The organism is Rossellomorea sp. GCM10028870 (assembly GCF_042666755.1).
In the GTDB taxonomy this organism is placed as follows: Bacteria; Bacillota; Bacilli; order Bacillales; family Bacillaceae_B; genus Rossellomorea.
On sequence record NZ_JBHTGN010000001.1, the window covers coordinates 460,412 to 517,372 of the forward strand.

Genomic DNA, 56,961 nt, shown 5'->3' on the forward strand with positions numbered 1-56,961 from the left:
TTAATTATACAAAATGAGATAAAAAGAGAGAAAAAAAATTTAAAATTACTAAAGAAGACATTAAATGAATCTTTATCTATTACTGGAGAAGGTGTTTCTAGAGCTAGAGGTTTGGTTTTAGAAGCAAGAGAAGTAGGAATAATAAATAATGATGAAGTCGAAGCTACTACAGATTTTAAAAAGTGTATTAGTTTGCTGAAAAATATTAAAGATAAAGACTCAAATCTAAACAGTCAAGGGGATAACACACATTTAAATAAGTTATTAGAGAAGAGAAGAAACATAATAAATGAAATCCGCGTATTGACTGACCATTTGAAAGAAGCGGATGCTATGTCAACGGACTTAACTGGTTATTCTAATGAGATTGTTGAGCAAAAAGCACGTCTTACTTCGATTAACCTTTTTCATGGTAAAGAAGAAATAAATAAGTGTCCGTTATGTTCAACTTTATTAGAAGTTCCCCCCCCTAAAATTCAACAAATGAATAACTCACTTCTCCAATTAGAGAAAAAATTAGAAGGTGTCCAAAGAGATAAGCCAGTACTAAATGATTACACTGAAAGAATAAAAGAAGGTTTAGACAATAAAAAAGAGTCACTGAATAATGTTAATTTACAAATAGCAATGGTTAATAAGAGACAAGAGGAGATGGAGTTTTCTTCGGATATTAATTCTTCTGTTGCTAAAGTGGTTGGTAAGGTTGAATTGTTTCTTGAAAGTTATAATGATATTGATAATAGTTCAGATTTACAGAGTAGAATAAGAAATAAAGAAAGTAGAATAAGTGAACTGGAGAATAAAATTAATTCTGAGGAAGCAGAAGGAAATCTTGTATCTGTGCTAAATATTATTGGGAATGATATGACTAAGTGGGCAAAAAGTTTAAAGTTAGAGCATTCTCAATTTCCGTATAGGTTAGATTTAAAAAATCTTACAGTAATAGCGGACAGTGAGGTAAGACCGATTCCTATGTTTAGAATGGGTAGCGGTGAGAATTGGTTAGGTTGCCATATAATATTAATGTTAGCGCTTCATAAAGCGTTTATTAAGAGAAATAGACCAGTTCCAAGTTTTCTGGTCCTGGACCAACCTACTCAAGTGTATTTTCCACCGGAAATATACTCCAAACTAGAGGGAAAAGAAAATGAAGTTAATGATGAAGATCGAATTGCTGTAAAAAGATTATTTGACCTATTGTTTGACGTAACTGAGGAACTTAAAGGTGGATTACAAGTTATTGTAATGGATCATGCTAATATTAGTGATGAAAGATTTCAAAATTCTCTAATAGAGGAGCCATGGAGAAATGGAAAAGCCCTTATACCAGCTGATTGGAACTGAAGTTAGAAATAAGAAATGAAAATAGGAGACACTTTGTTGCTTTTAGGGCGAATCTTTTTCTTCCTGCTCCTTCTAAGGGCGAAAATGAAATAGTATAAATAAAAAGACCAAATTAGGTCTTTTTTGTTTATTTATACAAGATTAACTTCTAATGTTTTATCTCTGTTTTGCCTCGAACACTACATACTCAAAATGCTTCTTCATCTTTTCTATAACCTCCTGAGAAAGACGTTAAATATTATAAAATCAAATACCTCCACAAATTTACAGGTAATTATTAGATTAGTAGTTATTTTGTGCTATATTTATTGAGAGAGAAATATTTGAAATGAGGGGAAGAGATGGAAAAATATTATAAAGATAGTATTAAATCTTTCACAATAAAAGGATTGTTTGGTAATAGAACTGTTCATATAGATTTTATGAATGATATTAAGGTTGTAGTGGGGGAAAATGGAACGGGGAAAACTACATTATTAAATGTAATTTACTACACATTGTCTTGCCAATTTCATAAGCTACAGGATTTAGATTTTCTAAGTATTAGTATAAATTTCACCTCTGGACATTGTATTGAATTGAATAAAGATAAACTGAATTTCGGTACAGAAGATGATCTTGTTGGTAATTTGCGAGAAATCTTAAATAGAGATGAATTTAATTACATAATATATAAGCTATCCAATAATTTAGAGATAGAATGGGATAAATTTGAGTTGTTATATAGAAAAAATACACGTACTAGAAATAATACTAGAAGAGTTTCATATGGTTTGGTTCGAAGTAAAGTTAAGAGGCTAAAAAGACAAGGCTTATGGGAAATTAAACTAGCGCAGGAAATCAAAAATCATCTAACCGGAAAAATTTTATATTTCCCTACTTATAGAAGAATTGAACAAGAAATACAAAACTTAGGTGCAACAAATATTGAGGTCTTTGATGAAGATAATCAACTGATTCAATTTGGAATGAAAGATGTAACTAATAGATTTAATCTCTTAACAAAAAACATTAAGAATTCTTATGTTGAGTGGTTTTCAAGATTATCAGGTGAAATGCTATCACAGTTTTCTAAGGGGATAAGAATAACTGACGACTTACGTAAGAAAATAAAAAATATCGATACTATTACTATTGTTTTAGATAGAGTTGGAGACAACATTAGTCATGAGGATAAACAAAGGATTATTGAATTGATTCGTTCCGAAGAAATATTTCAAGGTTACCATGATCCATTAATATATTTTCTGTCTAAGTTGGTTAAAATCAATGATAGCCATTATGACATAGATACTTCAATAAATAAATTTGTTGAAGTATGTAACAAATACTTAGTTCACAAAGAAATAGTTTATGATAAAAAATCGGTAAAGATAAGTATAAGGGAAAAGGGGTCTGCAAAGCCAGTAGACATAAGTAAATTATCTTCAGGAGAGAAGCAAATTGTTTCTATATTTTCAAGAGTATATTTAAATGAGGACAGCGGATATATTATTTTGTTTGATGAACCAGAACTTTCTCTTTCAATTGAGTGGCAGAAAATGTTACTCCCGGATATTATAAATTCAGGAAAATGTAACTTTATGCTTGCAGTTACTCATTCTCCATTTATTTTTGATAATGAGCTAGATGAGCATGCATTCGACCTAGAGGATTTTTATGAACATTTTGAAGAGGAAGATGTATCTTTAACAGAATGGGAAGAATTCATTAGAGAGCTTGATAATCAAGAATATCAGGAATTCGTAGAATATGATGAATATGATATTATGTTAGAGCTTAAGGATGATGAAGATGAAAGTTAAAGAAATGAGAGAACAAAAAGAGGTTGCAACAGCAGGATATATGGAATTTATGAAAGCATTTAAAGGTGACGATAATCAATTATACTGCATAGTCGAAGGGGAAGATTCAATTTATTATGAAATTAGAATTAGAAACTTTGTCATTGCAAAGAATGTTGATAGGAACATAAGATTTATAAGAGCATTTAATAAAAATGAAGTATTAAGATTACACAGAATCATTACAAGTAAAGCAAAATATAAAAATGAAAAAATAGGATATTTTATTGATAGGGATTTTGATGACTCAATTAATAAAAAGGAAATTTATGAAACTCCTGGTTATTCAATAGAAAATTGTTATACTTCTTATGAAACTTTTGAAAAAATACTATTAAGTGAATTTAATGTCTTTGAATATGAAGAGGATTTTAATAAATGTGTGGATTTATATAAAAATAGACAGATAGAATTTCACCAAAACGTACTATTGCTAAATGCATGGATTAAAATTCAAAATAGATTACTTCAATCCGGAACAGACACTAAAATGGACCTAAAAAACCTAAAAAATATTAAGGATTTCATATCAATAAGTCTAGATAAGGTTAGTTCAAAGTATAATTATGAAACATTGAAGAGAAAGTTCCCAAGAGCAGTAAAAATTGATCAGAAAGAATTGGAAAATGAAATAAATAAATTAATTAAGGAAAATTTACAAGAAACTCTTAGAGGAAAGTATGAACTAGATTTCCTTCATATCTTTTTAATGAAATTAAGGTTTGACAGATTGTCAAAGTCGAATAGAAAGGTTTTTTCTGAAAAGGGGAAGGTGAATTTGGAATTTAAAAGAGAGAATATTCTCTCCGAATTATCACATCATGCTGAAACTCCTAAGTGTTTATATGCATATCTTGATAAGTTATTTGAGAATGAATATGTAAAAGGAACTTTATCAACTGGATAAATGCAATTTGTAATAAGCAAAATACCTCACCATTTGTGAGGGTAATTTTGCTTATTTCTTTGCTTAGCCTGAAACACCACATACTAAAAATAATTCTTAACTCTCAATTAATGCCTCAATACATATATTAAATACTTGTAGTAATAGCTAAATATTCCAACACACCAATCGATTTAATGCTAAATAACCGTAAAATTTTACACTTTGAATATTAATAATAATTTATTTTCCACCATAAGAATAAACAACTTGGAATAGATATAGGAGTGTCTTGTAATGCAAAAGAAAATGACCAATTTAATAATTCTTTTAACTACTATTCTAATGGTTGGTTGTACCGATTTAGAAGATGTATCCCAAACAGAGGGAGAAACAACTCCCAAAGAAGTAACCACAGCAAATACATATGAAAATAATGAGAAAAAAGAAACTATTACTACGGTTGATGGGGAACCAGTAAAAGAGGAAACCCCAACCCAAACAACGAATGAACTGTTCCCAGGATACAAACTTATTGAAGTTGATGGTGGTGATTTGTCTGGAGACCGTGAACCCAACGTCGTCGTTGACATTGGTTTTGGGGACCGTGAATATTGGGCATTTACTAATGAATATGGGCAACTAGTACGTGTCATTGCTGATGAGATCATTATTCAGGATGATAGTACCGAACCTGTTTTATCTTCTGGCAGATACTACTCTGATGAGGCAAAGGTTCCTGGTGTCGAAAGTGACGTTTTAGATGAAGGCCATATCATTGCTGATTCTCTCGGAGGGGTATCGAATGCATATAATATTACCCCTCAAGATAGTACGCTCAACCGACATGGTGATCAAGCTTATATGGAGGACGTGATACGTAAAGCTGGTGGAGTTACTAAATTTGAAGCAATTATTACATATCCGAATACGGAAACGCAAATTCCTTCAAGTTATCAGTATACCTATATTTTAAAGGGTGAAAAGGTTGTTGATACCTTTGATAATTTGAACCCTGATGAAGTAAATGAATCACTCGGTTTAACAGAGAGTGAGCCTTCTGATTCAACTTCAACTAGTTCAAGCGGAAGCAACGATATTTCAAGTGTTGACACAAACGGTAATGGCCAGGTGACGATTAAAGAAGCAGAAGACGCAGGTTTTAGTATGCCAATAACGAATGATCATTGGTTATATCCCTACATGCGCGATAATGATAAGGACGGTATGGTAGGGGAGTAAATCCCTGGGGCGTTATTACTTAAAAGGGATACATCAAAAGTTACTAAGAAAAAAGGAGAATTTATTTTCTTGTTCTGTTAACGGGCAGGATAGTTGAACAAGAATATATTTTTTGATGAAGTAGAATAACTATTAAAAATAGGATTTGATAAGGCTAGGTGGAAAAATGATATGGATGTATGTAGGAATAGCTATCATTTTATTATTAGGTGCTTCCCTAATAATTTTTGGGTTTAAATTTACTAAAGGTAAACATAAAAAAGCAAAATATATAGACAATACTGCTGTGTACAATGCTGGGATAGTGGAAACAATCGTACTATTTTTACTATCTTTTATACTCAAGTTTGCTCCATATTGGTTAATGAAAGTTTTTATTATTTTAATGGGTTTATCGTTAATTATTTTTGGAGTTTTTCTTCTTGCCACATAAATAAGTTGGAATAGTGAGGAAGTCTGTTATTGAATAAACGGGGGCTTTTGCCTAAGATCCTCGGAGTTTTTATATTGTATGTTTTATATCAACCTTTACCTTTAACATAGCCTTTTATTTCACGATCTGGGGCGATTGCTTTGCAAAGTTAGCCTCTTTTTAATTGAAGTATAGAAAGTTTAGTTGGGAGAAAATGATATAATTATTCTAGAAAATATAATAGTTTTTAATTAGACCTTTTTTTAAAAAATTATAGTAAGGGAAGGGCATATATGAAAATAATCAAACGATTTATTTTAAACCGTCCTGCTGAAAAGCGACTTGCATATTTTTACGGTATGATTGCAACGGATGAACAGGTGTGGTTACTACAGGACGAAAATGGGGACTTATTACTATTAGAAGATGATATTGGAGACTATCCATTTTTACTACCTGTTTGGCCAAGTAGAAGCTTTGCTGAAATGGAAGCTGCCAATATTGATAAGTCATACGAAGCTTTCAACATAACACTTTCGCATTTCTTAGATGATTTACTAGTTGATATTGAAAATGACGGGGGTGCTACAGCCATTTTCCCAAATGAAAACAATACAACCATTCAAAAACGTGACGAAATAAAGGAAATGATTCGCAATTTATAGTAAGTTAAGATGCTTTAGTATTAAGCTAACTGGGGGCGATTGCTTAACAAAGTGTCGCCTCTTCTTATTAAAGTAAACGACAGGTTAATTGAACAAAAGACTACTAAGGGGGAAGAAAATTGGAATATAAAATAAGAGAAGCAACTTTAGATGATTATGTTAATGTTAAGCCCATTCATAAAGAGGTACATAACCTACACGTTAAGGGTAGACCTGATAAATATAATCCTACAAATAATACATTGGATAAAGAATATTATGAAGAATTAGTAAATAGTGAAGAAGGAAAAGTTTATATAATTGAAGAGGACAATGAAATCATTGCTTTTACTTTTTTAAGAAGAAACGATACACCTAATCGTGACACAGTTGTTCAACAGTCGTATGTTTTTATGGAGGACTTTGGTGTTAATCAAAACTTCAGAGAAAAAGGATTAGGTCGGTTGTTATTTGATAAAGCAATTGAATTCACCAAAGAAGTTGGTGCAGAAAGCTTAGAACTAGGTGTCTGGGAATTTAATGACACGGCTATAACATTCTATGAAGCTATGGGTATGAAAACACAAGCAAGAAAAATGGAAATTAAAATTAGTTAGGAATAGTTCTTCTACTAAACGAGCTAACAGATGCTCAGTTCTTATTACGTTAACGGGGGCTTTAATGGAATATTTCCTCAAAATTAAAAGCTCGGAGAAATATCTCTGAGCTTCTTTTTGTGCTATCTTTTTAGTCTTCTTTATTCCTTTGTTTTGCCTGAAACACCACATATTCAAAATGCTTCTTGATCTCCTCAATATCCTCCTGAGAAAGATCTTTCCACTTTTCAATATCAAAGAAACCAAATTGCTCTATGCCGTACTCTTTAACGAGTTTGTTCACTTCTTCAAGGGTGTCTTCTTTTGAATTCGCCTTTTCTTCTCTGCCAAGTAAGAAATCGATGGAAACCTCAAAGTAATCAGCAATCTTCTTTAACATGTCGTAATCTGGTTTTCTTTCATCCTTTTCATAACGAGAGAGAACAACATTGGAAACTCCTATTTTTTGCGCAAAGTCTTTTTGTGAAATATTTTCTCGTTCTCTTAATTTTTTTATATTACTTCCTAATGAAGACATTAGCTTCATCCCTTTACCGTTATATTTATATATTTAGATTATCATTTACCAAAGCGGTAAGAAATAAAATTGACAAAATGGTAATTATTTTATTGACATTACCAAAAAGGTAATTTAGTATATAGTTAAAGTTACCGATTCGGTAATTTTGTGAGGGGGTGAGTAAATGAAAGTGCAAAGGAAACTTTTAAATCTTGAAAAGATAAAAACTCTAAGAATTAAGCAAAACTTTACTATTGATGATATGTCAAGGGCTCTAGGCTACGAAGGCTATAATGCTTATTACTATAAAGAAAACGGAAAAAGAAAAATAAGTGCTGAAGAAATAGCAATTATTGCGAAGGTTCTAAATGTACCGATAGAAGAGCTTTTTTTTGAAAATAAAATTACCAATTCGGTAATAAAATTCAAGGAGGTGATCTAAATGAACCAACCATCAGATGAAACAATTAAAAAAATCCTACGCTACTTCTTAAAAACATCTGTCCCAAGAATCATCGAAGAACGCAAACAAAAATCTGAAAAAGCAAGTTAACTTCATTTTATGATCTAAGTCTGAACATTGAAATCCATATATAGGTAAAGGAAGGAGCAACCCTTATGAAGGTCATGGAAGGGGAGGAGCTTGCTAGTGCGAGAAGACGTCAAGGCATAACGCAACAACAACTATCGTTAAAGCTTCCGATTTCAAGAGAAAGCATTGCAAAGTACGAAACGGGGAGACAGCGTTTCCCTAAAGATTTAAGAGCACTTACAGCTGAAGCGATCGACGACGAAGAATATTACTTTGTCAGGTGGAACGAATCAGCTGGTGATGTCTCAATCCCATATCTAAATGGAGAATTTATTGAACATCATCCAACAGCCATGATGCTACTGGTCAAAAGAGAATCACTAGAAGCTCTGGATCACCTTGAAAAAGCATGTTGGTATAAGCCAGTAAGATCTCAAAGCGAAACAGAGCGAGAGGAAATGAAAAAGGTTGCCTTTGAAGTATTAGATGCTGCAGCCAGTATGATCAACCTTGTCGCTCTAATATCAAAAGAATATCAATTCTCCATGATACAGATTTTTAAACAATGGAGATTAACCCTAAAAGCACGGAGGTTACAAAAGTGATCACTCAAACATTTAAGAAAGAAGATCTACGTAAGGCAGTTCAACATCAAAGAGGCTCATGGAATTCGATTCAGGTCATTGAGGAAAGAATGGAGGAAGGAAAATATAAAGATGCTATGTTATCAGCGGTTGATTTACTTAATTCGATTAAAGAGCTTGATAGGTTAGCAGAGAAAAAAGTAAAGCAGGATGAATTGCATCATATTACTCAGACATTTGTGAACGTCATGATGAATCGAAGCTAGAGAGGGTTGAGGACTTGAAGATAAAAACAGGTGAATGGTTAAAGCTTTCCTCATTTGAAAAGACACTTTTACTTAGAAACAAAGCAAAAAAAGCAGCAAGCTAAGGCTGGCACCGAAGCTTACTGCATCTCACTATTTTATGCGCAAAAAGAATTATATAACGTGAATGAATGTGAAAGCAACTTTCATGCATTACCAATTTAAGGAGGTGAAACAAATGCTTGAACATCCTGATATCACAAGGTTAGAGAGACATGGTTACACCAATATGGTGTCTCAGCCAGAACACAACGGAATTGATTATTTTGGGAACGAGATTTTGGTTGGAGATTCAATTATAACGGATCCTGAAAATGGAGAAGTCATCCTGGAAGAAAATTTAGAGGATTACTTGATTGAAAAATGTAAGTTTCATTTTTCAATAGCAGAGTAAAGACCTGTGCTGGCACACAGGTCTAGTTGGAAAGAGGGGTTGAAACCTCTTTAAAGGGTTTTTTACATTCTACTGTACATTGAAAACAAAATCAATTGGAGGGGAATTTATGCCAGCAATATTAGCAACTACAAATGATATGGATCGTAATGAATGGTTAGAAATGAGAAGAAAAGGTATTGGGGGTTCTGATGCTTCCATCATCCTCGGACTTAATAAATATAAAACACCTTTTGAATTATGGCTTGAGAAAACAGGTCAGGTGCTTATTGAAGAATCATCCAGTGAAGCTGCGTACTTTGGAAATCTCTTTGAAGATATGGTCGCAAAAGAATTTGAAGTGCGTATGGGGAAGAAGGTACGAAAGAGAAATGCCATCCTTCAACACCCTGATCAAGAGTACATCATCGCTAACATTGATCGTAAGGTTGTGGGTGAAGAAGCGTTACTTGAATGTAAAACAGCAAATCAGTTCCTTGCAAAAGATTGGGAGAGCGAAGAAATACCTGAATCGTATTTGGTACAGGTGCAGCATTACTTAGGAGTACTTGGATACCCCAAGGCATACATCGCGGTATTAATAGGCGGTAACAAATTTATTTGTAAAGAAGTGGACCGTGACGAAGAATTGATCAGCATTATTTTCGAAGCTGAAAAGCATTTCTGGGAGTACCACGTAATTGAAGGGAATCCTCCGGCACTGGACGGCTCGAGTGCTGCTGAAAAGTATTTAAAAGAAAAGTACGCCAAAGCTGAAAAAGGGAAGTCTATCGAGCTACAGAGTACTAATAAAAATCGTATCCTTGAGTACTTCGATTTGAAGAAGACCATTAGCGAATTAGAAAAACAGAAAAAACATATTCAACATGACCTTCAGCATGAATTAAAAGAAGCTGAATTAGGCTTCTGCTCAAACTACGAAGTAGCCTGGAAGCCGATTGAATCAAATAGAGTAGATTCAAAGCTATTAAAAGAAAAGTTTCCGAATATATATAAAGAAGTAACCAAAAAGAGTGCTTATCGACGATTTGATATCAAGGAGGCTAAATAATGGCCACCAATCAATCTCTTAAAACTCAATTAGCTAACAAGAATGGACAAGCTCCTTCTACTCAAGGCTCCACTATGAAAGGGTTACTAGCTAGTCCTAGTGTGATTAAGCGCTTTGAAGAGGTATTAGGTAAACGAGCAACACAATTTACCGCCTCAATTCTAAGCCTATACAACAATGAAAAGATGCTACAGAAAGCTGAACCTATGTCAGTTATCTCTTCAGCCATGATTGCAGCCACTTTAGATCTTCCAGTAGATAAGAATCTAGGGTATGCCTGGATTGTCCCATATGGGGGCAAGGCACAATTTCAACTTGGATATAAAGGTTATATTCAATTAGCCCTTAGAACCGGACAGTACCGGTATATAAACGTCACACCGATCCATGAAGGGGAATTGATGAAATGGAATCCCCTAACAGAGGAAATCGATATCGACTTTGAGCAAAGAGAATCAGAAGCCGTCATTGGGTATGCAGCTTATTTTGAACTACTGAATGGATTTAGAAAAACCGTCTACTGGACCCGAGAACAAGTAGAGAAGCATCGGAAGAAGTTCAGTAAATCAGATTTTGGTTGGAAGAATGACTGGGATGCTATGGCCATGAAAACGGTACTGAAGAATCTCTTATCTAAATGGGGCATTCTCTCAGTAGAAATGCAAAAGGCTGTTATTGAAGATAATGAGGATCGTGAATTGAAAGATATCACACCTGAAGAGGATGACAACACAATCGAATATGAGGTCCAGGAAGAACAAACGGAAGAACCGGCAAAAGAATCTAAATCAAAGAAAAACAAAAAAGAATCAGCACAAGACACGATGGACATGAAGTTTGATTAACCATGAAGTACCTTACAGAGTCCTTCTTCCAAAGTGGATTTGGAAGAAGGCTCAAAGTAAGGAAGAGTTGAAATGTCTCGTATTGGACTATATGAACCGATATCCCCACTATCACGTAAAAGGTATTAAAGAGGGGAAAGCGATATGTGAAAGGAAGGAAGAGGAATTATGAAAGCAACTGGAATCGTGAGAAAGATCGATGAATTAGGTAGAGTGGTTATTCCAAAAGAGATTAGAAGAACACAGGGGTTGAATAGTGGCACCCCATTAGAAATGTTCCTAGATCATGGAGGGATTGTCTTCAGACCTTATCAAACCGATGTAACGAAGAACAATACACTCACATGGCTTGAGAATGCTTTGTCAGACGCAACGAACCAAGAAGATAGGGAATCCATTTCAGCGGCAATTTCATACGTAAGACAAGCATAGAGGTGATGACTTGAATTATCTAAAGGAACTCAAAGCTTTTAAGGATTGGTTGCTACTGAACGATCTTAATACCAGCGCAATTGCGTTATGGCACACACTGATGGCTATAAACAATATGGCTGGCTGGAAAGAACGATTCAATGCGCCCAACTCCACAGTAGAGAAATTAACTGGCCTTTCTAAACAAGGGCTGGTTAATGCTCGAATAAAGCTTATCGAAAATGAATTGATTGAGTACGAAAAAGGCAAGAAGGGGAAGGCTCCCATCTATAAGGTAAAGTCATTGGTCAACTCAGTTGACCAATCGCTATACCAATCCGATACCCAATCCATATACCAATATGGATACCAATCCGATGACCAACAGTTGACCATACCTAAACATAAACTAAACAAAACAAAACTAAAAAAAGATGTAGTAAATGATGCGCCTGCATCTCTCAATCCGTTTCAGTTTTACGAGCAAGAGGGGTTTGGAATCTTGGGAGGTTATATACCGCAAAAGATTGTGTCTTGGTGTGAAGATCTCTGTGAGGAATTGGTACTGGAGGCCATGAAGATTGCTGTAGAGCAAGGAACGAAAAAGTGGGGATACGTTGAAGCCATTCTTAAGAATTGGTCTCAGAAGGGGATTAGAACTTTGGAGCAGTCTCGAGCTGAGCAACAGCAATTTAAGGAGCAGAGGACAAAGCGAACACCTGTGAGGTCTTCTGGGAAGGTCAGGCCCATTCGTACTGAGAGATTACCAGATTGGTTTGAGGAGAATAAGAATTCTACACCAAATCAACGCAGCGACTTTAGCGACTATGACTTTGAGAAAGAAAAGGCAAAGCTTGAAGCAGAGCTTTTAGCATTTAAAAGGGGGTAATGAAATGGGTGTATTATTTGATTCTATTAAGATTACTCAGGAAACGAAGTCACAAGGGATGATCAGTGAGCTCCTTACCTTAGGTGTTACTGAAACAAAGAGTGGGACAAGCATTTATGACCTGAATTATTATGTTCTAAGGCAAGAATTAGCCATCGCTAAATTTAGAAACAGGAATGTTGAGAGTTCTGAGAATGGGTGGTTTTGAGTAATGAAGATGATTCAGTTTACGGTCTATGGTACTCCCGTAGCCCAGGGGAGGCCAAGGTTTAGCTCTCAAGGAGGATATACTAGGGCTTATGATCCTAAGAAATCTAAGGACTTTAAGAAGTATGTAAAGTTGGTTGCTGCTGAGAATCGACCTAAGAAACTGCTTGAAGGACCACTTCAGTTGTTTATCAGGGTATATAAGCCAACGTTAAAGAACTTCAGCCAAAAGAAGTTAGCTGCAGCTGAGAGTGGTGAATTAAGACCATTGACGAAACCTGATGTAGATAACTACGTGAAAGGAATCAAAGACGCTTGTAACCAGATCCTTTGGAAGGATGATAGCCAGGTGGTGGAGTTATTAGCTAGTAAGTGGTATAGCGAGGACCCCCGGATTGAGATTATGGTGGTACCCATTGAACAATAAAACACAGGAGAAACGACTATATGTATCGTTTCTCCTGATTGTAGAATTAGAAGTTCTAAGATTTCTAAGTATTGGTTAGTTTAGGAATGTATTCATTTCTTTTAAATCTATTTTAAGTTGAAGTGCATCTTCAACCATTCTTATGAAGTCTATGGAAGTTCCAACTCTTTTTGAATCTACTAGTATATCCTGAAGCTTTTCTTCTGATAGAACAATTAATGAGTTCAATAAAATCATCCTTTCGGCCGACGAAATAACTGCTTAGGATTATTTTACTGTTATTTACAGAATAATGGAATAGAAATAGATGGATTTGCTTGTGAAAAAAGAACTATTTGATTTTCTTGATTTCTGATTTGTGAACAAGTTCTATATTGGAGTAACCTTGAGCTATTTCAATGTACTCACTATCATAAATCCATAGTATGTTATATTCCTTATCTTGGTATAAAACCTTGTCCCTTAAATTATATTCCATGTTAATACCTCGCTGTTTTAGTAGGTAAATACTATCACATTAGAAGAATTATGGATTTATGCACTAGGTACATTCCGTGGAATTGTAACTGGCTATTTCGTGTAAAAACTCTTGGTTTTATTGAAATATATTAATATATGTATATTTTCTGGTTTCTTAAATTAATCGTTACGAGGATGGATCTTTTCACTTAAGGTTTTGATTTCTCCAGTAATTCTTTCTTTAAGTTTAGGACAGTTACATGATTGGAATTCTTTAAATAATGAACCTAGCTTTTTAATAGATATTAATATCTCACGCTCTTTCAAGTTCTTCACCTTTGACATTTGTATTTGAAATAAAAAAAGCCAGGATTTCTCCTGACCAGCCAATTTAATTATAACATAGGAGGGATTTTGGTGAGATTATCAGATGTAGAAATTAATCCTAGTACTTTGAAACTAGAAATTGATATAATGGAACATAAAGGAAGTTTTGCTGTTGTGGTGTGTGATGGGAAGGCAAAGGTTACTGATCTGCCACCTCATGGAGAGACGAATATAGTTACACATCAGGGGAAAGTGAAACGTATTAGGTGGAATGAGGGGGAAGAGTTTTAAAGGTATTTTAATTATAATTACTCAGAATATATATTATTGAATTTTATTAATGAGAATATTACAAATTTAAATATGAGGTGAATACAAATGTCGACTGAGAGAATTATAAAAGAATACGAAGAGCAAAAGGCCACTTTAGATATACTTGAATCTAAGATTGTAACACTTTTTGAAGATTTGAGTAATTATAATAAGGTTTCTTTTCATGATATAAGAGCCAGAGTAAAAGAGCGAGACAGTCTACAACAGAAAATAGAAAAAAAACAAGGGAAATATAGCGAACTGAATGATATAACTGATGTTGTTGGGATACGTATAATTACATATTTTAATGATGATGTTGATAAACTAGCTACTATCATTGAAGATGAGTTTTCAGTTGATCAAAAAAATTCGGTTGATAAAAGAAAAAAAGATCCTGACCGTTTCGGATATGCTTCTTTACATTTTGTAGTTACTTTTAATGACGAGAGATTAAAATTAATAGAATATAAACATTTTGAAGGTATTAAATTTGAAATTCAAATACGTTCCATCCTTCAGCATGCTTGGGCAGAAATTGAACATGATATTGGGTATAAGAGTAAAAATGAAGTTCCTGAAGAAATCCGAAGAGATTTTTCACGGATTGCAGGGTTACTTGAGCTTGCTGATATGGAATTTCTAAGAATTAAAGGATTTATTGAAAAGTATACAGAAGAAATAGAAACAAAAATAGAAAATAACTCACTAATGATCAAGCTTGATAAAGTTACACTAACAGAATACATAAATAAATCCCGATTAGTAGAAGGTATAAATAATACTTTAGAGGAGAAGTATCATGGTTTGAAAATTAATGATGATTATACTTCTGTTCTTTCTACAGATTTAGAAATACTTCGCTTTTTTGATATTAATAAGGTTATTGATTTAGATGAACTTTTAAGTAAGAAGAAGGAGAAGGTGTTATCATTTTTTGAAAAATGGTATGAATCTTCATTTGATTTTTCTGAAAATAGATCTGCATATCCAAAAGATATATCCCTATTTTATTTATATTATGTATTAATTTATGAGAACTATTCAGAAAAATTGCTAAGTGATTATTTAGAAATTAGCAGTATAGATGATGATTTACATCAAAGTGTTATCGATGATTTTAATAATTTAAAGAATGAAGACTGGAAGTTATCATAACCCTAAATCCTACCAGACAACTGGAGGACACTAATCTAACACATATTAATGTGTGTTTAGATTGGTGTCCTTTTTTACTTTGAATAGAGGTGTTCGTGTGAAAGAGCTACTATTAAGCTACAAAAGGAATTTGAAATATACTAAATCAATGCTTGTGAATGCTTGTCAGCGAGATAAATCAATACTTATTGGGATAGTAAGAGACTTACAGTACGCTATTGAATGGATGGAAGCAGGAAGACAGCCTGGAACTAAAAGAGGAGTCGAGAGATTGGCTGCTTATCAAAGAGAGAGACCGTTTGATCCTCTAATAATGCAGAGATATTTTAGAAGTAATGAAGTTATTTATCCTTGGAATAACGATAATAAAGACAATACAGTTAGTTCAGAAGAACGAGAAAGAATTGAGGACGCTCTTTCTGTTTTAACAGCTAAGGAAAAAGAAGTGTACTTAATGTCACGTGGCCATTGCTTAACGTACAGTCAGATTGCCAACTATTTATGTATTAGTTCAAGCAGTGTTCAGACTATGATTGAGAGAGCTGAAAAGAAAGTTTCTAAAAGAAGATATGATAGTATCTTTTGTCTAAGTAGTTGAAATCGAAAGTGTGATTTTTGTCGTATAAATGCCATTAATAAGTGAAAATAAAACAGCCTTCTTAATTAGAGGCTGTTAGAGGCGTTTTATTATACTTATAACTCATTTAATTTACTTATCATGTAGTAAACAGTGTCATCTAATTTTTTATGAATATTCCTAGAATGGATTTCATCTCGTAAGTCTTTATAGCTGATTCTTTTCCCAGTAGCTACCTCTTCAATCATTTTAGGATACAAAGATCCTACTGTATTAACGTACACGAGGTATTCATTGGCTTTAATATTAATTAATGAAACATGCACCTCATTATTATGGAGTAACGGACTTGGCAAAATTTTCACCTCCCTTTTTACACTATTCGACAATTAAAAAGTTAAACCTTTAAAATATGTAAATTTCAAAAAGGGAAGTGTTCAACCCGTATTTTTTGACTTTCAAGACAGCTCAATTTATTCGGAGGTGGTAGGTGTTAAGAGATGAATATAACTGAAAAACAAAGACGTTTTGCTGATGAGTATGTAAGAACAGGTAATATTTCTGGTTCTTATAAAATTGCATATCCGAGTGTGAAAAAGGATGCAGCTGCAAGAGCTTCCGGGAGTAGGCTGCTAACAAAGGTTAACGTGAGATTCTATATTGATGAGCGACTAGAAGAATTGAAAAAGAAATCAATAGCTGAACAAGATGAAATACTTCAATTTCTCACTGCAGTTATGCGTGGAGAACATACGGAACAAATCCCAGTAGGTATTGGTGAAGGTGCTCAACAGCTAGAAGACAAGGATCCTTTTCTTAAAGATAGAGTTAAGGCAGCAGAACTCTTAGGTAAGCGATACGTCATGTGGACTGATAAGCAGCAAGTAGAGAACATTACACCTGTCTTTGTAGAGGATGTACCTGATGAAGACTAAGCAAAAAAGAACCTCCATCAAAAAGAAGATTGGTGGAGGGTACAACCGGTTTTGGAACAACAAGCAGTTCTACCGGGTAGTAAAAGGTTCACGTGGTAGTAAGAAATCGAAGAACACTGCACTAAATTTCATTCATAGAATCATGAAATACTCCTGGGCAAATCTCTTAGTTGTCAGGCGGTATTCAAACACCAACAAACAATCTACTTATACTGATTTAAAATGGGCAGCCACGCAATTAGGGGTTGCCCATTTATTTAAGTTCAATGAATCAATGCCGGAGATAACGTACATGCCTACTGGCCAGAAGATCTTGTTTAGAGGTCTTGATGATGAATTGAAGATTACATCAATCACCGTAGATGTTGGGATATTATGTTGGGCTTGGTTTGAGGAAGCTTATCAAATTGAAACTGAAGCTAAATTTCGAACGGTTGTTGAATCAATCCGGGGAAAATATGATGATCCGAACTTCTTTAAACAGATAACAGTTACTTTTAATCCCTGGTCTGAGCGACACTGGCTTAAGAAAGTCTTCTTTGATGAAGAGACCCGGGAAAAAGATACGTTTGCGATTACAACGACCTTTCGCGTTAATGAGTGGCTGGATGATGTTGACCGAGCAAGGTATGAGGATTTATACAGAACAAACCCTCGACGTGCCAGGATTGTTTGTGATGGTGAATGGGGAGTAGCTGAGGGGCTTATATTTGATAACTTCCATGTTAGGGATTTCGATATTCAACGGAAAATCAAAGAGATTCAGGAAACTGCACATGGTATGGACTTTGGTTTTACAAATGATCCTACTACCTTACCAAGTTCAGTAGTGGACCTGAAAAATAAGGAACTTTGGATATATGATGAGCATTATGAGAAAGCGATGCTCACTGAAGACATATACAAGATGATCGTGAGGAAAGGACTTCTAAAATCAGTCATCACAGCTGACTCTGCAGAACGACGATTGATTCAGGAATTAATCAATAAAGGTGTTCGTAGGATGAGAGCTTCAGTCAAAGGGAAAGGCAGCGTCAACCAAGGTATACTGTTCATTCAAGGATTCAAGGTGTACATTCATCCCACATGTGAACATACCATTGAAGAATTTAATACGTACACGTTTGATCAGGACAAAGATGGTAAGTGGTTGAATACTCCGGTTGATGCAAATAACCATATTATCGATGCTTTGAGATATAGCCTAGAACAATACCATTTGGGAGTGGCCAAGAAAGACGATACTTATAAAGCTTTAAAAGGATTAGGTTTATAGGGGGTGGAACATGAATCACGTTAATAATTTTGAGCTTGGAGAAGATAAGTACAGCAGGACGAAGAAGAGGCGGTTCAGTAAAGAGGCAAATATTCAATATAAGTTTGAATCAGCTAAATCGCTGGTCCAAGACACTAGTGAACTTTCTGCCATTCTAAAACATCATATCGAACACCAACGTCCAAGGCTCAATGTCTTGGACGATTATTATCTTGGAGAGAACACGACAATTTCAGTCTCCAAGCGGCGCAAAGAAGATGATAAGGCAGATCACCGGGCCAAGCACAATTACGCGAAGTATGTTTCTAATTTCATGCAGGGATTCTTTGTAGGTGTGCCTGTTTCAGTCCGCCATAAGGATAATACTACTCAAGAGAAAATTAATGAAATCAACGAGACGATCGAAGATGCAGCGCTTAATGCAGATATAGTTCTTGATTTATCTATCTACGGTCGGGCATATGAACTGATACACCGGAACCAACGAGATCAAACCAAGGTATATTTGTCTTCACCATTAGAAACCTTCTTAATCTATGACACTACAATTGAGAAGAACGTAATTGCTGGGGTTCGATACTTCTCAGTTGGTTATGGCGGACAAAGAAAGATTAAAGTCATCCTTTACACAGACAAGAAGATCTACACGTATTTCACTTCGAATATGGGTGACTATAATTTGACGATTGATAGTGAGGTTGATCATCCGTTTGCGGAAGTCCCGATTAATGAACACAGTAATAATCGATTCCGTCAGGGGGATTTTGAGAATGTACTGGACTTGATCGATTTATATGATGCAGCGCAATCTGATACGGCAAACTATATGACTGATCTGAATGATGCCATGCTGAAGATACTCGGTAATGTCGAGTTGGATGCAACCGAAGCCAAGAAGATGAAAGAGGCAAATATCATTTTTCTTAAGCCAACTCAAAATGCAGATGGCAAAGAGGGCAATATTGAAGCTGATTATATCTATAAACAATACGATGTATCTGGAAGTGAAGCGTATAAAGGAAGGCTTCAAACGGATATTCATAAGTTCACAAATACACCGGATCTAAATGATGAGAATTTCAGTGGCCAACAAACAGGAGAAGCGATGAAGTATAAACTGTTTGGTCTTGAACAGATTCGAATAAATAAGGAGCGTCTCTTTAAGAGATCCTTAAACAGACGTTATAAGCTAATAAATAATGTCATGCACCTGGCGAGCGAAGCGGGCAAAGGTGAGTTTGAAGGGTTAACCTATAAATTCACTCCAAACCTTCCTAAGAGCACGAAAGAGGCAGTGGAGATGTTCAATGCACTTGGAGGTGAGTTGTCCCAGGAAACGAAGCTGAAGATCATTCCAATGATTGTAGAAAACCCAGAGGAGGAAGAAAAAAAGATATCAGGTGAAAGGGCCGAACAAAGACAATCGATATCCTCCGAGTATATGAGGAATTGAGGTGTGGTAGATGGCTGTTGAAGAATCCTACTGGATAAAGCGTGAAAGAGACAATATCAAGCGTGAGCAAATGAAAGATGAAGAGGTATCAAGAAAATTAAAAGAGATCATTGATCATGCTCTTCGCGAGGTAGAAAAAGAAATCAATGCTTTTTATTCCCGGTACGCAGAAAAAAATACGATAACGTTAGCTGAAGCTAAGAAGAGAGTTTCAGAATTCGATGTTCAATCATTCGAAAGAACAGCAGCACGATATGTGAGGGAAAAAGATTTCTCTCCGAAAGCGAATAAGGAGCTCTACACCTACAATACAAAAATGAGGATAAACCGGCAGGAGCTCCATATGATGTATTTGAATGCTCACTTGGTATCGATGACGAATGAGCAAGATAAGACCTTTCAAGAGTATCTGGAACAGGCAGGAATATCTGAAGTGTTAAGGCAAGCCGGGATATTAGGAGTCAACATGGCAATCACCACTCCTACTCTTAAATCAATTGTAGGAGCCTCGTTTTACGGAGCTAAGTGGTCTTCAAGGATATGGGGAGATATGAAAGCCCTCAGAGAAGAATTGGACGATATTATCAATAGTGCAATCGTACGTGGTGTACATCCTAGCAAGTATATAAGGAAAATTCGAGAGCGATTTGAAGTCAGTTCATTTGAAGCAAAAAGGTTATTAATCACTGAAACTGCCAGAGTACAAGTGGAAGCCCAAAAGTTATCGTATCAGTCTGTCTCAAACGATGAAGAAGCTGAATACGAATATGTTGCCGTAATGGATGGGAAGACCACAAAAAAATGTAAACTCTTGAATAATAAAAAGTTCAAAGTGAAGGAAATGAAGCCAGGGATCAATGCTCCTCCCATGCATCCTTTTTGTAGGAGTTCAACGGCACTTGTTTTAGGAGACTGGAGAAAGGATTTTTTTGCGAGTAAGAAAGAGAAATATACCTTATAAGAATTTGTTCGAGCGCGTCTTTGAGCACCAGACGTTATAAACAGGCTTATTTGTTTTGTTAATAAACGTGTGAGGACGTTAACGATGGGTATATGCGTGTCGTTGCGTGTTCATGGGTTAGGAGGAAATGAAAGTGAAAAAACCAATAAATGTGTTTAATCCAGCAGCCTTTAAGAAACAGCTTGCACCTTTAAAACTAGATCTGCAGTATTTTTCCGAGCCGAATGACCCACCTGCGGATCCACAGAATCCCGATGATCCACTAAACGATCCACCGGCAAAGGTTGAGCTTTCGGCAGAGGAACTTCAAAAGAAGATTGAAGCTGAGTCAGATCGTAAGCTTGCAAAAGCTCTTGAGAAGAAGCAGAAGGAATGGGAGTCTCAGCTTGATCAAAGAATTGCTGATGCTAAAAAGGATGCAGAACAATATGCAAAAATGACTCAGAAAGAAAGAGAAGATGCTGAGTACAAGAAGCGCCTAGAAGCACTTGATAAGCGAGAGCGTGAATTAAATACTAAGCAGCTTCGTTCTGAAGTAGAAACAGACTTGAAAGATGAGGGACTGCCGGCAGCTTTTGCTGATTCTCTTATTAAGCTTGAGGACAACGAGAAAATCAAAGAAGCAGTGTCAAGTATCAAAAAGGAATTTGATGCTGCAGTTAATAACGCGGTAAAGGAAAAGCTTCGCCAGGATCCCCCTGAAACGGGCGGTTCAAAACTAAACAACAGCAGCCATACATCAAAAGCAGAAATGGCAAGGAAGAATAGAATCATTAAATAAGAGGAGAGAAATCATATGGGAACAAATCTATTAAAACTTGATCTACAGTACTTTGCACAAACATTTAGCCCAGATAACGTAATGGTTCACGAAGCGAAAGATGGAACGATCCCGGATAAGTACAACACAATGATTTTAAATGATGTAATGGAAAATTCCAAGATCATGCAGCTGGGTGTTTATGAGGAAATGACGGATAAAGAAAAGACATTCGAATACTTTGCTGAAGGACCAGGCGCTTACTGGGTAGGTGAGACTGAGAAGATTCAAACATCAAAACCAACCTTGCTACAAGTAAAGATGACAGCCAAGAAGTTGGGTGTCATTCTACCAGTTTCCCGTGAGTATCTACAATACAGGGTTTCGAATTTCTTTGAAATCATGCGACCTAAGATTGCAGAGGCCTTCTACAAAAAGTTTGATGAAGCAGGAATTCTGAATGTAGCTAACCCATTCACTCAATCGATTGAACAATCAGTAACAGCTGCAGAAAATATCGTTTATGACGGGATCACTTACGACAATATCCTGGCTGTAGAAGATGAGCTTTTTGAGAATGATGTAGAGCCAAACGCATGGATTTCAAAAGTGCAAAATCATACTGCCTTACGCAATGCTCAAAAAGCTGAAAATGGAACATTACAATCATTGTATGATCGTTCAAACAATACGATTGATGGGTTGCCAGCAGTGGATTTAAAAACTGCAAATTTTGCAAAGGGAACTCTTTACGCTGGTGATTTTGATCAATTACGTTACGGAATTCCTTTTAATATTGATTATGCAATTTCAGAGGAAGCACAACTGTCTACTATTACAAATGCAGACGGGTCACCAATAAACTTGTTTGAGCAGGAAATGGTTGCTCTTCGTGCCACAATGGATGTAGGTCTTATGATCATTAAAGATGAAGCGTTCGCTAAGTTAACACCTGACGCTCCGCCGGTAGGATAAATAATATAAATGTAGGAGGAATTTTAATTGAAATATACTGTATTACGTTCATTTACTGATAAGGATACAAAGAAAGCATACTACAAAGGGAATTCTTATCCAGGTGAAAAAGTGTCTAAGGAACGATTAGAGGAGCTCACAACTAAGAACAATACGCAAAAGAAAGTGTTAATTGAAGTAGTGGGACCTTCTAACAAAGCAGATGTAGAAAATTCCTATGGCGAGCCAGCGGATCAAGATGGTCAAGACGGAGAATTCCCAAAGCATACAGGCGGTCCTTGGTATGTATTGTCTAATGGAGAAAAGATTCAGGGTAAAGAAGAAGCTCTTGCTGCAGAAGCAGAATTGCAGTGATTGAATGACCATCAAAGATAATGTCAAAATCATTGTGGGAATTCAAGATGATCTTCAAGACAGTCAGATTGATAGACTAATCACTAATGTAGAAGCTAGATTGAAAGTCTGGTTAATGCAAAATGCTGGGCTGCCAGGAATACCTGAAGAGTTAATGTTCATTGTTGAGGAGTTGGTGGTGAACCGGTATAACAAAATCGGTAGCGAAGGGATGAAGTCAGAATCCATCGAAGGCAGGTCTGTTACATTTACAGAAGACGATTTTAAGCCCTATCATTCCATCTTAGAAACGTATATTCCTAAAACAGAGACTTCAGGAAAGGTAATGTTCTTTTGATGGGGTACTCCGATCGGATCACACTCCATAAAGTTATAGGCAGGGCATATGATCCTTCTGTAGGTAAGACAGTTGTTAGGGTGGATGATGGTGTCACACTTCCCTGCGACACGTCCTCTATCAGCTTGGAAAGAGTGAAGGTGTTATTCGGTTCCTTAGACAAGCAAATCACCACAGTTAGACTACAGCGACCATATAGACGCAAAGTAGATAAAGCTGTCATCAACGGAAAGAAATATAACGTTCTCCGACATGTTCCCTACAAGTCAGAGAGCGTTTTGTTTTTGGAAGGGGTGAGCGATTGGACTTAGATGGACTGGATGCCCTGCTTGCAAAGCTTGACCGAATGAATAGGGACATTGAAGACGATGTCGGAAAAATCGTGAAGAGCAATACCATTGAAATGACCGAAAAGGTAGTTAAGAATGCTGAATTTACCCAAGGTTACCAAACTGGCTACACAAAAAGAAATATTGAAACAAAGATGGTAAGTAAACTTGCCGGAAAGACAATCAGTAAATCCGAACACTCTGGTTACCTTGAATTCGGAACACGGTTCATGGATGCTCAACCATTCATCTTTCCTGGATTCTACAACCAGAAAAAGCAGTTCCTCGATGACCTAAATAGACTTGTAAAGTAGGTGAGTAGATGAAGTCACCAAAGATCCAACTGTTTAATGAAGTATTCAATAAATCTATTTCATTGGGATACGACACATACGATTATCTTCCAGGAAAAGATGAGGGAATTCCTTATCCGTTTGTTCATTTAGCAGGTTCGATAGGATCTGATGTCATTAACAACAAAGAAGTGATTACCGGTAATCTATCACAAACTATTCATGTTTGGGAGATTGCAAATAACCGATCGCATTTTGCCGAAATGATCTATAATCTCGAAATGGCATTGCGAAGGCTAACGAATCTTGATAATTACTACGTGAGACTGGTTTCACTTGATTCAAATGAAATATTTGATAATACAACAACTGACAATCTTTTGCATGGAGTTATCCAGGCAGAATACAGAATTACCTAATAAGGAGGTAGAAGCATGGGAAACATTGCAAAAGGAGTACACAAGGTACTCTATTTTCGAAAACTCGGTGAGGCTGCAGAAGGAGCAAAGCTAGTATTTCAAACCGAACACTCAAAGTCCTATTCCCGGGATCGTGAATCAACTGTTACCAAGGATGGAAGTGTTTCAGGTTCAGGGGCACTTGAGGATGAAGTAAGCATTTCAGCCCTCCAGGCAGAAACAGACCCAACATTTACAATGCTTAGTGATTCCATTGTTGATGATTATCCAGTAGAGATGTGGGAAGTGGACTTAGCTGATAGAGAAGAAACCGGGACCGAGCCTGATACGGTTACTACATTTGCTGCAGAATATCGACAGGGTTATATAACCGAATGGGAGACTACGAATCCATCAGAAGACGATCCTGAGGTGAGTGGGACCTTTGTAACTCAATTTAAACGGCAAAAGGGAAGAGTGACACTGCCTTCAAATGATATCGAAACATTAGGTTATGTATTTCATGACGTTTTATCAACGGATCCAGCCGACGACGGACTTGGAACACCACCAGAAGCATAATAGGAATTCGGAGGGGGCTAACCCCTCTTTTAATTTTGATTTTTTAGGAGGAAAATACTTTGCATATTAACTTTAACGGTAGAGATATTGAACTTTCATTTGGACTTCGAACCCTTACAACAATTGACCGATCATTGGGTTTAGAGGTGGAAAGTGTGAGCCTGGGTCAAGGATTAGAAACCATGTTGGTTCCAGGCCTTCAATCAGGTAATGTCATTTGTCTTTATAAGCTGATTCAAGCAGCAACTGCTCATGACAAGAAAAAGCCTACTACTGACCAGGACTTTGAAGCAATCTTGAATGATATCGCGGACAGTGAAGGGTTAGATGAATTTGCTCAGCGGGTCATGTTTGAACTGGGAAAGCAACCTATGACCCGAAAGCTGGTTCCAGAAAAGTATCAAGCAGTGAAAAAAGTGAGCAAAACGACAGAGGGCTAACCTATAACGAAGTAGTTATATATGCTCTTCGAAAACTTGATATAGGGCGATTAGTTGATGTCGAAGAAATGACATTAAGTGAGTTCCATTTTAAAAGGTATGCCCAGGAGTATAAGGAAGTAGATGACGAATACAAACTGCATAAACTTGCTTTTCTCATTCGGAACGCTGAAGCGAAAGTCAATAAAGGGACCGAGAAGAAACCAAAAGAAGAATATGCATTCAAAGATTTCAATGACTTTTTTGACTATGAGGAAGCATTAAAAACTGTTGATCAAGGATTTATTGTACAAAGTACCAATAAACCTACAAAAAAATTATCCCCTGCACAAATTGCTCTTCAACGGAATTCTAGAAAGGGGTGAATACATGTCTAACTACTCAGTAGAAGCTGAATTGAAAGCGAACGTTACGAAATTCAGGAAGGCCATTCAGAAGGCAAGAGACATAACTGAAAAATTCAAAAGAGCTTCTGAGAGTGTGGAAGATACCACATTAGATGCTGATATTAAGCCACTGAAACGTAACATAAAAAATGCAAAGAAAATGATGGATAGATTCACTAAAGGCAAAGTGAAAAAAGAAGTGGACGCTGACACAGTTAGCTTCTTTAAGAAGATCAGCAATTTACAGGCAAAGGCAAAAGCAATTGCTCGAGATAAAATCATCATCCAAGTGGAGGCTCGTGTTGATAAATTTCAACAAAGAATAGATCGTATAGCCAAGACGATTAATTCTGTTGGAACCGTTACAGGTAATTTCTTTAGAGGTGGATCACTAGCTGCACTTCCTGCATTAGTACCGTTAATTACAAGTTTGGCTGGTGCTCTCGGAGGCTTGACTACATCATTTGCTGCAGCTGGAACGGGTGCTATTTTATTTGGGACTGTGGCTACCTCAGCTTTAAATGATGTGTTTGAAGCAAACAAAACGATTAAAGATTTACGAAACGAGCTAGCAAACACCGATGATTTAGAAAAGAGAGCCGAAATACTAAAAGAGATTGAGAGAGCCCAGGCGAGTTTATCAAAAGAGCAACAAAGAGGTTTAACAGCACTCCAGTCATTCAGTAAGTTTTGGGGGAAGTTTACGAAGCAATTTGAAAAGCCTGTAATGGACATTTTTATCCGGAGCTTAGAACAGCTACAATCGTTGATCAAGGATCTCAAGCCAGCATTTGACGGTGCAGTTAGTGCAGCGGACACTTTGTCTAAGAGCCTTGGCCTTTCAATGGAATCTCAAGATTTTAAGGACTTTATCAGCTTCCTAAACAACAATGCGGGTCCGGCTATGACAGCTCTTGGAAAGTCATTCGGGAATGTTATGCAGGGGATCATGAATTTAATGGTTGCCTTCACCCCTCTTTCTCAGGGTATGCAAGGGGGAATGGTTGGTTTAACAGAAAGGTTTGCAGCATGGTCGGCTAAATTGGATGAGTCCAAGGGATTCCAAAACTTCATTAATTATGTAAAAGAAAATGGACCCAAGGTAATGGCTCTCATAGGGAATCTTACTGACTTCCTAATTCAGCTTGGTATTGGAATGGCCCCTCTTGGTTCAAAGATTCTTGACTTAGTAAATGGCTTCCTAAGCTGGTCAGCAGAAATGATGAAGGCTTACCCACTAATAGGGCAACTTATTGGTTGGGCTCTTTCGTTGACAGGTGTTCTTATCGCTGTGATCCCAGCTGTAATTCTTTTAAGGACAGCGTTTGGTGGCTTTGTTGGAAAGATGATTGGTTGGTTACTCAAATTAAGCACTCGCGCATTAATTTGGGCAGCGCGAATGGCTCTTTCGTGGGTGATAGCAATGGGACCTATCGGCTGGGCAATCGCCGCGGTCGTTGGTTTGGTCGTATTAGTCATCGCAAACTGGGATAAGGTGAAGGAATGGACCTCGAAAATTTGGTCTTGGGTATCAAACTTCATTCGTGAATCTGCATCTAAAATCCTGGGATACATCAAAGAAAAATTCCCTGCTCTGTATAGCACTATTGAGTCTTATATGCAGATGGCACTTTCTATTATTAAAAATATTTGGGGTTTTATAGAAGGCAGTTTTAAAAACACCCTGAAATTTTTGAAGGGCCTTGTTACCGGAGATTTCCGGGCAATGAAGGACGCTGTATCTGACCAAATGCAAAATATGTTTAAAACCATTTCGAATATCTGGGGCAGCATTACTGATTTCTTTGATAGCATCGATCTCTATGAATCTGGTAAAGCTATTATCCAAAGTGCGATTGATGGCTTGTCTGCAATGAAAAGTAAAATTCTTGGGGTGGTAGATAACATAGTTGGGGCCGTTCGAGATTTTTGGCCATTCTCTCCTGCTAAACGAGGGCCATTAAGTGATATTCACCGAATGGATTTTAAAGGACCGATTAGAACATCGATTGAAAAAGCAAAATCACCACTGGTACGTGCGACTGCAAAACTTGCTAACGGTGTAAGAACTGCATTTAGTCCCGACTTATCCGTAAATACTTCACAAGTAAGATCAAGTTTAAAAGGTCTAAAAAGAAGTAGCACTGCTCAAGTAAACAACGCAGTGAATGCTCAAGTTCAAGTAATAACAAAGCAGCCAGTCAACATTAGTCTGCGTTTGGGACGACAAGCATTCAAAACTTTTGTCAGTGATATTACAGAAGTTCAAGAAAGAGAATTACACTCCGGAAACTAAAGGAGGTACTTTATGTATGAGTTTGTAGATCTTACGGAGCCTGGTACTTTAAGTACCTCTCTATCTATTCAAACCATTTTTAACGGAACAAATATCGATGAGGCACTGTCTGATTTATACGGAAGCTTTACAACGTTAACCGTTTCAGGAAGAAGCAACGTGAATAATCGAATCAATGCTTTTGAGATCCCAGGACGAGACGGACTCATGGAATCAGACGAGCTGACAAGTAGTGAAAAAGAGATTACAGTTAAATATAAAATTACCGACATGACAAATGAAGGTTTTCGTCAAAGGTATAACCGATTAAATGCCATATTACAAGGTTCAAAAAAAGAACTGATATTTACAGATGAGGATGCTACCTTCAATGCAACTTTGTCTTCTAATGATGTGCCAGAAGAAGATTCGAACATCTTAATAGGGAGTATCACTTTCTTGTGCTCAGATCCCAATAAATACGGAGGGGTAAAGGATCCTGTCTTCACAAACCTAGATAGTGCTATCACTCTAAATAATGAGGGGACTGTTCCGACTCCACCGACATTCCGATTTGTTCTTTCCCAGTCAACCACGTACCTTGACATCATTGGAGATGAAGATTACATGCGAATTGGTCGCCCGGTGACGGTGGATCAAACCCCTTTCCAGAAATACACCAAGATCCTAACTGCAAACGGTGGTTCCATGACAGGATGGGCAAGTGCTTTGTTCGCACCGGATGGGGGAACTAACTCAGGTACAATGGCAGCCGACGGATTGGATTACTATGCAACCAGTTATGGTTCTGGAAGCGCTTGGCACGGTCCTACGTTGTCTCAGTCGACTCAGGAGGTAGCATCAGATTACTTAATCAGGGCTTTCTTCAATGTAGGGAATAATCCCTCTCAGCGGGCGCGTACGGAAGTTTATTTATTGAATGCTTCCAGTCAAGTAATCGGGAAGATATCAGTCGTCCTCCGAAAGTCCACCGGCGGAGTGGATGTGGAAATTAACCTTCGGAATGGGGCAAATTCAAAATACATTGTGTCGATGGACTGGACCTATTCCGATTTCTTTGGATATATGGACATCGAGAAAGAAGGAACCGAGTTCAAATTTGCAATTGCACAGCAGGGAATACGAGAAGATGGATCTATTTATACAAGGCACAAGCCACCGTTTTTCACTTTTAACGATTTGAACAATGAGTTCCAACAGGATCTAGCTGCGGTTGGAATGCATATTGGTACCCATAGTAATTTCCCTACACCGTCAAAAGCAAGAATTCGCTTGATTGAAGTATATAAAATCAATACTCAACCAGAAGGTATCCCTTACATCGGAGAAGCCGGGGATGTCTTTGAGTTTAACCATAAAGAATCAAGAATCTATAAGAATGGCGATCGATTCACGGGGAAGGACTTTGGAGCGCGATTCTTTCACCTGAAAAAGGGTGACAACGTCTATGTAGTGAACCCTTCGAATGTTGTTTCGGAAGTCCAGGCAATATGGAGGGATGCGTACCAATGAGTATCATACACATACTTGATCATCAAAATAGTGAAATTGTGGGCTGGATCACAAAGGTCTCTTATGATAGCCATCAGAGTTCTCTAGATAATGAAGAGAAATACGACTTTATCGCACCGGTAACGGAAGAAGATCTTGATAAGATACAAGGACGCTCGCGGCTCCTCATCCCGGCTGAAGAAGGGGATTACAGAGAGTTTATTGTATACGAGAAAATCGATTTAACCGAAAGTGGAGAGGTCGAAGTGTATTCCGAGGCTTCATACTTCGATCTTCGAAAGTTAAAAACTATTCATCCACAAATTAGAGACGGGCAAACCTTAGAAGCTGCAGGAGCATTTGTGCTAGAAGGAATAAACGGGTGGGAGCTAGGAATTACTGAGTATAGTGGCATTCGGAAATGGGCCATTGAGAAAGACCTAGATGCTTACGATGCGTTAAAAGCCATTGCCTCTTTGTTTGATTGTGAGATTCGATGCAGAGTCACAATATCAGGAAATAAGGTTACAGGTCGATATGTAGATTTTGTTAAAAGGGTTGGCCAGGACTCCGGAAAAGAAATCGTAGAAGGCAAAGATCTTCTTGGTATTAAAAGAAGACTATTTGCCAAACGAGTCGTCACCGCCCTGATTTGTCTGGGTCCTAAGAGAGAAGACGGAAGCCAATTAAAGATAACCGTCACCGATGAAAAAGCCTTTCAAAACTGGAACTGGCAAGGGCAACATCTTGTGGAGGTATATGAGCCAGAATCAACGGACACCGAAATGACTGAAGAACGTTTGACCCAATTAGGGGAAGCGGAGCTTAAGAAGAGAATCACTGCAGCTGTCGAGTATGAAGCTGAAGGAGCTGCTCTGGACCACATATTTGGATATGACCATGAAGTGGTCCGATTAGGGGACTCAGCCAAAATTAAAGATGAGGAATTTAACCCTCCGATGTATTTAGATTCGAGGGTTATTTTTGTGGACCGATCCATCTTTGATAAGTCCAAGAAGAAGTACAAGCTCGGTGAGGTCATAGAGTACAAGAAAGAGGACGTATTCCGCGTTTGGAAAGATCTACAAGCGCTTTACGCAACTAAGGTTATCAAATCACCTACACCCCCAGAAGGAAAAAGCAATATCATATGGATTCAAACTGGTGGAAAAGTAGACGTTGCTCATACCTGGAATGCAACTGCTGGACAATGGGAGAAAATCACACCAACTAAAGCCAGTGAAGTAGGATCTTACACTCAAGAAGAGGTTGATAATAAGGACCAGTCAACATTTGAAGATGGAACTTATTATGCTGATCAGGTGGCAAAAAATGCGGAAGACAACGCAAAGCAACATACTGAAACATATGCGATTGATAAGTCCACATACACTCAGAAGATTCAGGATATCGAAAATGAACTTACCGAAAAAGTGAGCAAGTTGTTATATGATAACAACCTCAATACTCTTCAACAAGACATAGCAGCCAAAGCAGGTCTTGAGTATGTGAATGGTCAGCTAGTATCCAAGGCTGATAAAAGCAATACCTACACGAAAACGGAAGTGGAGAATCAGCTAAACAGTAAAGTCTCCACCACAAAATACACCACAGATCAAGATGGTGTTGTAACGCAGCTAACAAATCACGAAAGCAGAATTAATCAGACTGAGGATGGATTAACCTCTAAAGTTTCACAAACCACCTATAATCAAAAGGTCTCTTCATTAGAAACACAAATTAGCCAGGCTAATACGTTGATTCAGCAGAATAGTCAACAGATTCAGTTGAAGGCCACAAAATCCGATTTAGATACGTTAGAGGGTCGGGTGTCTGGTACAGAATCTTCACTATCTATTCAAGCAGGATTGATTGAAAGCAAGGTATCGCAAGTTGAGTTTGATGGTTTAGAGATTGGTGGACGGAATTTAGCAGAAAGCACATCTTCTGATTACAAAGAGGCGAATATGGGGGCGTACAACTCCACTGTACAAGGGAATAAACCTTTAGAAGAAATGGGTTTGAATGTCGGGGACCAAGTAACATTTAAAGCCTACATTAAAAATTCTTCAGAAGGAATAGATAACATTTACCCGAGATTTTCGTTCTATCGTGCAGACGGTTCTTACTCTATAGCTACAGGAGGGGAGAAAATAGCCCCGGGAAGTGAAGGATTTTCAACTTACACGGCTACTGTTCCTCAAAGCGCCACGGGTGTCGCGTTATATTTTCAAAGGGATAACGCTTCATCGACTTCTAATGCTTTTCCGTTTCAGTATAAACTATTGAAAGTTGAAAAAGGAAATAAGGCAACAGCATGGACTCAAGCGCCGGAAGACACGCAAGGACAAATCGATACCATCACTGGGCGCATGAGTAGTGCTGAAACAAAAATAACTCAAAACACAAATGCTATTGCACTAAAAGCCTCTCAGTCCACCGTAGATTCATTAGCAGGAAGAGTTTCAAATGCGGAATCCCAACTAACAGTCCAGGCAGGTCAAATATCAAGCAAAGTTTCTAATACTGAGTTTACCTCTTATAAAACTGCCAGCGGCGGAGACGGAAATTTTAACTTGGGAACAAAAGAAATTACTACGAGCGGTTGGTATCGGATAGCATCTAACGTTGGTAATCGAGCTTTCGCAAAATTCACGGTTGCTGATAGTTATTCAGGTAAGCATTCTACTGCCATTTTCAATGCAGGTATCCATTATGGAAACAACGCAACTTTGACGTTGCTTGGATATAGCCAGTACAGCGGAAATCAAGCATTTACAAAGGCGAGAATTGTCTACAAATCAACGTATGAACCACCATATTTGGAGCTTTACGTTAATGCTCCTGCAAAAATAAGTGTTTGGTGCTCAGATAATATTCAAGCAAGTGGCTGGGAGAAAGTGAACTTTACAACAAGTGCAATACCTTCTGGATATACCTCAAGAGAGTTTGATATTAATGCTAGTAACGTTGTTGATGTCACAAGTCAAAATACATCGAAGGATACATCTAATGTAAATGGAGTTCCATCAGGGACTATCACGACAAGAATTACAAATTCAGAGTCATCGATCACGCAGCTTTCTAATGAAATAACTTCAAAGGTATCTCATTCAACATTTAACTTATTAAGTGGCAGAGTATCCAATGCTGAATCCTCAATCACCCAGCAAGCGGACTTGATTGAACAGAAGGTTTCCAAAAATGGCGTTATGTCTGCCATAAGTCAAACATCCGAAATTATTAAGATCGCAGCATCTAAGATCCAATTCGAGGGTGCCATTTTCGGACAAAATGCGAAGTTTGCAGGGTCCATCGTTTCAACAGACGGTAGCAACACATTAAAGATTGATGGAGACTCAATTTCGATAAATGATCGTGAAATCTTCGATTCGGAGAGTACATTGCCGAGTATGTATGATGGGAACCTCTCTTACCCGATGATTTCATCATACGGAAAAATGTATTTGCAAGAAATTACTTTTCAAATACCATCCGGAACACACTCTCCAGGGTCCTATATAGAAAAGACGTTGAACATATCCAATTACACGAGAGTGGCTATTCCTGAAGTCTTAGGATTCTTTTGCCATGCCGTAGCAAAGGAATGGTACGCATATGAAAACGATAGCACCCGAGTGTATGGCGGTACAGACATCATGAGCACTAAAATTCGAATTTCTCCTCATTACCAATATACGAGTGGAGGATCAAGCGTGAAAGTCTATATCATGATCATCGGATACCGATAAGGGGGTGAACGGAATGAGTAAGCAAAATACGAGGCTATGGCTATTGAAAAAACGTCATTGATTCAACAACTCCAAGAACAAATCAGTCAGCTAAAGAGTCGCATATCTGAATTGGAAGATTCTATAGTTATCGAGGAAGCCGAATAAGGCTTTTTAATTTTACTTAAAACCAAAGGAGAGATTTCAATGAACTTTCGAATTTCAAACGTTCAGATTAAATATTCAGAGGATGGTCAATTGGAAGCTGTGCAGGTTTATTTTATTGGGAACGAGCAGGACAATTCAATTAACATGAGTGGAAACATACCTCTCACTGCTGAAGAGTATGCAGGAAACGAAAGTGTAGCTTCACTGGCAGCTCTTATTAAACAAAGAGTTATTGAGCGTCTGCAAGCATAATTAAAATAATACCGACAGGGTGTGAGAGAATTGGAGGAAACATCATTGTTCTTAAATTTTGAAACGTTAGATTTAGCAAAGACTTATTTATTCGGAAATGTAAAATTCTTAGATTTGTTAGTGTTGTTGAGTGTCGCTGACATTTTCACCGGAGTAATCAAAGCTTGGAAGGAAAAAAGATTACGCAGCCGTGAAGCATGGTTTGGATACGTGAGAAAAATGTTAAGTTTTCTTGTTGTAATTGTGGCCAATGTAATAGATCAAATTCTCGGATTGAACGGAGTCCTTACTTTTGGAACCGTTCTTTTTTATATTGCAAATGAAGGGCTATCAATCGCTGAAAACCTTGCCCAAATTGGGGTTAAGATTCCAAAAGCTATTACCGATCGATTACAGGTTATTGAAAATCAAAGTGATGAAAAGAAATAGCTGCCTTTAGGTGGCTTTTTATTTTGAAAGGAGAAGTAACTATGGTTGTTCTAAATTATCAAAAGAAACATATCAGAAAAAATGAATTCAGCAGACCGGGTTATAAACTTTTAAGAGTCCAGGCTGTTATGGATCATTACACAGCGAATCCAGGAGCTGATGCAGAAGATCATTTTGAATATTTCGATAAGACCATCATTCAAATAAAACGATATGCAGGAGCTCATATCTTTGTTGATCGTTATAAAGCGCTTGAATTAATACCTTTAGACGAAGGGACTTTTGGAGGTAATGATGGAGGAAATGCAACCCTTAAGTTACAGACTCTCAGAGCTAGGGATCCTCGTTATCCAACAAGTACAGGAGATGGGAATGCAAATCTTTTATGTATACATGTTGAAATGTGTTTGGAGCCTGATGGCACCATTCATCCAGACACGATTAAGAGGACTGCACTAGTTCACCAGATGTTACAGAGAAAATTTCCTCAATTAAAAGATACGTATAATCGATTTGTACGTCACTTTGATGTAACAGGAAAGAATTGTCCTGCACCAATGGTGAAAAATCCATCTTTATATAAGAATTTGCTTGATATGACTCACGGACTTATTCCAATTAACTTAGTGTCCAAACCAAAGGAGGAAGAAGAAATGATTAAAATGGCAGTAGTAGTATATTCAGATGCAGATCTAAGCGTGGGGTATGATTTGGCGAATGAGAAGAAATGCGGACTCTACAACAGAAAGTCCTTGGCAAATGAAAAGTTGAAGATTAACGAGCTCATGGTAGTCGGTGGGTCAACAGAGGGGCTGAAGGATAAAACAAATAGAATCATCGACTTGTCAGGTGCTAATCGCTGGGATACACGTAAAAAGGTTATTAGCTACTTAGGTAAATAATGTGAATAAGTAACAATAAATTCGACAATAATAAAGTCACACCATGAAATACAATGGCTCATAAGTTAAGCGCCCTCTTCCTAATGAAGAGGGTAATTTTATCCTCGTGGATAATAAATATCCTCATACCACTCAAATTTTCACTAACTACTCCAGTCTTCCTATAACCATATGATTCAAATGTACTTTCCCTGAATCTACCAGTATGATAGAATTATATAGAATTTTCCATTTTAAGGAGGGATTATATGAAAAAAGTATCGTTTTTGTTATTTTCTATTATTCTAGTGATTAGTAGTATCATTGTTTATCCGTTTTCTAGTGAAGCAGCAAGTGATTACACAAGACTCTCTGGAAGCACTAGGTTAGACACTGCAATTGAAGTTTCAAAAGAAGGGTGGCCAAATGGACTTACATCTTCTGAAAAAGCGGTTGTGTTAGCACGCGCTGACAATCCGGCCGATGCGTTAGCTTCAGCAAGTTTAGCAGGAGTGAAGGATGCTTCCATTTTACTTACATATCCAACAAAATTAGATCAATCTGTTGCAGATGAATTAAAACGTTTAGGTACAAAAAAGATTTATTTGCTTGGTGGCGCTGCTGCTATCTCTGCTAATGTTGAAAACTCTCTAAGGTCAAAGGGATATAATGTACAACGTGTAGCAGGAAAAAGTAGATTCGAAACTGCTTCTGAGATAAATAAAGTGGCAGGAACTTCGAAAGGTACCAAAGCAATTCTTGCTAATGGATACACTGTTGCCGATGCCCTATCTGCTTCTGCAGCATCCTCTATTAATCAAGTGCCTATTTATCTAACAGAAAAAAATCAACTTAGTGTGAATTTACCTTCTTCTATTAAACAAGTAGATGTATATGGTGGAGTAGGTGTCATTTCAACTAATGTTGAAAAAGAGTTAAAGGCCAAGGGAATTTCAGTAAAACGAATTTCAGGAATCAATCGTTATGCAACAAGCGTAGCTGCAGCAGAAAATTTGAACATTAATTCAGATAACATAATATTAGTTCGTGGAACGTCTTCATCTTCTACAAAACAAGATTATCCTGATGCGGTTGCTGCTTCTGGTTTAGCTAATAAACTAAACGCAAGAATACTCTTGATTCACCCTGAACATTCAGCCAGTGAAACAAAACAATATTTAAGTGATAAAACTCTTAATACATATGTATTAGGAGGGGAAAATGCGATTTCAACCAATGCCTTAAATGAATTAGGCTATGCTTCTCCAGGGAGATTATTGGTACATTTCATTGATGTAGGACAAGGTGATAGTATTTTTATTGAAATGCCTAATGGTAAGACGATGCTTGTTGATGGAGGGAAGAAATCAGCAGGTGATGAGGTTGTTAGTCACCTTAAATCTCAAGGAGTTAAAAAAATCGATGTAATGGTCGCTACTCACCCTGATGCTGATCACATCGGAGGATTAATTGATGTTCTTAATGAGTTTCCAGTAGGTAAAGTAATTGATAGTGGAAAACCGCATACTTCAGAGACTTATCTAGAATATTTATCATTAATTGATCAGAAGAATATACCATTCAAGGTTGCAGCAGAAGGCGACTTTATTGAATTAGATCAGGCTGTAAACGTAGAAGTGCTGAATAGCGGTGCTAATAATACAGATAACAACGATGCTAGTGTCGTACTTATGGTTTCTCATGAAGAAGTTGATTACTTGTTAACCGGAGATGCGGGAGTAGACGTAGAAGAACGTTTAATTCAAGAATATGACTTAGATGCTGAAGTACTGAAAGTAGGTCATCATGGCTCTTACACAAGCACATCGCAAGCCTTTGTCGAAGCAGTAAATCCTATTTTTGGAATTCTATCTTACGGTGAAGGGAATCAGTACGGTCACCCACACAGTGAAGTTTACAATAGATTAATGGACTATGGTGTTGATTTAATCTCTACAGTAGATGGTACAATAGAAATGTCAGATGATGGGGATTATATTTACATTAATCAACAACCAACCAGCCCTAATCCAGAGCCAACCCCAGAGCCAACTGCTAATGTTTCACTAACAGGTGTAAATCTAAACACAGAGGTTGTAACAGTGAAAAATAATGGCAGCAATGACACTAACATGACTGGTTGGACTTTAGTAAGTGTTGAAGGGAACCAAACTTTTAATTTTCCAGCAAACTTCATCCTTAAATCAGGAAGCTCAGTGAATATTACTTCTGGAGCTAATGCAATTAACAATCCTCCAACCTACTTAAAATGGACTGGAGCTTATATCTGGAATAATGCGGGAGATTCTGCTAAACTATACAATTCTCAAGGAGAGTTAGTAAGTGAATATTAAAAAATACACATTGGATCAAATTGAAGGAAACAAAGCAACACTCCTTTTGAGATCAAATGAATCTGAGGAATTAATCGTTGATAAGGATATAGTACTTCCTGCAGTAGAAGGGGATATTCTTGAGGTTACTTTTTCAGAGACAAACGAAATAATGTCTAGTAAGGTTTTAGCTAAGGAAACTACTGATGCTAAGCAAAAAGCTAATGATTTACTACAGAAACTTATCAATAAGAGTAAATAAACAAGAGTCCAACTCAATTGAGTTGGGCTCTTTACATTTACAGTGCTATTTTATCCTTCTTAACCCTCATTGTGGGCTTCCAATCTTATTAGTGAATCGATTTCTTCTAAAGATAGAATACATTCTTATACTTCAGAAAAAGCAGCCTCTTTTGAGTAAGCTTGATCCTCTAAAGATAATCCCATATCAATTAGTTTTAATTTCAATCTGTTTAGTTCTGATTTTATTGATAATATTTCACATGTCTTCATTTGGCACCTGCTTTTCTCAATTGAAATCTTAGTCAAGCAAACTGTCACTAAAAAATGAATACCTCTTTACGATTTCTTCGAAGGTTCCTTCATCAACTATTGGAAGGTTCTCATTATCTGGACAATCAAAGTGTAAAATGCTGTTGGCATAATTTAAAGCTACTTGATCTTGTGGTTGATAATATTCCTTACAGTGCTGGCATCTAATTTTATTCTTCACTATACTTCCTCCTTTTAATTACTTAATAAATTATTCAAGGAAGTAATACTATTTTCCTGCATTGATTACAAATATATATGTAAAATAACCTATATGTGATTTTCTTTAATTAACTACTATTTAAGAAAATACAAAATCAAATCGTACTTAATAATTGATTTACAATCAATATGTTTTTTAATTTGTATAAAATAACTAAAATAACGTATTGAAGTTATTTTAGTTATTTTATATAATGGAGATGAGTTAAACAATAAATGGAAGGAGCTCCAATAATGACAAGAGGATTTGAACTTTACCAAAGTTGGACGCACTGGGCAAATGAAGTGCCATCCTTGAAAGAGCCTCTAAATGGCTTGATTGCTAGAGCTATCATTTCTACTGATGGGAAATTGGATGAGGTTGAATTTATTACTGGTGCTTCTAAGTCGGATATTTTTCAAGTGTACCAATGGATTAATGAGAAAGGCTTGTTAAAGGCACCTATTCTACCGGAGCAAAAGAAGCCTAATTTTAATGGGGAGGAGATGGATAATATGTCAGTAGCAACAAATAATCCACGGAAGGCACGTACATTTACAAGGGGAGAAATGGTGGATTACTTAAAAAGAAAACTGTCTGAAGCTAACTCCGGTATTAAGTTTATAGGTTTAAAGCATAATATCCTAACTTGTGAACTTAATGATCAGAAGTTAAAAGTATACATCAGTACTTCAAGGGATTATGAATCCATGAGAAAAGATTCAGACTACAATGCTAACCGAGTATCCGCTTGGAATAAAGGAAACCATGAAGTGTTTACTTCATGCGATTATTACTCCATGTTGGTGAAAGCCGATACGAATACGGAATATGTGACAGATTCTGATGAAAATATTGAAGGGCTATTTCTGAGCCAAGAAGAATTAAACCAGTGGTTCAAGCAAAAAGCAGTAGTGCCAAGCGGCATGATAAACTGTTATGTTCATTTTATACAAAGGCAAGGTGAAGGACGTACTTCAACTAATGTGATTGATGAGCGTGAGCAGCCTGTTGTGTCACTAGATCACCTTTATCAAAAAGGATACGTAGTTAGATAGAAAATGAATCGTAGATATATCTATTCCAACCATATTTGTTGCTTCTTTAATATACATTTGTATCTGTATTTTATGGGTCGATGCGAACAACTCGTATCGACTTTTTCTGTAACTTTATGAAGTATTGTAAACATGGATGAGAAATATGCATGGTTCTATCATTATCACTAGTCACTTGGTAATTTCTACGATGCATACGAGAGATGCAAAAGGGGCGATCTATCGTTTAATGGAATTAGGAATTGAGTGGCATGACATTGAACAGACACTGCTGGCCGTTTCAGCCCAGAGATTGCTAAAGTTAGTATGTCCGCTTTGCAAAGCAGAGTGTGGTGGGAAATGCCATCGAGGAAAAAATCTGCACATGGCATCGGTATATGAAATTGTAACTGGAAGTGCTTTGAAGGAGGTGCTGAAAGAGGCGAAAGGTGAAAGAGCACAACATCAGTACCACACACTTCAGACGCTAATCAATAAGGGGGTGGCACTAGGATTTGTTTCAGAACTTGAATATAGGAAATGGGTTCATGAAGAAAAGCGATGATCAAGGTAAGTTCCTTAAAAGACTGGGAGACCTTCTTCAAAAGGGGTATAGCTTTTCGGAAGCCATCGATTTTCTCTTGCTCCCTAAAGAAAAGAATACGATCAAATTAAAAAAGAGAATGATTGGATCACTGCAAAAAGGAGAGTCCATCTCCTCAGTCATCAACAAGCAGCTTAACATCCCGGGTAACGTCAGTGCACAAATTTATTTCGCCGAGCATCATGGTGAAATGGGCCCTACTCTATCAGAAGCGGGAAACTATCTTATAAAAAGAAGGAAAAACCAGCAAAAAATACAACAGATCATTCAGTATCCTTTAATGCTTATCATCGTCGCTATTTTAATGATGGTCTTACTTCGAAAGGTGCTATTTCCAAGATTTCAATCTTTGTATACTTCTATAGGATACGAACCTTCAGCGAATCTTAAGTACCTCTTACACTTCATCGAAAGCTTCCCGGTGATTTTTAGTACATTTTTACTATCACTCTTTTTCTGCACCATATTATTCTTCCTGTTCAAACAAAGAATCTCTCCTATTAAAATCTCAGTCATCCTATGCAAAATTCCGTATCTGTCAAATTATTTAAGGCTTGGTCACTCACACTTTTTTGCCAGGGAATTAAGCTTTCTTCTCACCAGTGGAGTATCCATCACTGAGTCACTGCTCATCATTGAAAGTCAATCCTTCCGACCAACATTACAATACATTTCAAAAAAATTGATGAAAGGATTAAAAGAAGGGAAGCCATTTCATGAATGCTTCTCATCGCTCCCGTTTTTTCAAAAAGAGTTATCCATCGTTGTCCACCACGGGCAATCCAATGGACGGTTGTCAGAAGAACTGCGACTTTATAGCGAGATATGTTTTCAAGAATTAGAGGAGAATACCAATGCTTTGCTTAAATATATCCAGCCGATGATCTTTACTTTTGTAGGTCTATTCATCATGGCAATCTACTTCTCCATTATGATGCCGTTATTTCAGATGATGCAGGGGATTTAGAAAATATCTAGAAAGTGCCAATACCTCCGAGGCCAGCGCTCACCAGCAAATTAATGCAAATGCACTGTTCACATTCACACCAGTAACACATACCCAAAACTCAAGGAGGAATATCATGCTCAAAAATGAAAAAGGTTTCACCCTGATCGAGATGATGATTGTATTGTTAGTCATATCTGTTTTGCTTTTTATTACGATTCCCAACGTCACCAACCAAAGCAGTTCGATTAACTCCAAAGGCTGCGAGGCATTCGTTCACATGGTGGAAGGTCAGGTTGAAGCCTACAAAATGGATGGGAATTCACTACCGGTCACCATAGATATGCTTGTCACAGATGGGTATTTAAATGAAGATTATAAAGCCTGCCCCGACGGTAGTGCCATCACCATTGATGCTGAAGGGAAGGTGACCTCTAATTAATGAAGAATATAACGGGGGAAGCGGGTTATACCCTCATTGAGATGCTTGTCGTCTTATTGATTTTCACGACCCTTCTCTCATGGGTCAGCTTTTCCATCCTTCCCATGAAAGGACATAATGAAAAGGACCTCTTCCTTTCCCAGCTTCGATCAGACCTCTATCAGATCCAAAGCTACAGCATCAGTCATCAAGTTCCCATTATTTTATCCTTTTACCCCTTATCGAATAAATACGTTGCGAAAACGATCACGAGACAGACGGTTGTCTCGAGAGAACTTTCAACTTCCATTCACATATCGTCAAACAGCTTGGAAGACATCACTTTCTTTCCCAATGGGAATACGAACCGATTCGGCAAGGTGAATTTTATGATGGGGGATACAATCCTTCAACTCATGTTTCAAATTGGACAAGGGAGATTTTATGTACAAGAATTCTAAAGGCTTTTCACTTCCGGAAACCCTGGTTGCTTTCAGTTGTATACTCATGATTGCCGGTATGTTCATTCCGTTTCTCATTCACTATGCTTCTCAACTAAAGGGACTGCAATATGAAGTAGAGGCGTTGAAGTTTCTTGAAGAAGGGGTGGAGAAGGCAATCGTCAGTCACGAGTATGTGGATCATTCAAGAATATATAGAGGAGTCAGGTATGAGCTTGATTGGAAAGGGGGAGGGAATGAAGAAGCGTGTGTTCATTATCAAAAAAGAGATATCGGGCCTAATGAGGTATGTATCTCCATGGGTGAATAATAAAGGATATACATTAATCGAGTCTCTGTTAAGCTTTACAATATTTTGCATGATTTCACTATGCATTCCTCTCATCATGAATGGTTTTTCTACCATTAAGAATGATTTGGTCCCTCCACATTATTATGAATGGAATCTATTCAATGAAAGCTTGAGGTATGAATTATGGAGAGGCGAAAGTGTTGAGATCACTCCCGATAAGATCTCTTTTATGGTGAATGGTGAATCCATTTCGTATGAAAAGTATAATCAATCGCTTCGGAGGAGGGTAAATAATCGAGGGCATGAAGTCGTTCTACAGGCAGTGGATTCATTTAGCTTTGCTTCCATTATCCAGGGAGTGCATCTGGATTTGGAGTTTGTGGGTGGAGAAAGAGTGGAGGGGGAATTCTTTTATTTTTCTACCCAACAAGGGGAAGGAATGCCTTAACAATAAGGGATTTATATTGCCCTATACTTTAGTGCTTCTGATGATTGTTTTATCTATTGGGTTTGCTGCAAAGGATCTTTTTATAAGTAAGTACCTATACTTGACCAATATGAAAAACATTTATGAAAGAAACGTGAGTGTGTCCCATGCGATATTGTTGGAGATGGAAAGTGGGGTACTTACTTCCAAACAGTTGAAAGGTGAGTATGGTGAAATTCTGACCCGCAGCGAGTCGATAAACCCGGATGAAATACAATTGGAAGTGACTTTCAAACGCGATGAGAAGGTTTTTCTTCCAACGACGGTTGTGTATAATAGGGAAACAAAACATATTATAAGTTGGGAGTAGAATATGAGACCAATTTTCTTCATTGGATTTATGGGAGTGGGAAAAACAACGATCGGAAAACGTCTTGGGGAAGAACTGGATCTTCCGGTCATTGATATGGACAGTTACATTGAGAATAAAGAAAAAAAGCCTATCAAAGAGATCTTTAATCAGCATGGAGAAAAATATTTCAGGGATCTTGAAAGCGAGGTACTTCTTGAGTTAGCCAACGAACAAGCGATTATCACTACGGGTGGCGGAGTGGTTGAAAGGGAAGAGAACCGGGAGATCTTACGTAAACAGGACTTTGTGTTCCACCTGACTTGTCCTTTTGCTTCATTATGGTCCCGTTTAGAAGGGGATGAGAATCGTCCACTCGTGCAAACTAATTCCAAGGAACGTTTATCGAGTTTATTCAATCGCCGCTTACCATTATATGATAGTGGAAGTTCCATAACCATTCATACAGACAATAAAACCGTAGAAGAGGTTATTCAAGAGATACTGCCCCATCTAGGGGACGAAGCTGAATAAATTACTTATTTGCAGGGCATACTGATAAAAGCGGGAGGTGGGGCTTTTATGTCAGTGAATGATTATGTTAAATTCATAACACAAACATTTGTCCAACATTATGAAAAATCACCTCATGAACGTAAAAGTATAAAGAAGCAACGGAAGAATGAGCGAGAACCATTCCTATTTCGCTGGTTCGGGATCATCCCATATGCTTTCATGATCATGTTTAAGAAAAACAAATAGTGTAGATAAGGCTACCTTATTGGTAGTCTTTTTGTATGGAGTTAAACGGAGTAAGCGTCTGAAGCACCTACTCCGTTTACCGTTAATTGTTGTTACGTAAATAAAAAATCCCGCCATTGATAATATCAATGGAAATCTTAGGTTCATACTGTTCTTTTAATGCTTGTTGTTCCAAGAAATAGGATTCGGGTTTTTCCTCTTGATCTCCATAAAAGTGATTCAATAATTGTAAATCTTCCTCCCACGTTTTTCGTGCCTGCTCAGCCCATTCAACGGGTTCTTTTTTGATTTCTTCATACAAAAACGTTTGAATTCGGTTCACCCCACTTTTCGGCTTGATGATCGGTGTTAGAGTGAAAGAGAAATCAGGAATCTTGGGAGTCAAGTTTCTGGACATCAATGACGAATGAAAGTTTTCTTGAATGACTCCATTGATCAGGTTTAATCCGATGCTTCGTATGCTGTCTTTTTTACGATTGGATTGATACGATATTTTGATGTTCAGCCCGAGCCACGGATGAAGTGGGATTTGTTGACCACTTGGTGTGTGCCGGTTTTCATATAAACGTATATATCCTGCTAGATTTCGTGTTGAATGAAAGATTTGGTGTAACCTGGGGGAACCGAAGTGAATAGGTTCTCCTTTTAATTCTTCAGGTGCTTTATCTGGATTCGTAATAAGGGATAATGTCATGGGATTTGGGACACCTCCCGTTTTCTCAAGGTAGTGCCAGTAGAATGGACGGTTCATCAGCTCCTTATCCAATTCAATCGTGAGCTGGACGGTCATATGACCATCTCCGCTCGCAACCAGGTCACATCCATTAGCCACGAAGTATCTCTCAAGAAATCGATGTATTTCGTGCTGCTGCATTTGATTTCTCCTCCTTTAATTGTTCAGCAAATTGAATCATACTCGTTAAATTCTCCATTTTAATCTTCATTTCTCCTTCTGATCGGGACGAAGAGAGAATATCGGTTACGTGTTCTTCGAAGTCGCGGAAATCCAGGCGTGTCAGGATTTCATCCAATTGCCCGATCACTCGTTCAAAGAGATTAATTTTTTCATAAAGAAGTTTTAAGATATGTTCTTCTACAGTATTTTTAGTAGCGAAATTGTAGATGTGAACATCCTCTGTTTGTCCGAGCCGGTGTACACGTCCGATTCGCTGCTCTAATCTCATAGGATTCCAAGGCAAGTCAAAGTTGATTACGTGATGACAGAATTGAAGGTTGATTCCTTCTCCGCCGGCTTCTGTGGCAATCAACACCTGGGCATGCTTCTGGAAGAGTTCACGCATCCAGTCCTTTTTCCCCCGCTTGAATCCACCCCGAAACGGTACGGAGCTTATTCCATGCTGTTTTAAGAACCATTGAAGATAGAGCTGTGTCGCCCGGTACTCTGTAAAAATAATCACTTTATCATTGATCGATTGGATGATTTCCAGTGCTTTCTGAGCCTTGGAGTTCATTGTCACGTTTTCTACTTTTTTCATAAGTGTACCAATTGTATTTTCAAAAGCTGCTGTCGGGTTCTCCTTCTTTTCCAGCATGTTTTTAAGGGTATAAAATACTGCTTCACGTGAGCTGCATGCTTCTCTTTGAAGTGTCAATAGAGAGAAGGAGCTTGAATTAGCCCACTCATCATAGTCCCCCTTGAGCAAATCGATGCTGTTATATAAATCTCTTTCAGCTTCGTTAAAATCAATTAAAACTGTCTTAACGTGACGTTTCGTCCATTCTATACCCGTATCGCTCCGTCTATTACGAATCATCACTTTGTTAATGAGACTCTTTAAATGTTCATCCTCTTGAAGAGTACGGTCCCCTTTTTTATATCTGTCAGAAAACCCGGATTCATTTCCGAGATGTCCAGGCTTAAGGAGGGAAACTAGATGGAAAATCTCTTCAACACGATTTTGGATTGGTGTGGCCGTCAGCAATAAGCAGAATTTCTTCTTTAAGTTCTGGACAAATTCATAGTTTTTTGTTTTATGATTTTTTAGTTTGTGAGCTTCATCGATAATCACCAAATCATAGTCCTGTTCATACACCTTCTCTCGATGAGGGCTCCTCTTAGCCGTATCCATGGAAGAGACGACAATATCGCACTGATCCCATACGTAACTTTTTCGTTGCGGAACAGCCGGGATGAAAAACTTACTGTTCAATTCATAGGCCCATTGAGAGACCAGGGATGCAGGAACCAATATTAATACTTTCTTCACTAATCCCCTAATCATGTATTCTTTCAATATCAATCCGGCTTCGATGGTCTTGCCTAATCCGACCTCATCTGCAAGGATCGCTTTGCCGTTCATCGTTTCGACAACCTGCTTTGCTGCTTCAAGCTGATGGGGGAGTGGAGTGACATTTGCCAAATGTTTTGGAGCTTGCAGGCCTTCAAAGTTCGGAATTGCAAGATGATGTTCAAATTCGATGGCCAGCTTATAAAGCTCCCAATTTCCCCATGGGCCATCGTTATCAATTAAATTCTCGAGACCCTCGCCCCATTCTTCATCAAATAAAACCTCAACATTCATCTGAAAAACATCTCCTTAATTCTAATAAAAATGATTGCTCAATCCTCGTATTTAATGGTAGGATGAAAATAGATTTTCTAATGTTAAAAAAACTCGAAAATCCGAACATTCACATTTACAACATTTCTTCTGTATATTTCTAGTATGACCAAATGTTTCAAGGAATATTGGCGAATGATAACAAGGGGAGAGACTGTGCATACAGCGCCGAAGGAGCAAGCACTTTTAAGTGTGAATCTCTCAGGCAAAAAGACTCTTGTTGGACGCAACTCTGGAGAGTGTTTCCTTAACGGAAACCACCAAAGGGGAAAGCCGTTCTTCGGTAAACTTTCAGGTGCAAGGACAGAGAAAACTTCTTTATGAAAAGGGGTTTTTCTGTCCTTTTTTCATGGGATAAAACTTGGTTAAGGATTATGCATGTAAGGAAGATAAAGGGGGAAAAGTCATGTCAGAGTTAAAACAAACACCTTTATACGAAGTGTACAAAGAGTATGGAGGAAAGACCATCGACTTCGGTGGCTGGGCTTTACCAGTGCAATTCTCAAGTATTAAAGAAGAACATGAAGCGGTACGATCCCGGGCTGGACTATTCGACGTTTCTCATATGGGAGAAATTGAAGTGAAGGGTGAAGGGGCTCTTGACTACTTACAAAAAATGATGACAAACGATGTCTCCAAAGTAAAAGACGGAGGGGCTCAGTATACGGCTATGTGCTACGAAAACGGTGGGACGGTCGATGACTTATTAGTTTATAAAATAAAAGATAATGATTATTTGCTCGTTGTCAATGCAGCAAATATAGATAAAGATTTTCAGTGGTTGAAAGAACATGAAGTAGATGGCGTAGAAATCAATAACATCTCTGAACATATGGCGCAATTGGCACTTCAAGGTCCACTTGCCGAACAAGTTTTACAATTACTTACAAACGAACATTCACTAAGCGATATCGGATTTTTTAAATTCCAAACCGAAGTGAATATTGATGATAGACTTGCACTTGTTTCACGTACCGGTTACACAGGGGAAGACGGATTTGAGATCTACTGTGATGCTGGTGATGCGGCTGCGATCTGGAAAGCTATCCTGGAAGCAGGAAAGGACCATGGGGTGCTACCATGCGGACTAGGTGCACGTGATACATTGCGTTTTGAAGCCAATCTTGCACTTTACGGACAAGAATTATCTCAATCCATCACGCCGATCGAAGCGGGGATCGGATTCGCCGTAAAGGTGAATAAAGAGGTTCCATTTATCGGTCAGGAAGTGCTGAAACAGCAAAAGGAAGAAGGGGCTTCAAGAAAAATCGTCGGGATTGAAATGATCGATCGCGGAATTCCCCGTCATGGCTATAAAGTATATTCCGGTGAAGAAGAAATAGGGGAAGTCACAACCGGTACGCAATCACCGACATTAAAGAAAAATGTAGGATTAGCATTACTTGATAAAGAGTTTACTTCTTTAGATACAGAAGTACTGGTTGAAATCAGAGGGAAAAAGTTAAAAGCCAAAGTGGTATCGACACCATTCTATAAAAGACCAAAGAAATAGGGGAGGAATGACGGTCATGAAGCATCGTTATTTACCGATGACAGAGCAAGATCAAAGGGAAATGTTAGACAGCATAGGAGTAGACAGCGTTAACGATCTATTTGAAGATATTCCTGAGAAGGTTCGTTTCAAAGGGGATTACAAAATCAAAGAAGCGAAGTCAGAAACAGAATTGGTAAAAGAACTGACCAAATTGGCAGCGAAGAATGCTGACTTGAAAAGTCACACGTCCTTTTTAGGGGCAGGAGTATACGACCACTACATGCCGATCATCGTGGATCATGTATTATCACGTTCAGAGTTCTATACTGCCTATACTCCTTACCAGCCGGAAATCTCACAAGGGGAACTTCAAGCTATCTTTGAATTTCAAACGATGATTTGTGAGCTGACTGGCATGGATGTAGCCAATTCTTCCATGTACGATGGAGGAACGGCACTAGCAGAAGCAGCTATGCTGAGCGCAGGTCAGACCCGCCGTAAAAAGGTATTGGTTTCAAGTACCGTACATCCGGAATCACGTGATGTTTTACGATCTTATGCAAAAGGTCAATATATCGAAGTGGTGGAAATCCCGCACAATAATGGTGTAACGGACGTGGAAGAACTTAAGAAATTAATGAGCAATGAAATTGCAGCGGTAATCGTTCAATATCCTAACTTCTTCGGCCGGGTGGAAGAACTAAAAGCGATCGAAGAAGTGACTCATGCTGAAAAAGCGATGTTCGTGGTTTCCTCAAACCCACTTGCACTAGGTGCACTTACACCTCCTGGACAATTAGGTGCAGATATCGTCATTGGTGATGCACAGCCATTTGGCATTCCAAGTGCCTTTGGTGGACCTCACTGTGGATACTTTGCCGTGAACAAGAAGCTTATGCGTAAAGTACCGGGCCGTCTTGTTGGTCAAACCGTTGATGAAGATGGAATCCGTGGATTCGTTCTGACTCTTCAAGCGCGTGAGCAGCATATCCGTCGTGATAAAGCAACGTCGAATATTTGTTCAAACCAGGCATTAAATGCACTCGCAGCATCTGTGGCCATGACAGCACTTGGAAAACAGGGCGTCAAAGAGATGGCACTTCAAAATATCCAAAAAGCACATTATGCAAAAGAAGCCTTTAAAGCAAAAGGATTCTCCATTGCATTTGAAGGTCCAACATTCAATGAGTTTGTCGTTAAGGTAAATATGCCTGTCAAAGAAATCAATCAAAAGCTTCTAGGAAAAGAAATGATTGGTGGATACGATCTTGGACTAGTGGATGACAGCTTGGCACAGCACATGCTGGTGGCTGTTACTGAACTTCGCAGCAAAGAAGAAATCGACGCATTCGTAGCAGAACTGGGGGATTGTCATGAATAAGCAAGATCAACCTCTTATTTTTGAATTATCTAAAGAAGGCCGTGTCGGCTATAGCTTACCTGAATTAGATGTACCACAGGTGGAATTATCAGATCTCATTCCATCAGATTATATCCGTTCGGAAGAACCAGAGCTTCCAGAGGTATCTGAACTGGATATCATGCGTCATTATACAGCATTATCAAAACGTAATCATGGTGTGGATTCCGGTTTTTATCCTTTAGGGTCCTGTACGATGAAGTACAATCCAAAGGTGAATGAAAACGTTGCACGACTGAATGGATTTGCCCATATCAATCCGCTACAAGAAGCAGAAAGTGTTCAAGGCGCGCTTGAACTTATGTATGATCTTCAAGAGCATTTGAAAGAGATCACAGGTATGGATGAGGTGACCCTGCAGCCTGCAGCAGGAGCTCATGGAGAGTGGACCGGTCTTATGATGATCCGTGCTTACCATGAAGCAAATGGTGACACTCACCGTACGAAGGTCATCGTACCGGATTCAGCTCATGGAACGAACCCTGCCAGTGCCACTGTAGCAGGTTTCGAAACAGTAACGGTTAAATCAAACGAGAATGGATTAGTTGATTTGGAAGATCTGAAGCGTGTAGTAGGAGATGATACTGCAGCCCTGATGCTGACCAATCCGAACACTCTTGGTTTATTTGAAGAAAACATTCTGGAAATGGCTGCAATCATTCATGAAGCAGGCGGTAAGCTGTATTATGATGGTGCCAATCTAAATGCAGTATTATCAAAAGCCAGACCTGGGGACATGGGATTTGATGTCGTGCATTTAAATCTTCATAAGACGTTTACGGGCCCTCACGGAGGCGGTGGTCCTGGAAGCGGTCCTGTCGGAGTGAAGGAAGACTTGATTAAATACCTTCCAAAACCGGTCCTGGTGAAAAATGGCGAAAAGTTCGAATTCGATTACAACCGTCCTGATTCAATTGGCCGTGTAAAACCATACTATGGGAACTTTGGTATTAACGTTCGTGCCTATACTTACATCAGAACGATGGGGCCGGACGGACTGAGAGCCGTTACAGAAAACGCAGTCCTGAATGCAAATTACATGATGCGCAGACTGGCTCCTCACTTCGACCTTCCATACGATCGTCATTGTAAGCATGAATTTGTCATCAGTGGAAAACGTCAGAAGAAGCTTGGCGTCCGTACATTGGATATTGCGAAGCGACTACTCGACTTCGGATATCATCCGCCTACGATTTACTTCCCATTAAATGTGGAAGAATGCATGATGATTGAACCAACGGAAACAGAATCGAAAGAAACCCTAGATTCCTTTATAGATGCAATGATCCAAATTGCTAAAGAAGCAGAAGAAACACCGGAAATCGTCCAAGAAGCACCTCATACGACCATCGTCAAACGTATGGACGAAACACTCGCAGCAAGAAAACCAATACTGCGTTATACAAAAGAAAGCTAAAAGATGTAAAACTGGAAATCCCCGCAGCGGTTCGCTGCGGGGATTTTCTGAGGGACGGACCTTCATTGAAAGAGAAATGGGGCGGAGGTGATTGTGGTGTTATCTCCTGTAATTCAAGTGAAAAAGACGTGATTTGGCCGTTTAAAGGGACTATTAGCATAGTAAGACAAGTAATTAAGCAGATATGGTGGATCACTCAGCAAAATAGGCGCGGAATTCGGTCGTGGTGGTCGATAATCCAGCCAAAGTGAAAGGGAATCCAGCCGATTTGGTCGATAATCCGGCAGAAATGAACAGGAATCCAGCCGTTTTGGTTGATAATCCAGCCGAAATGAACAGGAATCCAGCAGTTTTCAGCAAAAATCCAGCCGAATTACAAATAATCCCATTTGTTGATTGGATTCTACATACTACCACTAGATCCATCAACGCAATCCATCCGACTACTCCCACCGATCAAAAAAAGGATTGCCTCTAAGGCAATCCTTTCACATTATTTTTTATGTTTTACTTTACCTGTCCACTTTTTAAAGCCGCCCTGCAATTGGTGAAGATCTCGGTATCCTTTGCGGTGAAGCATTTGAGCTGCTCGTCCGCTGCGGAGTCCGCTTTGGCAATAAAGGTAAACGGGTTGATCGGCACGGATTTCCTTTTGTCTCATTTTTATTTGAGATAGGGGGATATTTCGTGCGCCAAGTACGTGACCGTTTTCAAATTCATTCGCTTCACGAACATCTATCAATTGAGCTTTACGATATCCTGCTCGAAATTCTTCTTCAGTCAATGTATTCACAATTCTCTTTTGATAGAAGAACGTAAAGAGTGAATAAACAATGATTCCACCAAGTACGACTAAAAGAATATATAATCCTTCCATCATTCATGCTCCTTTCTACAAATGCGCTATCTTCTATTATATTCATGAAAGCTCCGAGAATCAAAACAAATTTATTATTTTATAGCAAACACTTTCCAATCTGTTTTTCTTTGTTTTTTCGATTGGATTTGATAGACTAGTAACGGACTTGAATGAAGTTGAATGATTACATAATAAAATATCAAAGAGAAGACGTAAATGAGGTATGATGCATGAAAAAGGAAACATGGAGATTCATTGACTCAGGGAATTGTTCCCCTTCTTATAATATGGCCCTTGATGAGGCGCTACTCGATTGGCATAGTGAAGGGAAGATTCCTCCGACGATTCGTTTTTACGGTTGGGATCCCGCGACACTATCGATTGGCTACTTCCAAAAGGTAGAAAAGGAAATCAATCTTGAAGCCGTTAAGGAGCACGGACTCGGATTCGTCAGAAGACCGACTGGAGGCAGGGGGGTTCTGCATGAACATGAATTGACGTACAGCGTCATTGTTTCAGAAGATCATCCTGAAATGCCTAAAACAGTAACGGAAGCGTATCGTGTCATCTCGGAAGGAATTCTAAAGGGATTTCAGGGCCTGGGCCTTGAAGCCTACTTTGCTGTTCCGAAAACAGCAGAAGAGAGGGAAGGATTAAAAAATCCACGTTCAGCTGTTTGTTTTGATGCACCCAGCTGGTATGAACTGGTGGTTGAAGGAAGGAAAGTGGCAGGCAGTGCCCAGACGCGTCAAAAGGGCGTCATCCTCCAGCACGGCTCTATCCTCCTGGATCTTGACGAAGATAAATTGTTTAGTCTGTTTAATTATCCATCTGACAGGGTAAAAGAGCGTATGCAGCGAGCTTTTAAAAACAAGGCCGTTGCGATGAACGAAATCAGTTCTGAAACGGTCACCATGGACATGGCCAAGGAAGCGTTCAAAAAAGGTTTTGAAGAAGGACTGAATATCCACCTGGAACCATATGAACTTTCCGAAGAGGAAACACAATATGTTGTGGACCTTGCCGAAACCCGGTACGAATCAGATGATTGGAATTTTAAACGATAAAATTTTTTGTAGAAAAAAAGCGATGCTTGTCGCTTTTTTCCTATTTTACCAACTATTACGCGACTTGGATTTATATCAAGTTCTAAATTAATAGAAATGGTCGGAGTATTATATGATTTTCTATTGTTTCCTCCTGTTTTCTATTTTTATTGGCTTATTATCCGTTTGACAAACAAATGACCTATTGACCCGAAACACAATATATGGTGTGTCGAATAATTTTTTGCACACTATATGTTGTGTTTATTTATTGCTTTTCTAATAGAGCTATGATATCGTATTATTTGATATTACACATCAAAGTAAATAACAAACAAATGAAAGATTTGAGATAGAAGGAGTTGTCTTTATGACTGTTGCGTCGAAAAACACAATGAAATTAAACATCGAAAGATTAAATCAGGATATCGGATTATTTCCTCAAGTACATCCCATTACACCGGATATGAATACTACACACAAAGGTGTATCCCGTCTTGTCATGATTGATCGTTATTCTTTCAAAGACACGGAAAAAATCACCCTTTCTGAAGGAGACTTTGTAGTCCTCACCATCAAAGAAGATCCTAAATTCCCTGCAAGAGGGTTAGGTTACATCACAAGCATCGATTGGGAAACGAAGAAAGCAGATGTTTGGATCGAAGAAGAGTACAGAAGTGCCATAGACAAACCTGAAGAAATGGAAACGGGTATCGTTTCTAGAACACTTGATGTAATTGAAAAACCTCTCGAAGTCTACTACGAACAAATTGCAAAGCGTAACGCAACAGGCTTAGCAGAAGTGGAAGAAACTCCTGAAAAGAGACAAGTTTGGTTTGAGAAGTTCTATCATGAATTGGTGAACCTGCATTTTGTTCCTGCTGGTCGAGTGCTTTATGGAGCGGGTGCCGGAACGGATGTTACGTACTTTAACTGTTACGTGATGCCTTTCGTACAGGATTCACGTGAAGGGATTTCAGAACATCGCAAGCAGGTAATGGAGATCATGAGCCGAGGCGGGGGAGTCGGAACGAATGGATCGACGCTTCGTCCGCGCAATACCCTTGCAAAAGGTGTGAACGGTAAATCCTCCGGTTCGGTTTCCTGGCTGGATGACATCGCCAAATTGACTCATTTGGTTGAGCAGGGCGGTTCAAGACGCGGGGCACAAATGATCATGTTATCAGATTGGCATCCCGATATTATCGAATTCATCATTTCTAAAATGCAAAACCCGCGTATTCTGCGTTATCTCCTTGAGAATACAGAAGATGAAACCATTAAAAAAGCGGCACAGGATAAATTGAAATTCACCCCTCTGACGGAACAAGAGGAAGCGATGTATCAAGGAATCCTGAACTATAGACAAATCCCCGGGTATGGTGGGTTTGATGCGAAGATCCTTAAGAATGCAGAAGAAAAGCTGCGTACAGGCGGAACATATAGCGTCCATAATTCAGAGTTTCTGACAGGTGCCAATATTTCTGTTTGTTTAACAAGCGACTTTATGGAAGCTGTGGAAAACGATCGTGAGTATGAACTCCGCTTCCCGGATGTTGAAAGTTACAATGAAGAGCAAATGAAATACTACAATGAAGAATGGCACAATGTCGGTGACGTCCGAGAGTGGGAAAAGCTTGGATACAAAGTCCGTACCTACCGTAAGATCAAAGCGAAAGAGCTTTGGAATCTTATCAATGTTTGTGCAACGTATTCAGCTGAGCCTGGAATCTTCTTTATTGATAACGCGAATGATATGACGAATGCGAAAGCATATGGTCAAAAGGTAGTTGCTACCAACCCATGTGGTGAACAGCCTCTTGCTCCTTATTCAGTGTGTAATCTGGCAGCCGTGAATCTGGCTCAGTTTGCCAATAAAGAGACGAAAACCGTTGATTTCGAAAAGTTGAAGCGTACCGTTGAAGTGGGTGTTCGCATGCAGGATAATGTCATTGATGCGACTCCGTACTTCCTGGATGAAAACAAAAAGCAGGCCCTTGGTGAGCGACGTGTCGGCCTTGGCGTTATGGGGCTTGCAGACTTGTTGATCTATTGTGAAAAAGAATACGGTTCAGAAGAAGGTAACCAGCTGGTTGATGAGGTGTTCGAAGCCATCGCAACAACCGCTTATCGTGCATCCGTTGAATTATCCAAGGAAAAGGGAAGCTTCCCATTCCTTACTGGAAGTACCGACGAAGAAACGAAGGCTTTACGAAAAGCGTTTGTGGAAACAGGTTTCATGAAGAAAATGCCTGAGGATGTAAGGGATGACATTCAACAGTACGGGATTCGAAACTCTCATCTGTTAACCGTTGCTCCAACAGGTTCAACAGGTACGATGGTTGGTGTATCTACAGGTCTCGAGCCTTACTTCTCCTTCACATATTACAGAAGCGGCCGTCTTGGTAAGTTTATTGAAGTAAAAGCGGATATTGTAGAGGATTACTTAAAGAGAAATCCGGAAGCAGATGCTGACAATCTTCCAGAATGGTTTGTATCTTCCATGAGCCTGGCGCCACAAGCACATGCTGATGTTCAATGTGTCATCCAGAATTGGATTGACAGCTCCATTTCGAAAACCGTTAATGCCCCTCGTGGTTATACGGTTGAGCAAGTAGAAAAAGTGTATGAGCGTCTTTATAAAGGTGGAGCAAAAGGCGGTACGGTGTACGTTGATGGAAGCCGTGATTCGCAAGTTCTTACCCTCAAAGCAGAAGAAAACAGCTTTGATGACGAGCATGAAGCAGAACAAAAAGAGATTCCTACAACTAAAAAGCCGATCGTGTTACTCGATACGATTCAAGACGTGCGTTCAACAGACGTTACCATTGGGTCTGAAGTTGGAAATACGTGTCCTGTATGCCGTAAAGGAACGGTAAAAGATATGGGCGGCTGCAATACTTGTACCAACTGCGGTGCTCAACTGAAGTGCGGTTTATAATAATAAAGATAGATAGGAGGGGACTGGTTCCCCTCCTATTTTTTTAGTCTAAAATCCTTCTTTGTGAATTAAAGATGTAGTAAGAGAAAAAGAAGGAGTGGAGCCTGTGGACATCGATGGCGTTTTTTCAGGCGGAGGCATCAAGGGGCTCGCCTTGATTGGGGCATATCAAGCATTAGAGGAGAAGGGCTACAGATTTAAGAGGCTCGCAGGAACGAGTGCAGGAGCAGTGATTGCAGCATTTATTGCTGCAGGTTATTCGAGCAGGGAGCTTTTGAAAATCATGGATGATATAGATTTTAATAAATTGCTGGACTCAAACGAGATCATCTCCTTTCCTATTATAAAATGGTTTCGGGTTTACCATCGTTTAGGTTTGTATAAAGGAGTGGCGCTTGAAAACTGGGTGGAAGAAAAGCTGAAGGGTAGAGGGATCTATACGTTCGCCGATTTACCTCCCCATTCACTCCGGGTGATCGCTTCAGATCTATCGAACGGCAGATTATTAGTTCTCCCTGACGACCTTGAGAAGTATGGAATAGCTAAAGAAACCTTTCCTGTTGCAAGGGCGATACGAATGAGTGCGAGTCTTCCTTATTTTTTCGAACCTGTAAAGTTACGATCTTTAGAAGGAATAAGTTTTATGGTGGATGGTGGGGTGCTCAGTAATTTTCCAATGTGGCTGTTCGATCGGGAAAATGTGAAAAAGGTGAGGCCGGTAATAGGGGTGAAGTTAAGTCACGATCTAGTCGGAAAGCCGAAAAAACAAATCAAGAATGCGATTGATATGTATGAAGCCCTCTTTACTACGATGAAAGATGCACATGATTCCAGATACATTTCCAGAAAACATGAAAAAAACATCATCTTTATTCCTACTGAAGGAGTGCTCACAACCGAATTCCAGTTAACCCCGGAAAGGAAAACAGAGCTCATCCGGTACGGAAAATCAAAAGCTGAAGCATTTCTGCAAAAATGGACATATTAATAAAACAATCGAGCTCCTAAAATGAGGCTCGATTGTTTTTCTTATTCTTCTTTCCTTCAATTACAGTCAGATTGGCATTGGATTTCTTGCGTATTGAACGTTTCTTTTGGGCGTTTGATACTTGTTGAGGCCTACTTGAAGACTTCTTCTTATGACGCTTCTTCGATTGCTTGGCTGCTTTAACAAACGCTCTCTGTTCATTACTATTACCAGCCCGCCTCCCGCTGAACCATCTTCGGTATATAAAGTAGATAATCCCGATGACGGCTGCTGTTACCAGTAATTGTTTTGCAAGCCCTAAAGGATTTCCGAATAGGGAAGTTACGAGCCCTACTATAGCTAACAATATTAATGTGGAAACAAAGATATTACGAGCGTTCAACAAAGCCACCTCCTTACAATACAATCCATCTTTAAATAATATCTATACTATTATTCTAGACAATTTCCTTGCTCTTTAATCGTATTTATTATCGTTTTTATGTGATTCATGTTGTACTTATTTTCTGAAACTTGGAAAGATAATATCTATTTTACTAAAAAATGATTCAAAGCACTAGAGGTAGCGATTCATTATACATATTTCCTTCCCTTACGCTGTTTATGAACCCATACCAACATACACACGAAAAATATGCAAAGCATGCAAATGTTTAAATCAATGGGACATACTACGAATGGAGGTGCTAAAGATGGCGGAACAAAAAGGACAACATGAAAAGATTCAGGATGGAACAGAAGAAAGCAAGGAGAATCCCCGATTAGAGCAAAATCAGGGTGAAAAACCACTTTCATTCATGGGAATGGTGGTTGTGACGGGCTTTATTGGTGGAATGTTATGGAGTGCAATTGCCTACCTTTGTTACTTTTTTTCCTTTACGAAAATTGAGCCTAATATCATTTTTGAGCCATGGGCGGTTGGGGACTGGGTGGACAAATGGATTGGAATCGTTCTTTCTATATTGGCTTACGGAGTGATTTCTATTGGAGTGGCCCTTATCTATTATGGTTTATTGAGGAAATTCAAGTCCATGTGGGTTGGAGTTGCTTATGGTGCAGCGTTATACCTGGCTTTCTTTTTACTGCTCAACCCACTCTTTCCGAGCATTCAATCCTTTACATCCATTGATTATC

Annotated in this window: 65 protein-coding genes and 2 riboswitches (2 of these 67 only partly in view); of the genes, 57 read left to right on the top strand and 8 right to left on the bottom strand. The window is 38.3% G+C overall.

Annotated elements, in window-relative coordinates; all coding sequences use genetic code 11:
• The 6 genes from ACFQWC_RS02320 to ACFQWC_RS02345 all read left to right on the top strand — a co-directional run.
• Nucleotides 1–1,344: the 3' portion of a DUF3732 domain-containing protein gene (locus ACFQWC_RS02320; protein ID WP_377105874.1), read on the top strand. It extends 600 nt beyond the left edge of the window; 1,344 of the gene's 1,944 nt are visible here — the last part of the coding sequence; the start codon falls outside the window, past its left edge; it ends in the stop codon at nt 1,342–1,344.
• Nucleotides 1,345–1,685: 341 nt separating this feature from the next.
• The gene (locus tag ACFQWC_RS02325) at nt 1,686–3,149 is read left to right on the top strand and encodes an AAA family ATPase (RefSeq protein WP_377105876.1); all 1,464 of its coding nucleotides are present in this window, start codon (nt 1,686–1,688) and stop codon (nt 3,147–3,149) included.
• Nucleotides 3,139–4,095, top strand: coding sequence for a DUF4435 domain-containing protein (locus ACFQWC_RS02330; protein ID WP_377105877.1), 957 nt, complete (start codon nt 3,139–3,141; stop codon nt 4,093–4,095). Before ACFQWC_RS02325 ends, ACFQWC_RS02330 begins: the two co-directional genes overlap by 11 nt.
• 276 nt (nt 4,096–4,371) lie before the next feature.
• Nucleotides 4,372–5,316 carry a DNA/RNA non-specific endonuclease gene (locus tag ACFQWC_RS02335; protein ID WP_377105879.1) on the top strand — a complete coding sequence of 315 codons (945 nt, stop codon included), beginning with the start codon at nt 4,372–4,374 and terminating at the stop codon, nt 5,314–5,316.
• A gap of 705 nt (nt 5,317–6,021) precedes the next feature.
• The gene (locus ACFQWC_RS02340; RefSeq protein WP_377105881.1) at nt 6,022–6,393 is read left to right on the top strand and encodes a DUF2750 domain-containing protein; all 372 of its coding nucleotides are present in this window, start codon (nt 6,022–6,024) and stop codon (nt 6,391–6,393) included.
• 119 nt (nt 6,394–6,512) lie between these two features.
• On the top strand, nt 6,513–6,989 hold the full coding sequence (locus ACFQWC_RS02345) for a GNAT family N-acetyltransferase (RefSeq protein ID WP_377105883.1): 477 nt from the start codon (nt 6,513–6,515) through the stop codon (nt 6,987–6,989).
• Nucleotides 6,990–7,119: 130 nt separating this feature from the next.
• On the opposite strand, the gene ACFQWC_RS02350 is transcribed toward ACFQWC_RS02345, so the two are convergent.
• Nucleotides 7,120–7,506, bottom strand: coding sequence for a helix-turn-helix domain-containing protein (locus ACFQWC_RS02350; protein WP_377105885.1), 387 nt, complete (start codon nt 7,504–7,506; stop codon nt 7,120–7,122).
• A gap of 166 nt (nt 7,507–7,672) precedes the next feature.
• Here ACFQWC_RS02350 and ACFQWC_RS02355 point away from each other — a divergent pair, with 166 nt between their 5' ends.
• From ACFQWC_RS02355 to ACFQWC_RS02400, 10 genes are all read left to right on the top strand, one after another.
• Complete coding sequence (locus tag ACFQWC_RS02355) at nt 7,673–7,930, top strand: helix-turn-helix domain-containing protein (RefSeq protein ID WP_149157883.1); 258 nt, start codon at nt 7,673–7,675, stop codon at nt 7,928–7,930.
• Between the two features lie 176 nt (nt 7,931–8,106).
• Nucleotides 8,107–8,625 carry a helix-turn-helix transcriptional regulator gene (locus tag ACFQWC_RS02360; RefSeq protein WP_377105887.1) on the top strand — a complete coding sequence of 173 codons (519 nt, stop codon included), beginning with the start codon at nt 8,107–8,109 and terminating at the stop codon, nt 8,623–8,625.
• Nucleotides 8,622–8,870: a hypothetical protein gene (locus ACFQWC_RS02365; RefSeq protein WP_377105889.1), complete on the top strand. Its 249-nt coding sequence runs from the start codon at nt 8,622–8,624 to the stop codon at nt 8,868–8,870. Before ACFQWC_RS02360 ends, ACFQWC_RS02365 begins: the two co-directional genes overlap by 4 nt.
• A 217-nt stretch (nt 8,871–9,087) precedes the next feature.
• On the top strand, nt 9,088–9,303 hold the full coding sequence (locus tag ACFQWC_RS02370; protein WP_377105891.1) for a YqaI family protein: 216 nt from the start codon (nt 9,088–9,090) through the stop codon (nt 9,301–9,303).
• A 109-nt stretch (nt 9,304–9,412) separates the two neighbouring features.
• Nucleotides 9,413–10,354 carry a YqaJ viral recombinase family nuclease gene (locus tag ACFQWC_RS02375; protein ID WP_377105893.1) on the top strand — a complete coding sequence of 314 codons (942 nt, stop codon included), beginning with the start codon at nt 9,413–9,415 and terminating at the stop codon, nt 10,352–10,354.
• Nucleotides 10,354–11,199 carry a recombinase RecT gene (locus ACFQWC_RS02380; protein ID WP_377105895.1) on the top strand — a complete coding sequence of 282 codons (846 nt, stop codon included), beginning with the start codon at nt 10,354–10,356 and terminating at the stop codon, nt 11,197–11,199. Before ACFQWC_RS02375 ends, ACFQWC_RS02380 begins: the two co-directional genes overlap by 1 nt.
• 168 nt (nt 11,200–11,367) lie before the next feature.
• Complete coding sequence (locus ACFQWC_RS23205) at nt 11,368–11,631, top strand: AbrB/MazE/SpoVT family DNA-binding domain-containing protein (RefSeq protein WP_482629596.1); 264 nt, start codon at nt 11,368–11,370, stop codon at nt 11,629–11,631.
• 10 nt (nt 11,632–11,641) lie between these two features.
• Entirely contained in the window at nt 11,642–12,499 is an 858-nt protein-coding gene (locus ACFQWC_RS02390; protein WP_377105897.1) for a DnaD domain-containing protein, read from the top strand.
• A gap of 4 nt (nt 12,500–12,503) precedes the next feature.
• Nucleotides 12,504–12,707, top strand: a complete 204-nt coding sequence (locus ACFQWC_RS02395) for a hypothetical protein (RefSeq protein ID WP_377105899.1) — start codon at nt 12,504–12,506, stop codon at nt 12,705–12,707.
• A 9-nt stretch (nt 12,708–12,716) separates the two neighbouring features.
• Nucleotides 12,717–13,133, top strand: a complete 417-nt coding sequence (locus ACFQWC_RS02400; RefSeq protein WP_377107215.1) for a RusA family crossover junction endodeoxyribonuclease — start codon at nt 12,717–12,719, stop codon at nt 13,131–13,133.
• A gap of 75 nt (nt 13,134–13,208) precedes the next feature.
• Here ACFQWC_RS02400 and ACFQWC_RS02405 read toward each other — a convergent pair whose 3' ends face one another.
• Nucleotides 13,209–13,361: a hypothetical protein gene (locus ACFQWC_RS02405; protein WP_377105901.1), complete on the bottom strand. Its 153-nt coding sequence runs from the start codon at nt 13,359–13,361 to the stop codon at nt 13,209–13,211.
• 648 nt (nt 13,362–14,009) lie between these two features.
• Between ACFQWC_RS02405 and ACFQWC_RS02410 the strand changes: the two genes are divergently transcribed.
• From ACFQWC_RS02410 to ACFQWC_RS02525, 24 genes are all read left to right on the top strand, one after another.
• Entirely contained in the window at nt 14,010–14,210 is a 201-nt protein-coding gene (locus tag ACFQWC_RS02410) for an XtrA/YqaO family protein (protein ID WP_377105903.1), read from the top strand.
• A gap of 87 nt (nt 14,211–14,297) precedes the next feature.
• Complete coding sequence (locus tag ACFQWC_RS02415) at nt 14,298–15,389, top strand: GTP pyrophosphokinase (protein ID WP_377105905.1); 1,092 nt, start codon at nt 14,298–14,300, stop codon at nt 15,387–15,389.
• Nucleotides 15,390–15,486: 97 nt separating this feature from the next.
• Nucleotides 15,487–15,987, top strand: coding sequence for a sigma-70 family RNA polymerase sigma factor (locus ACFQWC_RS02420; RefSeq protein ID WP_377105907.1), 501 nt, complete (start codon nt 15,487–15,489; stop codon nt 15,985–15,987).
• Between the two features lie 479 nt (nt 15,988–16,466).
• The gene (locus ACFQWC_RS02425) at nt 16,467–16,901 is read left to right on the top strand and encodes a terminase small subunit (RefSeq protein ID WP_377105909.1); all 435 of its coding nucleotides are present in this window, start codon (nt 16,467–16,469) and stop codon (nt 16,899–16,901) included.
• Complete coding sequence (locus tag ACFQWC_RS02430; protein ID WP_377105911.1) at nt 16,891–18,177, top strand: PBSX family phage terminase large subunit; 1,287 nt, start codon at nt 16,891–16,893, stop codon at nt 18,175–18,177. The genes ACFQWC_RS02425 and ACFQWC_RS02430 overlap by 11 nt, the downstream gene beginning before the upstream one ends.
• A gap of 10 nt (nt 18,178–18,187) precedes the next feature.
• Nucleotides 18,188–19,630 carry a phage portal protein gene (locus ACFQWC_RS02435; protein WP_377105913.1) on the top strand — a complete coding sequence of 481 codons (1,443 nt, stop codon included), beginning with the start codon at nt 18,188–18,190 and terminating at the stop codon, nt 19,628–19,630.
• Between the two features lie 10 nt (nt 19,631–19,640).
• Complete coding sequence (locus tag ACFQWC_RS02440; RefSeq protein ID WP_377105915.1) at nt 19,641–20,591, top strand: minor capsid protein; 951 nt, start codon at nt 19,641–19,643, stop codon at nt 20,589–20,591.
• 133 nt (nt 20,592–20,724) lie between these two features.
• Complete coding sequence (locus tag ACFQWC_RS02445; protein WP_377105917.1) at nt 20,725–21,372, top strand: DUF4355 domain-containing protein; 648 nt, start codon at nt 20,725–20,727, stop codon at nt 21,370–21,372.
• Between the two features lie 15 nt (nt 21,373–21,387).
• Complete coding sequence (locus ACFQWC_RS02450; RefSeq protein ID WP_377105919.1) at nt 21,388–22,326, top strand: phage major capsid protein; 939 nt, start codon at nt 21,388–21,390, stop codon at nt 22,324–22,326.
• Between the two features lie 27 nt (nt 22,327–22,353).
• Nucleotides 22,354–22,680 carry a hypothetical protein gene (locus ACFQWC_RS02455; RefSeq protein WP_377105921.1) on the top strand — a complete coding sequence of 109 codons (327 nt, stop codon included), beginning with the start codon at nt 22,354–22,356 and terminating at the stop codon, nt 22,678–22,680.
• Between the two features lie 4 nt (nt 22,681–22,684).
• On the top strand, nt 22,685–23,017 hold the full coding sequence (locus ACFQWC_RS02460; protein ID WP_377105923.1) for a phage head-tail connector protein: 333 nt from the start codon (nt 22,685–22,687) through the stop codon (nt 23,015–23,017).
• Nucleotides 23,018–23,318: 301 nt separating this feature from the next.
• Entirely contained in the window at nt 23,319–23,660 is a 342-nt protein-coding gene (locus ACFQWC_RS02465) for an HK97-gp10 family putative phage morphogenesis protein (RefSeq protein WP_377105925.1), read from the top strand.
• A gap of 8 nt (nt 23,661–23,668) precedes the next feature.
• Entirely contained in the window at nt 23,669–24,058 is a 390-nt protein-coding gene (locus ACFQWC_RS02470) for a hypothetical protein (RefSeq protein WP_377105927.1), read from the top strand.
• A 15-nt stretch (nt 24,059–24,073) separates the two neighbouring features.
• Complete coding sequence (locus ACFQWC_RS02475) at nt 24,074–24,619, top strand: phage major tail protein, TP901-1 family (RefSeq protein ID WP_377105929.1); 546 nt, start codon at nt 24,074–24,076, stop codon at nt 24,617–24,619.
• Nucleotides 24,620–24,678: 59 nt separating this feature from the next.
• The gene (locus tag ACFQWC_RS02480; protein ID WP_377105931.1) at nt 24,679–25,059 is read left to right on the top strand and encodes a tail assembly chaperone; all 381 of its coding nucleotides are present in this window, start codon (nt 24,679–24,681) and stop codon (nt 25,057–25,059) included.
• 68 nt (nt 25,060–25,127) lie between these two features.
• Nucleotides 25,128–25,424, top strand: a complete 297-nt coding sequence (locus tag ACFQWC_RS02485; RefSeq protein WP_377105933.1) for a hypothetical protein — start codon at nt 25,128–25,130, stop codon at nt 25,422–25,424.
• A gap of 4 nt (nt 25,425–25,428) precedes the next feature.
• Complete coding sequence (locus tag ACFQWC_RS02490) at nt 25,429–27,741, top strand: phage tail protein (protein ID WP_377105935.1); 2,313 nt, start codon at nt 25,429–25,431, stop codon at nt 27,739–27,741.
• Nucleotides 27,742–27,753: 12 nt separating this feature from the next.
• A complete protein-coding gene (locus ACFQWC_RS02495) occupies nt 27,754–29,253 on the top strand; it encodes a distal tail protein Dit (protein ID WP_377105937.1) in 1,500 nt (499 codons plus the stop codon).
• The gene (locus tag ACFQWC_RS02500; protein ID WP_377105939.1) at nt 29,250–32,984 is read left to right on the top strand and encodes a phage tail spike protein; all 3,735 of its coding nucleotides are present in this window, start codon (nt 29,250–29,252) and stop codon (nt 32,982–32,984) included. The genes ACFQWC_RS02495 and ACFQWC_RS02500 overlap by 4 nt, the downstream gene beginning before the upstream one ends.
• 186 nt (nt 32,985–33,170) lie before the next feature.
• Nucleotides 33,171–33,383 carry a hypothetical protein gene (locus tag ACFQWC_RS02505; RefSeq protein ID WP_377105941.1) on the top strand — a complete coding sequence of 71 codons (213 nt, stop codon included), beginning with the start codon at nt 33,171–33,173 and terminating at the stop codon, nt 33,381–33,383.
• Between the two features lie 30 nt (nt 33,384–33,413).
• Entirely contained in the window at nt 33,414–33,812 is a 399-nt protein-coding gene (locus ACFQWC_RS02510; protein ID WP_377105943.1) for a phage holin family protein, read from the top strand.
• Nucleotides 33,813–33,853: 41 nt separating this feature from the next.
• Nucleotides 33,854–34,714 (top strand): peptidoglycan recognition protein family protein, encoded by an 861-nt coding sequence (locus ACFQWC_RS02515; protein ID WP_377105945.1) that lies wholly within the window; start codon nt 33,854–33,856, stop codon nt 34,712–34,714.
• Nucleotides 34,715–34,962: 248 nt separating this feature from the next.
• Entirely contained in the window at nt 34,963–37,047 is a 2,085-nt protein-coding gene (locus ACFQWC_RS02520) for a cell wall-binding repeat-containing protein (RefSeq protein WP_377105947.1), read from the top strand.
• On the top strand, nt 37,037–37,288 hold the full coding sequence (locus tag ACFQWC_RS02525; protein ID WP_377105949.1) for a DUF3006 family protein: 252 nt from the start codon (nt 37,037–37,039) through the stop codon (nt 37,286–37,288). Before ACFQWC_RS02520 ends, ACFQWC_RS02525 begins: the two co-directional genes overlap by 11 nt.
• Before the next feature lie 279 nt (nt 37,289–37,567).
• Here ACFQWC_RS02525 and ACFQWC_RS02530 read toward each other — a convergent pair whose 3' ends face one another.
• The gene (locus ACFQWC_RS02530; protein ID WP_377105951.1) at nt 37,568–37,759 is read right to left on the bottom strand and encodes a hypothetical protein; all 192 of its coding nucleotides are present in this window, start codon (nt 37,757–37,759) and stop codon (nt 37,568–37,570) included.
• 275 nt (nt 37,760–38,034) lie between these two features.
• Between ACFQWC_RS02530 and ACFQWC_RS02535 the strand changes: the two genes are divergently transcribed.
• The 10 genes from ACFQWC_RS02535 to ACFQWC_RS02580 all read left to right on the top strand — a co-directional run bounded on the left by ACFQWC_RS02535 (nt 38,035) and on the right by ACFQWC_RS02580 (nt 43,079).
• Nucleotides 38,035–38,838, top strand: coding sequence for a hypothetical protein (locus ACFQWC_RS02535; RefSeq protein WP_377105953.1), 804 nt, complete (start codon nt 38,035–38,037; stop codon nt 38,836–38,838).
• Nucleotides 38,839–38,983: 145 nt separating this feature from the next.
• On the top strand, nt 38,984–39,382 hold the full coding sequence (locus ACFQWC_RS02540) for an ATPase, T2SS/T4P/T4SS family (RefSeq protein WP_377105955.1): 399 nt from the start codon (nt 38,984–38,986) through the stop codon (nt 39,380–39,382).
• Nucleotides 39,366–40,388, top strand: coding sequence for a competence type IV pilus assembly protein ComGB (gene comGB, locus ACFQWC_RS02545; RefSeq protein WP_299738368.1), 1,023 nt, complete (start codon nt 39,366–39,368; stop codon nt 40,386–40,388). The genes ACFQWC_RS02540 and comGB overlap by 17 nt, the downstream gene beginning before the upstream one ends.
• Before the next feature lie 115 nt (nt 40,389–40,503).
• A complete protein-coding gene (comGC, locus tag ACFQWC_RS02550; RefSeq protein WP_299738365.1) occupies nt 40,504–40,809 on the top strand; it encodes a competence type IV pilus major pilin ComGC in 306 nt (101 codons plus the stop codon).
• Nucleotides 40,809–41,249, top strand: coding sequence for a competence type IV pilus minor pilin ComGD (gene comGD / locus ACFQWC_RS02555; protein ID WP_299738363.1), 441 nt, complete (start codon nt 40,809–40,811; stop codon nt 41,247–41,249). The genes comGC and comGD overlap by 1 nt, the downstream gene beginning before the upstream one ends.
• Complete coding sequence (locus ACFQWC_RS02560) at nt 41,233–41,559, top strand: hypothetical protein (protein WP_299738361.1); 327 nt, start codon at nt 41,233–41,235, stop codon at nt 41,557–41,559. Before comGD ends, ACFQWC_RS02560 begins: the two co-directional genes overlap by 17 nt.
• The gene (comGF, locus tag ACFQWC_RS02565; protein WP_377105958.1) at nt 41,486–41,989 is read left to right on the top strand and encodes a competence type IV pilus minor pilin ComGF; all 504 of its coding nucleotides are present in this window, start codon (nt 41,486–41,488) and stop codon (nt 41,987–41,989) included. The genes ACFQWC_RS02560 and comGF overlap by 74 nt, the downstream gene beginning before the upstream one ends.
• A gap of 16 nt (nt 41,990–42,005) precedes the next feature.
• Nucleotides 42,006–42,338: a hypothetical protein gene (locus tag ACFQWC_RS02570; RefSeq protein WP_341356585.1), complete on the top strand. Its 333-nt coding sequence runs from the start codon at nt 42,006–42,008 to the stop codon at nt 42,336–42,338.
• 3 nt (nt 42,339–42,341) lie between these two features.
• Entirely contained in the window at nt 42,342–42,851 is a 510-nt protein-coding gene (locus ACFQWC_RS02575; protein ID WP_377105960.1) for a shikimate kinase, read from the top strand.
• A 48-nt stretch (nt 42,852–42,899) separates the two neighbouring features.
• A complete protein-coding gene (locus ACFQWC_RS02580) occupies nt 42,900–43,079 on the top strand; it encodes a YqzE family protein (protein WP_044340022.1) in 180 nt (59 codons plus the stop codon).
• 82 nt (nt 43,080–43,161) lie between these two features.
• Here ACFQWC_RS02580 and ACFQWC_RS02585 read toward each other — a convergent pair whose 3' ends face one another.
• The gene (locus ACFQWC_RS02585; RefSeq protein ID WP_377105962.1) at nt 43,162–43,953 is read right to left on the bottom strand and encodes a YqhG family protein; all 792 of its coding nucleotides are present in this window, start codon (nt 43,951–43,953) and stop codon (nt 43,162–43,164) included.
• A complete protein-coding gene (locus ACFQWC_RS02590; protein ID WP_341356584.1) occupies nt 43,922–45,622 on the bottom strand; it encodes a DEAD/DEAH box helicase in 1,701 nt (566 codons plus the stop codon). The genes ACFQWC_RS02585 and ACFQWC_RS02590 overlap by 32 nt, the downstream gene beginning before the upstream one ends.
• Before the next feature lie 174 nt (nt 45,623–45,796).
• Nucleotides 45,797–45,888, top strand: a riboswitch (glycine riboswitch).
• A gap of 3 nt (nt 45,889–45,891) precedes the next feature.
• Nucleotides 45,892–45,970: riboswitch (glycine riboswitch) on the top strand.
• 97 nt (nt 45,971–46,067) lie between these two features.
• On the opposite strand from ACFQWC_RS02590, the gene gcvT reads away from it, so the two are divergent.
• The 3 genes from gcvT to gcvPB are packed head-to-tail and all read left to right on the top strand — an operon-like array spanning nt 46,068 to nt 49,993.
• The gene (gene gcvT / locus ACFQWC_RS02595; RefSeq protein WP_299738348.1) at nt 46,068–47,174 is read left to right on the top strand and encodes a glycine cleavage system aminomethyltransferase GcvT; all 1,107 of its coding nucleotides are present in this window, start codon (nt 46,068–46,070) and stop codon (nt 47,172–47,174) included.
• Nucleotides 47,175–47,190: 16 nt separating this feature from the next.
• Nucleotides 47,191–48,537: an aminomethyl-transferring glycine dehydrogenase subunit GcvPA gene (gcvPA, locus tag ACFQWC_RS02600; protein WP_341356583.1), complete on the top strand. Its 1,347-nt coding sequence runs from the start codon at nt 47,191–47,193 to the stop codon at nt 48,535–48,537.
• Nucleotides 48,530–49,993 (top strand): aminomethyl-transferring glycine dehydrogenase subunit GcvPB, encoded by a 1,464-nt coding sequence (gene gcvPB / locus ACFQWC_RS02605; RefSeq protein ID WP_299738345.1) that lies wholly within the window; start codon nt 48,530–48,532, stop codon nt 49,991–49,993. The genes gcvPA and gcvPB overlap by 8 nt, the downstream gene beginning before the upstream one ends.
• A 192-nt stretch (nt 49,994–50,185) precedes the next feature.
• Here gcvPB and ACFQWC_RS02610 read toward each other — a convergent pair whose 3' ends face one another.
• Together ACFQWC_RS02610 and ACFQWC_RS02615 are read right to left on the bottom strand one after the other, a co-directional pair.
• Nucleotides 50,186–50,419 (bottom strand): hypothetical protein, encoded by a 234-nt coding sequence (locus tag ACFQWC_RS02610; RefSeq protein WP_377105965.1) that lies wholly within the window; start codon nt 50,417–50,419, stop codon nt 50,186–50,188.
• A 67-nt stretch (nt 50,420–50,486) separates the two neighbouring features.
• Nucleotides 50,487–50,870, bottom strand: a complete 384-nt coding sequence (locus ACFQWC_RS02615; protein ID WP_044340028.1) for a rhodanese-like domain-containing protein — start codon at nt 50,868–50,870, stop codon at nt 50,487–50,489.
• 212 nt (nt 50,871–51,082) lie between these two features.
• Here ACFQWC_RS02615 and ACFQWC_RS02620 point away from each other — a divergent pair, with 212 nt between their 5' ends.
• From ACFQWC_RS02620 to ACFQWC_RS02630, 3 genes are all read left to right on the top strand, one after another.
• Nucleotides 51,083–51,919 carry a lipoate--protein ligase family protein gene (locus ACFQWC_RS02620; RefSeq protein ID WP_299738342.1) on the top strand — a complete coding sequence of 279 codons (837 nt, stop codon included), beginning with the start codon at nt 51,083–51,085 and terminating at the stop codon, nt 51,917–51,919.
• A 349-nt stretch (nt 51,920–52,268) separates the two neighbouring features.
• Nucleotides 52,269–54,839 carry a vitamin B12-dependent ribonucleotide reductase gene (locus ACFQWC_RS02625; protein ID WP_377105968.1) on the top strand — a complete coding sequence of 857 codons (2,571 nt, stop codon included), beginning with the start codon at nt 52,269–52,271 and terminating at the stop codon, nt 54,837–54,839.
• A gap of 106 nt (nt 54,840–54,945) precedes the next feature.
• Nucleotides 54,946–55,827, top strand: a complete 882-nt coding sequence (locus ACFQWC_RS02630) for a patatin-like phospholipase family protein (RefSeq protein ID WP_377105970.1) — start codon at nt 54,946–54,948, stop codon at nt 55,825–55,827.
• Nucleotides 55,828–55,843: 16 nt separating this feature from the next.
• On the opposite strand, the gene ACFQWC_RS02635 is transcribed toward ACFQWC_RS02630, so the two are convergent.
• Complete coding sequence (locus tag ACFQWC_RS02635; protein ID WP_299738335.1) at nt 55,844–56,209, bottom strand: SA1362 family protein; 366 nt, start codon at nt 56,207–56,209, stop codon at nt 55,844–55,846.
• 310 nt (nt 56,210–56,519) lie between these two features.
• Between ACFQWC_RS02635 and ACFQWC_RS02640 the strand changes: the two genes are divergently transcribed.
• Nucleotides 56,520–56,961 carry the 5' portion of a YqhR family membrane protein gene (locus tag ACFQWC_RS02640; RefSeq protein WP_299738333.1) on the top strand. The gene runs 128 nt beyond the window's last position, so 442 of the gene's 570 nt are visible here — the first part of the coding sequence; it begins with the start codon at nt 56,520–56,522; its stop codon lies off the right edge, out of view.

What these genes read in the sequence shown, in the direction of transcription:
- ACFQWC_RS02325 (WP_377105876.1), top strand. Translation starts at nt 1,686, where the DNA reads ATGGAAAAATATTATAAAGATAGTATTAAATCTTTCACAATAAAAGGA.
- ACFQWC_RS02330 (WP_377105877.1), top strand. Translation starts at nt 3,139, where the DNA reads ATGAAAGTTAAAGAAATGAGAGAACAAAAAGAGGTTGCAACAGCAGGA.
- ACFQWC_RS02335 (WP_377105879.1), top strand. Translation starts at nt 4,372, where the DNA reads ATGCAAAAGAAAATGACCAATTTAATAATTCTTTTAACTACTATTCTA.
- ACFQWC_RS02340 (WP_377105881.1), top strand. Translation starts at nt 6,022, where the DNA reads ATGAAAATAATCAAACGATTTATTTTAAACCGTCCTGCTGAAAAGCGA.
- ACFQWC_RS02350 (WP_377105885.1), bottom strand. Translation starts at nt 7,506, where the DNA reads ATGTCTTCATTAGGAAGTAATATAAAAAAATTAAGAGAACGAGAAAAT.
- ACFQWC_RS02355 (WP_149157883.1), top strand. Translation starts at nt 7,673, where the DNA reads ATGAAAGTGCAAAGGAAACTTTTAAATCTTGAAAAGATAAAAACTCTA.
- ACFQWC_RS02360 (WP_377105887.1), top strand. Translation starts at nt 8,107, where the DNA reads ATGAAGGTCATGGAAGGGGAGGAGCTTGCTAGTGCGAGAAGACGTCAA.
- ACFQWC_RS02370 (WP_377105891.1), top strand. Translation starts at nt 9,088, where the DNA reads ATGCTTGAACATCCTGATATCACAAGGTTAGAGAGACATGGTTACACC.
- ACFQWC_RS02375 (WP_377105893.1), top strand. Translation starts at nt 9,413, where the DNA reads ATGCCAGCAATATTAGCAACTACAAATGATATGGATCGTAATGAATGG.
- ACFQWC_RS02380 (WP_377105895.1), top strand. Translation starts at nt 10,354, where the DNA reads ATGGCCACCAATCAATCTCTTAAAACTCAATTAGCTAACAAGAATGGA.
- ACFQWC_RS23205 (WP_482629596.1), top strand. Translation starts at nt 11,368, where the DNA reads ATGAAAGCAACTGGAATCGTGAGAAAGATCGATGAATTAGGTAGAGTG.
- ACFQWC_RS02395 (WP_377105899.1), top strand. Translation starts at nt 12,504, where the DNA reads ATGGGTGTATTATTTGATTCTATTAAGATTACTCAGGAAACGAAGTCA.
- ACFQWC_RS02400 (WP_377107215.1), top strand. Translation starts at nt 12,717, where the DNA reads ATGATTCAGTTTACGGTCTATGGTACTCCCGTAGCCCAGGGGAGGCCA.
- ACFQWC_RS02415 (WP_377105905.1), top strand. Translation starts at nt 14,298, where the DNA reads ATGTCGACTGAGAGAATTATAAAAGAATACGAAGAGCAAAAGGCCACT.
- ACFQWC_RS02425 (WP_377105909.1), top strand. Translation starts at nt 16,467, where the DNA reads ATGAATATAACTGAAAAACAAAGACGTTTTGCTGATGAGTATGTAAGA.
- ACFQWC_RS02430 (WP_377105911.1), top strand. Translation starts at nt 16,891, where the DNA reads ATGAAGACTAAGCAAAAAAGAACCTCCATCAAAAAGAAGATTGGTGGA.
- ACFQWC_RS02435 (WP_377105913.1), top strand. Translation starts at nt 18,188, where the DNA reads ATGAATCACGTTAATAATTTTGAGCTTGGAGAAGATAAGTACAGCAGG.
- ACFQWC_RS02440 (WP_377105915.1), top strand. Translation starts at nt 19,641, where the DNA reads ATGGCTGTTGAAGAATCCTACTGGATAAAGCGTGAAAGAGACAATATC.
- ACFQWC_RS02450 (WP_377105919.1), top strand. Translation starts at nt 21,388, where the DNA reads ATGGGAACAAATCTATTAAAACTTGATCTACAGTACTTTGCACAAACA.
- ACFQWC_RS02460 (WP_377105923.1), top strand. Translation starts at nt 22,685, where the DNA reads ATGACCATCAAAGATAATGTCAAAATCATTGTGGGAATTCAAGATGAT.
- ACFQWC_RS02470 (WP_377105927.1), top strand. Translation starts at nt 23,669, where the DNA reads ATGAAGTCACCAAAGATCCAACTGTTTAATGAAGTATTCAATAAATCT.
- ACFQWC_RS02475 (WP_377105929.1), top strand. Translation starts at nt 24,074, where the DNA reads ATGGGAAACATTGCAAAAGGAGTACACAAGGTACTCTATTTTCGAAAA.
- ACFQWC_RS02485 (WP_377105933.1), top strand. Translation starts at nt 25,128, where the DNA reads ATGACATTAAGTGAGTTCCATTTTAAAAGGTATGCCCAGGAGTATAAG.
- ACFQWC_RS02490 (WP_377105935.1), top strand. Translation starts at nt 25,429, where the DNA reads ATGTCTAACTACTCAGTAGAAGCTGAATTGAAAGCGAACGTTACGAAA.
- ACFQWC_RS02495 (WP_377105937.1), top strand. Translation starts at nt 27,754, where the DNA reads ATGTATGAGTTTGTAGATCTTACGGAGCCTGGTACTTTAAGTACCTCT.
- ACFQWC_RS02500 (WP_377105939.1), top strand. Translation starts at nt 29,250, where the DNA reads ATGAGTATCATACACATACTTGATCATCAAAATAGTGAAATTGTGGGC.
- ACFQWC_RS02505 (WP_377105941.1), top strand. Translation starts at nt 33,171, where the DNA reads ATGAACTTTCGAATTTCAAACGTTCAGATTAAATATTCAGAGGATGGT.
- ACFQWC_RS02515 (WP_377105945.1), top strand. Translation starts at nt 33,854, where the DNA reads ATGGTTGTTCTAAATTATCAAAAGAAACATATCAGAAAAAATGAATTC.
- ACFQWC_RS02520 (WP_377105947.1), top strand. Translation starts at nt 34,963, where the DNA reads ATGAAAAAAGTATCGTTTTTGTTATTTTCTATTATTCTAGTGATTAGT.
- ACFQWC_RS02535 (WP_377105953.1), top strand. Translation starts at nt 38,035, where the DNA reads ATGACAAGAGGATTTGAACTTTACCAAAGTTGGACGCACTGGGCAAAT.
- ACFQWC_RS02540 (WP_377105955.1), top strand. Translation starts at nt 38,984, where the DNA reads ATGCATGGTTCTATCATTATCACTAGTCACTTGGTAATTTCTACGATG.
- comGB (WP_299738368.1), top strand. Translation starts at nt 39,366, where the DNA reads ATGAAGAAAAGCGATGATCAAGGTAAGTTCCTTAAAAGACTGGGAGAC.
- comGC (WP_299738365.1), top strand. Translation starts at nt 40,504, where the DNA reads ATGCTCAAAAATGAAAAAGGTTTCACCCTGATCGAGATGATGATTGTA.
- comGD (WP_299738363.1), top strand. Translation starts at nt 40,809, where the DNA reads ATGAAGAATATAACGGGGGAAGCGGGTTATACCCTCATTGAGATGCTT.
- ACFQWC_RS02560 (WP_299738361.1), top strand. Translation starts at nt 41,233, where the DNA reads ATGTACAAGAATTCTAAAGGCTTTTCACTTCCGGAAACCCTGGTTGCT.
- comGF (WP_377105958.1), top strand. Translation starts at nt 41,486, where the DNA reads ATGAAGAAGCGTGTGTTCATTATCAAAAAAGAGATATCGGGCCTAATG.
- ACFQWC_RS02575 (WP_377105960.1), top strand. Translation starts at nt 42,342, where the DNA reads ATGAGACCAATTTTCTTCATTGGATTTATGGGAGTGGGAAAAACAACG.
- ACFQWC_RS02580 (WP_044340022.1), top strand. Translation starts at nt 42,900, where the DNA reads ATGTCAGTGAATGATTATGTTAAATTCATAACACAAACATTTGTCCAA.
- ACFQWC_RS02585 (WP_377105962.1), bottom strand. Translation starts at nt 43,953, where the DNA reads ATGCAGCAGCACGAAATACATCGATTTCTTGAGAGATACTTCGTGGCT.
- ACFQWC_RS02590 (WP_341356584.1), bottom strand. Translation starts at nt 45,622, where the DNA reads ATGAATGTTGAGGTTTTATTTGATGAAGAATGGGGCGAGGGTCTCGAG.
- gcvT (WP_299738348.1), top strand. Translation starts at nt 46,068, where the DNA reads ATGTCAGAGTTAAAACAAACACCTTTATACGAAGTGTACAAAGAGTAT.
- gcvPA (WP_341356583.1), top strand. Translation starts at nt 47,191, where the DNA reads ATGAAGCATCGTTATTTACCGATGACAGAGCAAGATCAAAGGGAAATG.
- gcvPB (WP_299738345.1), top strand. Translation starts at nt 48,530, where the DNA reads ATGAATAAGCAAGATCAACCTCTTATTTTTGAATTATCTAAAGAAGGC.
- ACFQWC_RS02610 (WP_377105965.1), bottom strand. Translation starts at nt 50,419, where the DNA reads ATGGATCTAGTGGTAGTATGTAGAATCCAATCAACAAATGGGATTATT.
- ACFQWC_RS02615 (WP_044340028.1), bottom strand. Translation starts at nt 50,870, where the DNA reads ATGGAAGGATTATATATTCTTTTAGTCGTACTTGGTGGAATCATTGTT.
- ACFQWC_RS02620 (WP_299738342.1), top strand. Translation starts at nt 51,083, where the DNA reads ATGAAAAAGGAAACATGGAGATTCATTGACTCAGGGAATTGTTCCCCT.
- ACFQWC_RS02625 (WP_377105968.1), top strand. Translation starts at nt 52,269, where the DNA reads ATGACTGTTGCGTCGAAAAACACAATGAAATTAAACATCGAAAGATTA.